Here is a 54,896-nt window from a genome sequence, read left to right as displayed (position 1 = left end):
CAGCCGGGACCGCTGTCCGGAGTGGCAACGGCACGCGCTATAAATCAGTTTCAATCACTCAAGAGTAGGCAATGAGCGAGAAAGACGACAGCAAAGTACGTTTGGATAAATGGCTATGGGCTGCGCGCTTCTTCAAAACCCGTGCGCTGGCCAAAGCGGCTATCGAGGGCGGCAAGGTGCATTGCCGGGGTGAGCGCTGCAAACCCAGCAAAGAGCCGAAAGTGGGCGATGAATTGGTCATCCGCAGCGGTGACGATGAGCGCACCGTGCAGGTTCTGCTGCTCTCGGGTGTTCGCCGTGGCGCACCAGAGGCACAAACTCTTTATCAGGAAACCGCCGAGAGCGTGGCCAAGCGCGAATTGGCCGTGGCCCAGCGCAAGGCCGGGGCACTTGGCATGCAAACCGATGGGCGTCCGACCAAGAAGCAACGCCGGCAAATTCATCAATTCCGCACCCATCAGGACGATTGATCGACCAGCGGAAAATCCTTTAAAAACCGGCAACTAGACACCGATAGGCGTTTATATAACGGGCCGATAGATAAGAGGCGCTTGGTCAGACAGGCATTTGCGCCTAAAATCGCTGGCCCGGTTACCCCAGTGAATTAGGCATGTCTGACTTTACCCAACGCTTTCTGTTTGATGACTCCGATGTTCGCGGAGAACTGGTCAGCTTGAATGACAGCTACCAGCATGTGCTCGCTAAGCACGCTTACCCCCAGCCCGTCGCTCAGCTTCTGGGCGAAATGATGGCGGCTGCCTCGCTGCTGATCGGCACGCTCAAGTTTGATGGCCTGCTGATTCTGCAAGCGCGCTCGAGTGGTGCGCTGCCGTTGCTGATGGTTGAGTGCTCAAGTGCCGGCGAACTTCGTGGCATCGCGCGCTATCACGAAGAGCAGATCGCGGCCGATGCGGGTTTGCCAGAGCTGATGCCTGATGGCGTGCTGGCCATGACGATTGATCCAACCAATGGCCAGCGTTATCAGGGCATTGTCGATTTGGACGGTCAGACCCTCGCCGACTGCCTGACCAACTACTTTGCCACCTCCGAACAATTACCGACGCGTTTCTGGCTGTGTGCCGATGGAACTCGCGCGCGCGGCCTGCTGTTGCAGCAGTTGCCGGCCGATCGTATTCCTGACGAAGAAGAGCGTCAGGCCAGCTGGGAGCATGTCATCACATTGGCCAGCACCCTGAAGACCGAAGAGCTGCTGGGGCTGGATAACGAGACGCTGCTGCACCGGCTCTATCATGAAGATGCCCTGCGCCTGTTTGATCCGCGCGCGCTGGTATTTCGTTGCAGCTGCTCGCGTGAGCGCTCGGCGAATGCCCTGATCAGCCTGGGCCAGGAAGATGCCGAGAAGCTTTTGCAGGAGCATGGCGGTGAGGTCGTGATCGACTGCCAGTTCTGTAACCAGCGCTATGGTTTCGATGCTGCCGACGTGCAGCAGCTGTTTGCCGGTGGCGGCAGTCAGGCGCCTTCAGCCACGCATCATTAAGGTGTTTGGCTAGGTGGAGCTGCTAGGTAAAGCCGCCGCCAATTGCAGTGTTGGTGGCCTTATTAGCAGCAAAAACCGATAAAACGGTCGTTAATCGCCAGAATCCATCGATCAGAGGCTGCACTTCTGACATATGTTTCTGGCATAATTCGGCACCTTTTTATGTGTAGTAGTGCTCGTTAAGCTACTACAAAACGTTCGTAAGACTCGGTCTACTGGCCGATGGGGACCCACATGACGCAAGCCAATAACGCTGTGTATACCGACATCAGCGCCGCCCAACTGGTCGAAGAAGCTCTCCGTCGCGGTGAAGGTGAGCTGGCCGCGAACGGCTCACTGGTTGTCCGCACTGGTCATCGCACAGGCCGTTCACCGGTTGACCGTTTCATCGTGCAAGAGCCAGGCAGCGAATCGAAAATCGCCTGGGGCGCGATCAACCGCCCATTCCCGGCTGACAAGTTCGACGCTCTGTGGGACCGCGTTCAAGCGTTCTCCGATGCTCAGGACAGCTTCGTTTCGCACGTTCATGTAGGCTCCTCCGACGCGCATTACCTGGCCGTTAAAATGACCACGCAGACTGCCTGGCAGAACCTGTTCGGTCGTTGCCTGTTCATCAATCCTGAGCAGTACAACCCGGCGGGTCGCGAAGAGTGGCAAGTGCTCAACGTGGCCAACTTCGAGTGCGTGCCTGAGCGTGATGGCACCAACTCCGATGGTTGCGTGATCATTAACTTCGCCGCCAAGAAAGTTCTGATCGCTGGCATGCGTTACGCCGGTGAAATGAAGAAAGCCATGTTCTCGGTGCAGAACTTCCTGCTGCCGGACGCAGACGTTCTGCCTATGCACTGCGCGGCGAACATCGGCGAAGAAGGCGACGTAACTCTGTTCTTCGGCCTTTCTGGCACGGGTAAAACCACGCTGTCGGCTGACGAAAGCCGTTACCTGATCGGTGACGACGAGCACGGCTGGGGTGAAGGCATCGTCTTCAACATCGAAGGCGGCTGCTACGCCAAGTGCATCGACCTGTCGGCCAAGAACGAGCCGGTTATCTGGAAAGCTATCCAGTTTGGCGCCGTTCTCGAAAACGTCGTGCTCGACGAAAACCGTCAGCCGGATTACGCCGATGACAGCCTGACTCAGAACAGCCGTGCAGCCTACCCGCTGACCCACGTTGAAAAGCGTTCCGAGAAGAACCTTGGCGGCGAGCCGAATGCAGTTATCTTCCTGACCTGCGACCTGACCGGCGTTCTGCCGCCCGTCTCGATCCTCAACGAAGAGCAAGCGGCTTACCACTTCCTGTCGGGCTACACCGCACTGGTTGGTTCGACTGAAATGGGTTCTGGCGGCGGCATCAAGTCGACCTTCTCGACTTGCTTCGGTGCGCCGTTTTTCCCGCGTCCTGCTGGCGAATACGCAGAACTGCTGATCAAGCGTATCCGCGGCTTCGGCTCCAAGGTCTATCTGGTTAACACCGGCTGGACTGGCGGTGGCTACGGCGTTGGCAAGCGCTTCAACATCCCGACTACCCGTGGTGTTATTGCGGCTATCCAGAGCGGTGCTCTGGTTGGCGTTGAAACCGAGTCCCTGCCGGTTATCAACCTGAGCGTGCCGAAAGAAGTACCGGGCGTTGAAACCAACCTGCTGAACCCGCGTAACACCTGGGCTGACCAGAATGCTTACGATGAGGCTGCAAAAGGTCTGGCCAAGCAGTTCGTCGAGAACTTCAAGAAGTTCGACGTCTCTGACGCCATCCGCAACGCTGGCCCGCAACTCTAAGCGCCAGTGGTTGTGAAAAAGCCGCCTTCGGGCGGCTTTTTCGTGGGCGCTGTTTCAGTCGTGCATTGATCGAACCAACACGGCGTCTGCCTGCACATTGCGCAGGCAAGGCAACGGGCGTGTTTCAACGTGGGTGGGCAGCCGCTAGCGATGCATTTATGCCGCCGCGGAAACGGAAAAACCGCCCGTAGGCGGTTTTTTTGTGCGTGTTAGACGGTGGTGTAACTCGTAGCTATTCCAGGAATTAACCGTTCAAACTACACCGGTAACGTAGGCACCTTTTTGACTTGCTGTGTAACACCGGCTGAACCGGATGAAGCTGGGGCCGCTCTTCACGGCTATAAGTTTCACATTGTACTGGTTGAACGAATCGCTTTACTCGCTTCAAGCCTGCCGCTAAATCCTTATTCAGTTTCCAGCCTCCACGTGTAGCGCTTCTGGCATCCGCCAGTAGGTTGTGTGTGGCTCGAACGCTGCAAGGAGCTGATCAGCCTTGAACCCGAATACCTCAATGGGTTCAACGCAGTTGATGGTCGACTTACATTTTGCAACTCGATCATGCATGCACAAGGGCGGTGAGGAAAAAATGTTCCGGTGGACCAGAACCTGAAGGACAGAATCCGCCTGCTGCGCCTAGTGGGTGATCTGAATCGATTCTTGTAACCGACCACTAAAACCAGATAACTGCATACCCTTCTCCTTGAACAATTCCATGACTCAAATGTACTCCATCAAAGCGGCATGCGTTAGATGGATTGGGCATGTGCAACAGAACGGGTAGTGCGCATTAGTCTATGGGCGCAATGCCTTGCTCTGGCCCTGTTTGAGGCTCCATGCCATGACTTCCCGCGTTAACTGGTCTGAGGCTTTACCGAACGCGCTGACAACCGCTGGAACCGAAGTGTCTGCTGCATCTTCACGCACCTCAAAGCGTTTTTGCTCGAGGATGGTCTGGCTGTCACGACGCACCAGGCGCACATCCAGAACTACATGTGCTTGCGGTTTGCCAGCGTGGTATTCGCTCTGAAATGCGCGCAAATCGCTGCTCAGTTGCAGGTCGGTTTGCAGGCGGTTGTCATCGCTGCTCACCGCACGTATGCGGCCATCATCAAGCATCCCGGCAATGATCCGGTCGCGCAGCAACTGCGGTGCCCGGTCGCTCCAGCGCGCGCCTTTATAGGCACTTATTTCATTGCCCTGCGGCAGTACCGCAATGCGCGTGCTGTCGAGCGTTTGCGAGCTTTGCGGACGATCCACTTGCAGTGTCCAGGCCGTTTGTCCGGTGCCGGTGTAGCGCTCGAACGGCGCCGCTGGCAGGCGATACACATTGAGTGGTTCGCTTTTGGGCAGGATCGAGCAACCGCTGAGCAATGTGGTCAGCAGCAGGGCGATAAAGGCGTGCGTGCGAGTCATGGTTGAAATTCCTTGATGGATTCACTGCGCAGCAAGTAGCCGCCCGGATCTTCTTCCAGTTTGCGGGAGAACGAGCGCAGCACACTGAGGGTTTCACGTAATTCGCTGATGGCCGGGCCTAGCTGGCTGACACCCTGCATGCCGTTGTTAAGCGCCTGCTGATTGGTTTGAAGCATGGCGGCGATGGTATCGCTGCTCTCTTCGAGCGATGCGGTGATGCGCTCGACATTACCGAACACTTCGCGGCCTTGTTCATCCATCAACTGATTGGTGGTGCGCATCAGGTTTACGGCTTCGGCGCTGGCATCGCCAATGTGCTTGAGCGTGATGTTGAGCTGGTCGCGTTGGTCCGAGATCGAAGTGGTGGCTTGGGCAATATTGTCGAGGGTCTTGCCGACGCGCTCGATGTTGTCGTCCGAGAATAAATGATTGGCCTGCGTGATCAGATGATTGATGTTGAAAACCACATCCTCGCCGTTGGCCAGCAAACTGGCCAGTGGCGAACGGTCTGCCTCAATCGTCGGGATGTCGCCGCCTTTGCCAATCAGCAACGGGCTGCTCGGCGTACCGCCATTGAGCTGTATCACCGCAGTGCCAGTAACGCCGGTCAGTGAGAGCTTGGCGCGGGTGTTCTCTTTAACCGGGGTGTCGCTGGCAACGCGAATCAGGGCGCGTACCTTGCGTGGGTCTTTCGGGTCGAGGCTCAGCTTGAGTACGTCGCCAACGTTGATGCCGCTGTACTGCACTGAGCTGCCTTTGCTCAGCCCCGTAACTGCCTCTTTGAAGATCACTTCATACTGGTGATATTCCTGATCCGCTGAACTCTTGCTCAGCCACAAGGCGAAGATCAGGGCAGCACCGACGGTGACAAGCGTAAAAAACCCGATGAGTACGTGGTGGGCTCGCGGTTCCATTTATAGGCTCCCAAATGCTTTGCTGGCGGCTTGTTCGGCTGCGCGTCCGCGTGGGCCGTGAAAGTATTCGCGTATCCAGGCATCGTCGGTAGCGGCGACAACCTCCAGGCTGTCAGCCACCAGAACGCGTTTTTGCGATAGCACGGCAACGCGATCGCAGATGGTATAGAGCGTGTCGAGGTCGTGAGTGACCAGAAACACACTCAAACCCAGTGCGTTGCGCAGCGTCAGAATCAGTTGATCGAACGCAGCGGCGCCAATCGGGTCGAGCCCGGCAGTGGGCTCATCAAGAAACAGTATGTCCGGTTCCAGCGCCAGCGCACGGGCCAGCGCCACACGTTTAACCATGCCACCAGACAATTCAGACGGGTACTTCTCACCGGTAATACACGGCAGGCCGACCAACGCGATTTTGACCCGCGCCAACTTTTCAGCCGAGGCGCGGCTGAGTTTGGTGTGTTCGATTAATGGCAGGGCAATGTTTTCGGTCACTGTGAGCGATGAAAACAACGCGCCGCGCTGATACAGCACCCCAAAGCGGCGCTCGATTGCAGAGCGCTCAGTGGCGTCAAGGCTCAGCAATTCTTTGCCAAATACGTGGATATTCCCGGCCGTTGGCTCGCGCAGGCCGACTATCGAGCGCAACAATACCGACTTACCGGTGCCCGAGCCGCCAACGACGCCGAGCACTTCACCTTTATACAGGTCGAGCTGCAAGCCTTCGTGCACGGTTTGCGTGCCGAAGCGATTACACAGGTCGCGGACTTCAATGATGGCTTCAGTCATTACCAGCCCATCTCTACGCAAAACAGGGCAAATATCGCATCCAACAGGATCACCACGAAAATCGACTGGACCACGCTTGAGGTGGTGCGCTCACCGACAGATTGCGCGCTGCCGGTAACCTTGAAACCTTCCAGACAGCCGATGACCGCAATCAGCATGGCAAACACCGGGGCTTTGACCATGCCGACGAAGAAGTGCCGGACCTCGATATTTTCATGCAGCATGGTGACGTAAGTGGTCACCGAGATATTCAGCGCCAGCGAGCAGACCACGGCGCCGCCGACGATGCCGCAGATCATGGCAATAAAGGTCAGAATCGGTAGCGTGATCAGCAGTGCATAAACCCGCGGTAATACCAGCAGTTTGATTGGGCTGAGCCCCAGCGTGCGCAGGGCGTCGATCTCTTCGTTGGCCTTCATCGAACCAATTTGTGCGGTGAAGGCGCTGGCCGTTCGCCCCGCAATCAGAATCGCCGTCAGCAGCACACCAAACTCGCGTAAAAACGAGAAGGCCACCAGATTCACCGTGTAAATGCTGGCGCCGAAGTCGGAGAGAATCGTGGCGCCCAGAAACGCCACGACCGCGCCCACCAGAAAGGTGAGCAGAGCCACAATCGGTACCGCGTTGAGGCCGATTTGCTCAATGTTGGCGGTCAGTGAAGTCATGCGCCAGCGCTTGGGCCGGAGCAAAACATGGATCATTGTCGAAAGCGTCAGGCCAAAAAAGCCAATGAGCTGCACGGCCTTGTTGCCGAAGTCTTCGACGGCAACACCGATATGCGACAAGAACTCTTTCAGCGAGTTGGGTGGCGGCGGCGGTGGTGTCCGGCGTGACTCGGTGATGGCCTTGCCGACGTTTTGCAGGAGGCTGCGCCGCTCCGGCGCCAGATTGGGCGATTCCTGTTCCAGTGCATCCAGACGTTTTTCGCCGAGCAACTCGACCAGCACCGCCGCGCCGGCGGTGTCGAGTTCGCTGAGTGCGCCCAAGTCTACCGGTGCATCGTCCTTGAGCTGATGCTTGAAGGTTTCCACCTGCGCTTCAAGATCGGCGTAATTGGCCAGCGTCCAGTCGCCGCCCACGCACAGTGTTTCGCTGACGTCTGGTGTGGCGTCAGTGCCATCGGTGTTGCGCAGCGTGATGTACGGGTTAGTCGCCATACAGACAGCTTACCTCCCTAATGCCGCATAGGAATAGCTAGCCGAAAATTATGGCTGGTTTGGTTTGAGCGTGCTCGAGTTAAACTGTGGCTATATTTAACTGGGCTTGTGCCCACTCCAGCCGCCATGGAAGCGCCCCTGCCGTTATGAAAAAAATTATCTACCTGATTGCGGCCGCCGCTCTGGCTTTTGTTGTTGCTCAAGAGCAAGGCCTACAAATCCCCGGCCTGAGCAGCGCGCCAACGAGTGGCGAGTCTGCTGTTGCACAGGCCTACGCTGATCGGCGCAGCGATGTTCAAGTGCAAGGCCAGGGGGTTGTGATCAAGGTGCTCAAGGATGATACGCGGGGCTCGCAGCATCAGCGCTTTCTGATGCGTGTTGGCAATAAGGGGCCGGTGGTGCTGGTCGCCCATAATATTGATCTGGCGCCGCGCGTCAGCGGTTTGCGCGAGGGCGATACGGTCGGTTTTGCCGGTGAATACGAATGGAACGATAAAGGCGGCGTCATCCACTGGACGCACCGCGACCCTCGGGGTCGCCATGAAGACGGCTGGCTGCAGCATATGGGCAAAACCTATCAATAGCTGTATCGCGCCTACTGAATCACCTCGGCCCCTCTGATTACCGGGTCTGGCAGGGAAAGCGGAGCAGGGGATATCTGCAGATATTTGATGCTTTCGCGTGGAATCATCAGCAAGTCACCATCGACCTCAATACTCAGCATCGGGGTTTCCAGTTGTTTGCGCAGGCTGCGGGCGATTACCACCGGGTCGTCACTTTGTTGCGGGAAACGAAGCGCCAGGCGCTGACCATCCTGGAAATACAGATAAAGATTTTTCAATGGTTTCATGCACAAATTCCTACCACCCGTTGAGTCTTACTTCAGCCTAGCTCGGCCTGCGGCGGGCAGTTGGTTTATTTTTATAAGCCTTGCGTGAGCTTATTCATCCGCTGAATGCGGCTCATCACACGACTAAATTTCTAAAAGTCCGGCGTCTTGCTTATGGTTGGAGGATCTCGAATCACTCTCGCTGAAGATGAGGCCTGTGTATGAGCAATGCGTATAACGTGCAGCAAGCCGCTGTGATTGGTGCCGGAACCATGGGGCGGGGCATCGTCATGAGCCTGGCCAACGCCGGAATCAAGGTCCTGTGGCTGGACAATAATCCGCAGATGCTTGAGCAGGCGCTCGCCGTGGTTGCTCAAACCAACGCGCACAACGTCAAGCTGGGGCGCATCAGTGCCGAGCAGTCTGCTGAGCGCCTGGCTTGCGTCACGCCGGTCAGCGAATATGCGGCACTGGCGGATGTGGATCTGGTGATCGAGACGGTCTACGAAAACCTCGAACTCAAACAGCAGATTTTCCGCACGCTGGACGCCACGCTAAAGCCGGGCGCGATTCTGGCCAGCAACACTTCGGCACTGGATATCGACGCCATCGCCGGCGTCACCAGTCGCCCGGAATCGGTATTGGGCCTGCATTTCTTCAGCCCTGCGCACATCATGAAACTACTCGAAATCGTGCGGGGAGCGAAAACCTCGCCTGCGGTGCTGGAATCCACCCTCGCGCTGGGTCAGCGCATTGGCAAAGTCAGTGTGGTGGCAGGCAATTGCCATGGTTTTATCGGCAACCGAATGCTCCACACTTATGTCCGCGAGGCGCGGATGATGTTGCTCGAGGGCGCATGGCCGCATCAGATCGATGCGGCGTTGCAGGGTTTCGGCTTCGCCATGGGCCCGTTTCGGATGTACGACGTGGTCGGTATTGATCTGGAATGGCGGGCACGCGAACTCGCCGGCAAGGGCCAGGATGATCCGGCGGTGCAGGTTGATAATCGTCTGTGTGAACTCGGTCGATTTGGCCAGAAGGCACGCATGGGTTATTACCGCTACGCCGAAGGCAGCCGTCAGGCCGAGCATGATCCCGAGGTCGATGCACTGGTGCAGGAGGTTTCCGAGTCGCTGGGTTTCGAGCGCCGCGAGATCGGTGCCGAAGAAATTCTCGAGCGCTGCCTGCTGGCGCTGGTAAATGAAGGCGCGAAAATCCTTGAGGAAGACATCGCCGCCAACAGCCACGACATCGACCTGGTCTATCTCAATGGTTATGGCTTCCCGGCCGAGCGCGGCGGCCCCATGAGCTGGGCAGATGAGCAGGGCGTAGCCGAAATTGAGCAGCGTTTGCAGAGCTTGCAAGCCTGTCTGGGCGATCACTGGAAGCCCGCCCGGCTGATTAGCCAGCTGGCGGCGGCGCAGAAAAAATTCGCCGACGTGCAGCACCGAAAGTTCTGATCTTGGCCCCCGCGTTGGCGCAATTGCCGCGCCGCGTGGGGTGCTCACCTGCTGAACACGCTAGTCTGTTGCCTATAGCCAATAAAAAAGAGGCCTGAGCCATGCAGCCATTCAACTTTGTCACCAGTGCCCGGATTATCTGTGAATCGGGGGCTGCGCGTAATCTGGCGGCGCTGTGCAAAGAGCGTAATGTCGGCCGGGTGTTTATCGTCACCGATCCGGGCATCACCAAACTCGGCTTGCTCGACAGTATCCTGCCCGGATTCGGCGCGGCTGGTGTCGCGGTTGAAGTGTTTGATCAGGTCGTCGCCGATCCGCCGCAAGCTATTGTCGAGCAAGCGATCACTCAGGCCAGAGCGCTTGATGCGCAATTGGTGATCGGCTTTGGTGGCGGCAGCTCGATGGATGTTGCCAAACTGGTGGCATTGCTTGCCCATCCGCAAAGCACCCAGCGGCTGGATGATATTTTTGGGGTGGATAACGCCAAAGGCCAGCGTTTGCCGCTGATTCAGGTGCCAACCACTGCCGGCACCGGCTCGGAAGTCACCACGGTGGCCATTATTACCACCGGTGAAACCACCAAGATGGGCGTGGTTTCGGCGCTGCTGCTCCCGGATATTGCGCTGCTCGACGCTGAGCTGACCCTCGGCCTGCCACCGGCGATCACTGCTGCGACGGGCATTGATGCCATGGTTCACGCGATTGAGGCGTACACCAGTAAGCTGAAAAAGAACCCGCTGTCAGACATGCTGGCGCGTGAAGCCTTGCGTCTGCTCGCGGCAAATCTCGATGAAGTGGTGCACAACGGCAGCAATCTCGCCGCCCGCCAGGCCATGTTGCTCGGCGCTAACCTGGCCGGTCAGGCCTTCGCCAATGCGCCTGTGGCGGCGGTGCATGCACTGGCGTACCCGCTGGGCGGCCACTTTCACATCCCGCATGGCCTGAGTAACGCATTGGTGCTGCCGCATGTTCTCGGCTTCAATGCCGCCTCTGCTGCGCCCTTGTATGCAGAGCTGGCCCCGCTGGTGCTGGGCGATCGACTGCGTTCGGCCAGCGCGATGGACCAGACCGAGCAGTTCATTCTCGAGTTGGCAGATTTGAACGAGCGTTGCGGCCTGCCAACGCGGCTGCGCGAAGCCGGAGTGCCGCAAGACATGCTTCCGCGCTTGGCAGCCGATGCGATGTTGCAGCAGCGTTTGCTGGTGAATAACCCGCGCGAGATGACAGAACAGCACGCGCTGGCCATTTACCAGTCGGCTTATTGAGCCGAGTTTGTCGCCCTTCATAACCACGGAAACAGTTCATGAGCCAGACGCAACATTTACGTGATGACTACAAACGTTTTCAGGCGATAACCACGCGTTGGCACGACAACGACATATACGGCCATGTGAATAACGTGACCTATTACAGCTACTTCGACAGCGCCGTGAACAGCTACCTGATCGAGGTGGGCGGCTTGGATATCCATGGCGGGGATGTAGTCGGGTTCGTGGTCAGTTCAAGCTGCGATTACTTCGCGTCCATCGCCTTTCCAGAGCGCATCGAGTTGGGCTTGCGCGTGGGCAAGCTGGGCAACAGCTCAGTGCAGTACGAGTTGGCGGTATTCAAGGAAGGCGAAGAACAAGCCTGCGCAGCGGGGCGCTTCATTCACGTGTTCGTGGACCGAGAAAGCAATCGCCCCGTGCCAATCCTGGCAGAGTTGAGGGCAGCCCTTGAGGCGATATTGGTTTAGACCATGACCAATCGCATTTACAGGTGATGAAACCTGCGGAGGATGGAATCCGCCATGCGGCTTCCGTCATTGCAATCGTCCGGTCGGATGCGATCGGGTTTTGGCCGCGCAATGGCCATGACGGTTTACCCGTTGGGTTAACCATCCTCTGGGATCGATTGCATTTACAGGTGATGATGAAACCTGCGACGCGGCTTCCGTCATCACAATCGTCCGGCCAGCATCAAGCACAAGGCATCAATGATGTTTGTGTTTCTTATGCTTGTTTTTCTTGTGGCCGCGGTTGTCGTCGTGGCGGTTGTCGTCGGCAATGTCGTTGGCCAACGCACCGCCAGCCGCGCCGCCAACGCCTGCGCCAATCAGCGACCCTGTGCTGCCGCCCAGCGAATTACCAATCGCTGAGCCGCCCGCAGCACCCAAGCCACCGCCGAGGGCTGCTTCGGTCTTGTTGCCGTCACGTGCGGTTGCTGCACCACCGACTGCGCCACCGACGCCGGAGCCAATGGTCGCGCCGGTGCTGCCACCGACTTGCGAGCCGATCACGTTGCCCAATGCACCACCCACACCGCTGCCGACTGCAACGCTGCCATTATCGCCGGCAAATGCCAGAGGGCTCACCGCCGCACTCATAAGCAAAGCTGTTAATAAAGTTCGCATCGTCATACCTCAGTTGTCAGGGGCTGCATCGTGCTCGTGCAGCAATGCAGATTAATTGTTCAGTCATAGGTTCGACGCCGGTTAAGGCAGATAATTCAATCATCGTCGGATGACCTTACAACTGCGCCGCGCCAATCAGCAGCGCGCAGTACATCAGTGGCGGTGGCCGTGATGCCAGCCCTTGTGCTTGCCTTTGTGTTTGTGGTGCTTGTGATAATGACGGTCGTCACGGTAGTAATGACGGTCATCGCGATAGCCTCGGCGGTCATCACGACGGCCGTCGTCGCCGTAGTTATTACCCAGTGCTGCGCCTGCGCCGCCACCCAGCGCTGCGCCAATCAGGCCGCCGTTGGTGCCGCCGACACTGCGGCCGATCGCGTTACCACCCGCGCCGCCCAGAGCGCCACCGATGGCCGCTTCTGTGCGACTGCGGCGATCTGCGCCAACCATGCCGCCTGCTGCGCCGCCGACACCGGCACCGATGGTAGCGCCAGTATTGCCCCCCACCTGCTGGCCTACAACGGCGCCGAGAACACCACCCAATGCACCGCCAACACCCGCTTCGGTGTTGCCTGCAAAGGCTTGTCCAGCACTAAGACCGAGGGTCAGTAACAGAATTGATGAGTACTTCATATCAGCTCGCTCAAGTGGATATCACGCGCCGATCCTCATGTTTGTGTGCTGTGTCAGGCAAGCAAAACCCGACGAATAGTCGGGTTTGCGCACATAATTTAACTATCTGTTTTTAAACAAGAACTTTTGTGAAAACGGGCAGTCTTAAACCTGTTTAGGGCATTTGAGTTCGCCTGTTTTCAGGCCGTTTTATGCGCTCTTTAACCTCAGATAATGCGCTGGTTTGCTGCCGCTCGCTCGAGCTTGATGGCGATGAATTTTGAGGTTGGGGTAAAGCTGCCAGCGCCATAACTTTGCAGCGGCACCAACGGGTTTGCTTCGGGGTAATACGCCGCGGCCTGACCCGCCGGAATATCAAATGCCAGCAAGGTGAAACCCTGCACCTTGCGCGCCACGTCGTCATCCCACAATGAACAGATATCCACAACTTGCCCTGGCTTGTAACCGAGGCGGACGATATCTGCTGCATTGGCAAACAATACTTTGCGCTGCCCCTTAACTCCGCGATAGCGGTCATCCAGGCCATAAATGGTGGTGTTGTATTGGTCGTGCGAGCGCAGCGTTTGCAAGATCAAATCCGCGCTCTGGCCGCTGTTGCGCACCTGCGCTGGCAACAGATCTGCCAGTAACGGGTTTGCCTTGAAATTGGCCTTGCCGGTCGGGGTCAGCCAGCGCCGTTCGGCCGCCGAGTTACCCAGATAAAAGCCGCCGGGATGTTTGACCCGGGTATTGAAGTCGCTAAAGCCCGGAATGGTGTCGGCGATCAGCTCGCGAATCCGGTCGTAGTCGGCAATCAATTCCAGCCAGTTCACCGGATGATCACCCAATGTGGCGTGCGCGATGCCCGCCAGAATCGCTGGCTCCGAGCGCATCTCTGCCGAGATTGGCTGCAACTGCCCGAATGATGCGTGGATCATGCTGAACGAGTCTTCAACCGTCACCGCTTGCGGGCCGTTGGCTTGCATGTCGATGTCGGTGCGCCCAAGGCACGGCAGAATCAGCGCGTCTTTGCCGGTAGTCAGGTGGCTGCGGTTAAGCTTGGTGCTGATCTGCACAGTCAAATCGCAATTGGCCAACGCCTTGTGGCTGAGCGGGCTGTCGGGTGTGGCTTGGGCGAAGTTGCCGCCCAGACCGATAAACACTTTGGCCTCGCCCGCGAGCATGGCGTTGATCGCCTCGACGGTGTTGTGGCCGCTGTCCCGTGGCACGGCAAACTGGAAACGCTGCTGCAGACGATCAAGAAACTCCTGCGATGGCCGGTCGTTAATGCCCATGGTGCGGTCACCCTGCACATTGCTGTGGCCGCGCACCGGGCATAAACCGGCGCCTTTACGCCCGAGATTGCCGCGCAGCAGCTGCAGGTTGACGATTTCCTGAATGGTCGCCACCGAGTGATGGTGTTGGGTAATGCCCATGGCCCAGCACATGATTACGCGTTCGGCCTGACGATAAAGGCTTGCCGCCTGTTCCAGGTGCTCAAGGCTCAAGCCAGACTGCTCGACCAGCGAGTCCCAGGATGTTTCATCCAGCAGGCGCAGGTAATCATCCACGCCATCGGTGTGCTCATCGATAAAGGCGTAGTCGAAAATGTCTGGCTGGCCGCTGGCTTTGGCCTCCCGTTGCCACTGCAGGAGAAACTTGGCCATGGCCCGAATCGCCGCCATATCGCCGCCCAGAGCCGGGCGGAAGAATGCCGTGTTCAGCGCCTCGCTGCCGTTGGTGAGCATTTCGATTGGATGCTGCGGATGCTGAAAACGCTCAAGCCCGCGTTCTTTAAGCGGGTTGAAACACACCACTTGTGCGCCGCGCTTTACCGCTTCACGCAGGGGTTCGAGCATGCGCGGGTGGTTGGTGCCCGGATTCTGCCCGAGGACAAAAATCGCATCGGCATGATCAAAGTCCGCGAAGGTAACCGTGCCTTTGCCGATGCCAATGCTCTGACCCAGGCTCACGCCGCTGGCTTCGTGACACATGTTCGAGCAGTCGGGGAAGTTGTTGCTGCCGAAGGCGCGCACGAATAATTGATACAGGTAGGCCGCCTCGTTGCTGGCCCGGCCCGAGGTGTAGAACTCGGCCTGATTAGGGTTTTCGAGTGCGCGTAAATGCTCTGCGATCAGGGCAAAGGCATCATCCCAGCTCACCGGCACGTAGCGATCCTGTGCAGTGTCGTAACGCATCGGTTCGGTCAGGCGGCCCTGATATTCCAGCCAGTAGTCACTCTGCTCACGCAGTTGGCTGACGCTGTAGCGGGCGAAAAATGTATTGTCGACCCGGCGGCTGGTGGCTTCCCAGTTAACCGCCTTGGCGCCGTTTTCGCAGAATTTGATGTGGCCATCTTCCGGCGAGTCGCCCCATGCGCAGCCAGGGCAATCGAAGCCGCCGTTCTGATTGGTCTTGAGCAGGGCGCGCAGGTTCTTGAACGGCTGTTTGCTGTCCAGCCAAAACCGCGTGACGCTGCGCAATGCGCCCCAACCGGCGGCGGCGCCTTTATAAGGTTTATACCGGGGGTTTACCGATTGCAGGCTCATTGGCAAGGCTCGCTTTGGCGCGGCGCGGGGCTGAACACCCGGGGCGCGTTGTGATGAGGTAAATGGATCAGGTTGAGGTTGTTCTGGCGCGCCCATTCCACGGTGAGGGCGGTGGGCGCAGACAAACTAACCAGCGTGGCGATGCCGCTGCGTACCGCCTTGTGAATCAGCTCAAGGCTGCAACGGCTGGTGACCACCACAAATCCCTGCGCCAGATTTTGGCCTTCGTCGAGTGCGGCGCCGATCAGTTTGTCGAGCGCGTTATGGCGGCCGATGTCTTCGCGGCAGAGGCTCAACTCACCTTGCGCGTTTACCCATAACGCGGCGTGAAGCGCGCCACTGTGGCGGGCCATTTTTTGCGCGGTGGCGATGCGCGGACGCAAATTGTGAAGGTGCGCGGCAGGCGGCAGTGCGCTTGGCGGCAGTGGCGTCAGCGTGGGCAGGGCTTGTTCCAGCGCAGCCACACCGCAAAGGCCGCAGCCACTGGTGCCGGCTAATTGGCGACGCTGTTGTTTGAGTGCCCAGAACGCGCGGTTGCTGATGCTGACATTGGCGCTGATCGATGCGGCGCTGTATTCGAGGTGAATATCGTAGATATCATCGACGCGGTTGATCACGCCGCTGCTGAGGCTCAAACCGCGTATGAAGTCCTCGGCTGAAGAGGGCGAAACCATCATAACGGCATGGTTTATGCCGTTATAACTGATGGCGATTGCCACTTCTTCTGCTAGCTGCACGCGCGCCGCAAGGCCTGTCGAGTCGAGTTCGACGTAGCTGTACTCAGCTGCCGGTTGCGGCTGCGGAATGGGCTGAGAAAAGGGTTTGAGCTGCGCGCTACGAGACATGAGCAGTAAGACCTGCGACTTAATGTCTCATTAGCTTAGGTGGCATCAAGGGGCAGCGTCTAATCGCTATGACTGATCCATTGATAGATGCCATCTATGATGGCGTTACTCCACGGCATTGGGCTGGAAACTGCGGGTCTCATCGAAGCAGGCCTCCGCCAGTGCCGAGCGCGGCGCATTGCGACGCATGATCAAACCCAGTGGCGCAAGTGTGTGGGCATCTTCGATCGGCGTGAGTGTCAGGTGCTCGGTAAAGTCAGCGAGACCATTGCGCAGCGGCATGATGGCGCAACACAGGCCGGCACTCACCGCTTGCAGGAGCTGATGCACCGCATCGGTTTCCAGTTTCGGCTTGGGCAGTAAACCGCGTGAGCGGAAGTTGTGGTCAATCGACTGGCGAAAATGCATGCCGCTCGACAGCAGTCCGAGTGGCAGGTCGATCAGGTTTTCCCAGCTCAATTGCGCGTTGCTGAACGCAAAGTGACGGCTGTCGTGCAGCAAGCCCATGCGCGTGTCGGCAAGCTCCAGGCTGTCGTAGTGCTCGCGGTCCAGCCGGTCGAGATAAGACAAGCCCAGATCAATCTGGTTACGCCCGAGGCGTTCGAGAATCTGCTCGCTGCTAAGCGAGAACAACTGAAAATGCAGGCCCGGATGTTTTTTGCCGAAAAAGGCCACCAGGCTCATCGGATCGAAACCGGCCAACGGCACCATGCCCAGCCGCAGGGTGCCGACCAGTTGGCCACGGCAGGCGGCGGCTTCGGCGTACAGGCCATCGTGTGCAGCCATCAAGCTGCGCGCCCAAGCCAGAATCCGCTCGCCTTCTTCGCTGAAGCCTTCAAAACGCTGGCCACGGCGCACCAACTGTAAGCCCAGCTCTTGCTCAAGGTTGCGCAGGCGCATCGACAGCGTTGGCTGGCTGATGTGGCAGCGTGCCGCCGCCTGGCCAAAGTGTCGGGTTTCATCCAGAGCAATAAGGAATTTGAGTTGTTTGATGTCCATGCGCGGCTCCTCCGGGGCGCCCCGATTCTAGCCTGCATCGCGACCGAGCGGGGCCGCTGCTACTGGCGGGCTACAATAGCAAGAAGATATGCAGCAAAGTTTGACGAGTGGAGCCGCAGGCCGCCGTATACCGTCTAGTCTTTGAGTTCCGAGTAATTGCTACTCGGAATTTTCCCAAGGACATAGAGGAATCGCGATGAGTATTTTCAGTTTCGTGAAAGAGGCAGGCGTAAAACTCTGGGAGTCAGTGGTTGGCTCGGAAGCTCAAGCGGCTGAATCACTGCAAGCGCACGTCGCCAAGGTCGGTTTGGGCAATCCTGCCATTCAGCTGTCCGTCGAGGGCGAGAAGGTGACCGCCAGCGGCGAGGTCGCGACTCAGGAGGAGAAAGAGAAGATCCTGCTGGCGCTGGGAAACGTCGAAGGCGTTTCAGAAGTAGAAGACAACATCACCGTGGCCACGCCAGCGCCAGAAGCGCGTTTCGTTACCGTCAAGAAGGGTGACACGCTGAGCGCGATCGCCAAGGCCGAACTGGGCAATGCCAATGGCTACATGAAGATTTTCGAGGCTAACAAGCCGATGCTCAGCCATCCGGACAAGATTTATCCGGGGCAGGTGCTGCGTATTCCATCCGAGTAATCCGCAAGGCTCCGCGCTGGCTGATCGCCGCGCGGGGCAGTCGGCTGATGGTTAGCTGAGTTGCTGCTCGCGCCTGCCTCACAGGCCTGTGAGCAATTCCCGGTAATCGTCTACGGCGGCAAATTCTTCGGTGTCTTTCGGCCCCGCCTTGCTGTCGGGTTCGCGCACGGCCAGCAAGTGGCCGATGCCGTAGGTGCGGGCGCTGCGCAGCACGGCCAGGCTGTCATCAATAAACAGGCTGCGCGCCGGATCGAAGTTGACCTCGGCTTGCAGGGCAAACCAGAACTGCTGGTTCTCCTTGGCAAATCCATAGTCGTGAGAGCTGATCATGCGCTCGAAGTAGGGCGCCAGCTCAATGCGTTCCATTTTCAGCGACAACGAGTCGCGGTGGGCATTGGTGATCAGAATCACCCGCTTACCCGCACTGCGGATCGCCCCCAGAAAGGTGTCTGCGTCCGGGCGCAACGCAATCAGCTCGGCAACTTCACGCTTGAGGTCGGGGATCGACAAGCGCAATTCGCGGCTCCAGAAGTCGGTGCAGTACCAGTTGAGCTGGCCGGCGTGCTCGCGAAACAGCGGCATCAGCTCGGCATCGGCCAGCGCGCGGCTGATACCGTGATGCTCGGCGTAGCGTTGCGGCAGGTGTTCGAGCCAGAAGTGGTTATCGAAATGCAGGTCGAGCAGGGTGCCGTCCATGTCCAGCAGAACAGTGTCTATCGTGTCCCAGTTCAGGTGTGTCATGTTCAGCCTACGTAGCCTGTGTGGATTAAACCCGGATAGCTTAAAGGCATAAGCACCCGGCGCAAGACGACTTGCTGGCCCCTGTGGATAACTATGCGCCTGAGCGCTGCGGCAACTGTGGCTCGTGGACGATTTGCCCCAGTGGTAGCTCACACCGCTAAACTGCAGCGGGGAATCGTGCAAAGGCACGGTATGATAACCCGTCAGGTCACCCGAAGGAGTCGCACTCATGCCGCAGAAGCCCACCGTACTCGCCCGCGAGATTGTCGCCAGCAGCCGCTTGTTCAGGGTTGAAGAGTTGCAGCTGCGTTTCAGTAACGGCGTTGAGCGCACCTATGAACGCCTGGTCGGTAAAGGTTCGGGTTACGGCGCGGTCATGGTGGTGGCGATGATCGACAGCGAGCACGCCTTGCTGGTTGAGGAATATTGCGGCGGCACCGACGATTATCAGATGTCCTTGCCTAAAGGGTTGGTCGAGCCGGGTGAAGATGTTTTGGTGGCGGCCAATCGCGAGCTTAAGGAAGAAGCCGGTTTCGGGGCTAACAAGTTGGAGTTGCTCGCTGAGCTGAGCCTTTCGCCTGGCTATATGAGCCAGAAGATTCACGTGGTGCTGGCGCAGGATCTTTATGAGGAGCGTTTGCCGGGCGATGAGCCGGAGCCAATGCGGGTCGAGAAAACCAGCCTCAAGCAACTCTCGACGCTGATTGAAAACCCGCTGTTCAGCGAAGGCCGGGCATTGGCGGCGCTGTATCTGGCGCGCGATATTCTGACCCAGCGCGGGGAGTTCGGCGCATGAGCCACGCATTGATACCGGCGGTTGAGAAATTAGTGCGCGAGGCGGGAAAAGCCATTTTGCCGTTCTGGCGCGAGGACGTTGCCGTGACTGAAAAGGCCGACGCCTCGCCAGTGACTGCCGCAGACTTGGCCGCGCACCACGTGCTGATGGACGGGCTGAAAGCGCTGGACCCGGGCATTGCCGTGTTGTCTGAAGAAGATGCCGACATCGCCCTCAGCGAGCGCGCCAGTTGGCAGCGCTGGTGGCTGGTTGATCCGTTGGATGGCACCAAGGAGTTCATCAGCGGCAGCGACGAATTCACCGTTAACGTCGCGCTGATCGAAGAGGGGCGCGTGGTGTTTGGCGTGGTGGGTTTGCCGGTCAGCGGTCGCTGTTATTCCGGCGGTGCAGGTCTGGGCGCAAAGCTCACCGAGGCCGATGGTCGTGAGCGTCCGATTAATGTGCGTAATCAGCCCGTTGCAGCGTTTACCGTGGTTGCCAGTCGCCGTCACTCAAGCCCGGAGCAGGAACAATTGCTCGAAAGGTTGGCACAGCGCTTTGGTGATTTGGATTGCGTGAGCGTGGGCAGTTCGCTGAAATTTTGTCAGCTGGCCCAAGGCACAGCGGATTTCTATCCGCGGCTGGCGCCAACTTCGCAGTGGGACACAGCCGCCGCCCAAGGCGTACTCGAGGGCGCGGGCGGTGAAGTACTGCGCCTGAATGGCGAGGTGCTGCGCTATGAAGCGCGTGAGTCGCTGCTTAACCCTTCGTTTCTGGCGCTGCCTGCCGCCGCCCAGTGGCGCGATGAGCTGATCGCGCTGGCGCGCTCGCTGTAAAACGGCCGTTTTTCAACGGCCTTTTGGGCTTACTCGGCAACCAGTTCGGGTAATTGCTCAACCAACTTTTGATTGTTCAACGGTGCGCGGATAAAGCCGTGCTGGGTGCCGTCTGGGCCAATAATCACCAGATTACCACTGTGATCGACGGTGTAGTTGGGCTTGCTGGTGTCGGCAGGAATGAACGGGATGCTTACCGCGTTGGCGAGTTTCTGGATGACCGGCTCAGGCGCAGTCAGACCCATGAACTGCGGATCGAAGTAGTTCAGGTACTTTTTCAGCTGCTCCGGGGTATCGCGGTTCGGGTCGACGCTGATCATGACGATGCGCAACTTGTCACGCGTATCGGCAGGCAGCTGGCCGCGAATCTGACGCAGCTCGGCAAGCGTGGCCGGGCAGATATCCGGGCAGAAGGTGTAGCCAAAGAACAGCAGGCTCCACTGATCCTTGAGCTGGCTGACTTTAAACGGCTGGCCATTCTGGTCAGTCAGTTCAAGGTCGGGCAGGTTGCGGCTTTGCGGCAGCAGCACAATTCCCGCATCGAGCAGTTTGGTCGGATCAGCCTGCCCCTTGCTGTTGAGAACCTTGTTAACGGTGAGGCCCAGTACCAGAGCAACAATGGCGAAGAGCACAAAAACAGTTTTCTGAGTACGGGTCATAGCACCAATTTTCTATAGGTTGATCAGCAGATAGTGGTCGAGCAGCAGCGCGATAAACAGCAGGAACAAGTACCAGATACTGTACTTGAAAGTGTTGATCGCGGCATGCGGCCGGGAGTCACGGTACAACACCACAGCCCAGAATATAAAGCGCCCGCCCAAAACGACAGCGCAGGCCAGATACAGCAGGCCGCTCATGTGGATAACAAAAGGCAACAGCGTCACCGCGAACATGATGCAGGTGTACAGGATGATATGGATCTTGGTGTAGTGCTCGCCATGCGTGACCGGCAGCATCGGAATATTGGCCTTGGCGTATTCGGCCTTGCGGTGAATCGCCAGCGCCCAGAAATGCGGCGGCGTCCAGGCAAAGATAATCAACACCAGCAGCAACGGCTCGGCACCTACATGGCCGGTGACTGCCACCCAGCCGAGCAGCGGTGGGGCGGCGCCAGCAAGGCCGCCGATCACGATATTCTGCGGCGTGGCCCGCTTGAGAAAGCCGGTATAAAGAACCGCATAACCGAGCAGCGATGCCAGTGTCAGCCACGCTGCCAGTTCATTGGTGAAGGCCAGCAACACGCTCAAACCCGCCACCGAAAGCAGCAATGCAAAACTAATCGCCGCTGTCGGCGAGACCCGGCCTTCCGCCAGTGGACGTTTATGGGTGCGCGCCATGACCGAGTCGATTCGCCGGTCGACCACGTGATTCACCGCCGCCGCGCCGCCTGCGCACAAGCCGATGCCGAGGTTGCCGAAAATCAGCACCTGCCACGGCACGCCGGCGCGCGTGGCGAGAAACATGCCGACCAGCGAGGTGATCAGCATCAGCACGACCACCCGTGGCTTGGTCAGCTCCAGGTAGTCGCGCCAAGTGGCTCGGGCTGTGTGTTCGCGCAGTAGAGTAGCCATTGGGTCTCTCCTCGTCGTTATTGTTATTCCGTACGCAGCGACTTGATCGGCAGCGATGCCATGTGTTTTGCGGGTGAACTCGCTGGCAGTGCAACCGGGCGCAGCCGATAGTTGATCAGTACCAGACACAGCAACAGGCCCGCGCCGCAGGCGTTGTGCGCCACCGCCACGGCAAGTGGCAGGTGCAGCAGGACATTGCTGATGCCCAGACTGACCTGAGTCAGCAGAGCCAGAACCAGCAGTAACGAAAGCTTTGGCAAACCCTGCGCGCGCAATTGCCATGCAAGAGTCAGCAGGGTGAGCGTCACCAGCACGGCGCCGATGCGATGGGTCATGTGGATGGCGGTGCGGGCGTCGCTGTCGAGTTGGCCGCCCAGATAATTGGGGCCGATGTGCTGGGTCAGGTGAAAGCCGTTGGCAAAGTCCATGTTCGGCCACCATTGGCCGTGGCAGGTGGGCAGGTCGACGCAGGCCACCGCGGCGTAATTGCTGCTGACCCAGCCGCCCAGTGCTATCTGGCCGATTACCAGTGCCAATCCCAGCATTGCCAGACGCCGCGTGCGTTGGCTGATGTCCGGCAACACGGCAAATTTTCCCGAGAGACGCAGCGTCAGCAAAAACAACAGGGAAAGCGTCGAGAAACCGCCGAGCAAGTGTGCGGTTACCACTTGCGGCCACAACTTTAGCGTGACCGTCCACATACCAAATGCGGCTTGCACAATAACCAGCCCAAGCAAAAACACCGGCAGTTTCAGTGGCTGATCAGGCAGGTGCCGATTGCGCAGCGCATGGATCGCCAAGCCCAGAATGACCAGACCCAGACTGCCGGCAAAGTAGCGGTGAATCATCTCGGCCCAACCCTTGGCGACCTCAACCGGTGCAGCAGGGAAACGTGTTTCGGCCAACGCTTGCTTGTGCTCGCTCATCGGCACGCCGATAAAGCCATAGCAGCCAGGCCAGTCTGGGCAACCTAGGCCAGCATGGCTGAGGCGTGTGTAGGCGCCGAGCATCACGACAAGCAATGCCAGAAGGGTGGCGAGCAGGGCAATTCGATAAGCCGGTTTGGTCATGGTTATCGCCTTACTGTTGAGCGCGAGGGTGCCTCTTGTCAGGTATTCAGCGTTGCCTTTAACCGATGCGTGAAATCTTCAGCAGCAGAATCAGGTCTTTCAAAATCGCCTTGCCGCTGGTGCCGTTGGCGTAACGCAGCACCAGATTGCCGTGTGGGTCGACGATCCACAGTTGCGGCGCATCGAGCTTGCCGGCCGTTTTGCTGACAGTGGCGGCATAGGCTTGCGGCTCGAGGGTGTAGCGCGACAGCTGCGGGAATTCGCGCTTGAGCAGCGCGTCGTAGTCGGTCTGCAACGGCTGGGACAGCGCAATGGCGTGAGTGGCGCGGGTGGCTTCGCGGTTCAGGCCGATATTGATCTGCCGGGCCAGATACACCAGTTGCTTGCAATCGGTATTGCAACTGTCGGGCGCGGTGACCAGCAACTGCCAGCGCTTGTCCTGATCGCCGACAACGCCCAGATCGGCAACGCCGGTTCCGGTGCCCAGCAGTTCACCGTGATAATTGCGCGCATCGGGCACCCAGAAGCGCCACTGATACATGGCCGTGGCCAGAATCATCGGGCCAATCACAATGGTCAGAATCAGGATTAGCTGCAAACGGCCGCGCCAGCGACGTTGCGGCGACACTTCAGGCAAGGTGATTGCTGGGTTCATGGCGAGTCTCCCGCGCATTGTGCAAACCAAGGTAAATAAACAAGCCGAGCAGCGCCGCCGACATGGCAAACCACTGCACGGCATAACCGGTATGGGTGTCAGGCGACATGGCGACTACTGGCCAGCCTGTGTGCAGAGCACCGGCGCCACTTTCGAAGCGCATTTCGTAGGCGTAGCCATCGCGCTGCAGGCGCTGCCAAACGTCTGTTGGGGTGACTTTGCTGATTAACTGCGGCCAGCCTGTGCCAGCCTCGCTGCTGGCCAGATTGAGCCCGCCACCGAGCGGCACATAGACTTCGGCGATAACACTTTGCGGGCCTTGCGGCGTGTCCAGCGTCGGCTGCACGCGACGATCCGGCCACGCCAGCCAACCGCGATTGAGCAGTACCCAAAGGCCGCTGGCCTGATCGAAAAAGGGTTGCAGCACTTCGAGGCCAACATGCCCGTCTCGAATGCTGTTATCCAGATACAGGCTGTGTTGCGCGTCGAAACGGCCGACCAGCTTCACCCGGGTGTAAGCCGGTTTTGCCAGCGTTTGCGCTTGCAGCAGGCTGATGGGCGCGGCCATTTCCTGCAGGGTATTGGCCGCTATGATTTCGCGTTTTTCCTGCGCGCGCTGGAGCTGCCAGAAGCCCAGCCCGATGAGTACCGGCAACAGCAGCAAGACCACGCACGTAGGCAGCCAGCCAGGGCGAAAGCGGCTCATGGCGCGCTCCCGGCTGGCTGTTGCTGGCGGACTATACTGAAGCTGCATTGCATCATTTCCCCTTATCACTTCACTGCTCACCAAGGAGTCCATGAATGCTCAAAGCCGCGATCGTTTTGCTGTTACTGGCCACACTGGTCAGTCTGTTCAGCGGCCTGTTCTTTCTGGTCAAGGACGAGGGCCGCACCTCACGGGTGGTTAACGCGCTTACTGTTCGGGTCTCTCTGGCGGTTCTGACTGTGGCACTGATTGCCTGGGGTTTTTACACGGGCCAACTGGCCTCGCATGTCACGTGGTAAAGCGGGCCGCAAGCAGCCCGCCGGCAGACTCACAGCACGTAGACGAATACGAACAGGCCGATCCACACCACATCCACAAAGTGCCAATACCAACTGGCGGCCTCGAAGCCGAAGTGCTGGTCGGCATTGAAGTGTCCTTTGAGGATGCGGATAAACATGATCGACAGCATCAGCACACCCAGCGTTACGTGCGCCCCGTGAAATCCGGTGAGCATGAAGAATGTCGCGCCGTAGATGCCTGAGCCGAGTGTCAGGCCCAATTCGTTATAGGCGTGGATGTATTCCTCGGCCTGAAAGCCGAGAAACGCCAGGCCCAGAATGATGGTGAGCGCCAGCCAGACCTTTAACGGCGTGCGATGGTTTTTGCGCATGGCATGGTGCGCCAGCGTCAGGGTAACGCTGGAAGACACCAGCAAAATGGTGTTCAGCAGCGGCAAACCCCAAGGGCTGATGATGCCTTCCGGCGCCGGGTATTTTTGCGGGTCTGGCGTATTCAGCAGTGGCCAGGAAAATTCAAAACCGGGCCAGAGCATGTTGGCAACGCCTTTGTCGCCTTCGCCGCCCAGCCACGGCCCGGCGAAATGCCGGACATAGAACAGGGCGCCAAAGAAGGCAGCAAAGAACATCACCTCGGAGAAGATGAACCAGCTCATGCCCCAGCGGAACGAGCGGTCCATTTGCGGGCTGTACAAGCCGCCCCGGCTCTCTTTGATAACTGCGCCGAACCAGCCGAACAGCATGTAGGCCAGCACCAACCCGCCGCAGAAGAAAATCAGCGGGCCGTGGGACGATTCATGCCCAGCCTTCATGTCGTTGAACCACGTGCCGACCCCGAAAACGGTGACGAACATGCCGACAGTGGCGATTATTGGCCATTTGCTTTGAGCGGGAACGTAATACGGGTCATGAGTTTTTGCCCCGGCCATCTTTGTTCTCCTTATTGGCTCACCTGTGCGACAGGTGGTTTACGCGCAGTCACATCAAACAGGGTGTAGGACAGCGTCAGGTGACGCACATCCTTGGGCATGTCGCGATCAACAATGAAACGCACTGGCATCTCGACTCTTTCGCCGGGTTGCAGCACTTGTTGGCTAAAGCAAAAACACTCGGTCTTGTGAAAGTAAGCGGCAGCCTCGGAGGGCGCGATACTGGGAATCGCCTGCGCCGTCATGGGCTTGTCGGTCGGGTTGTGGGCGACAAACAGCATCTGGTTGACGCCGCCGGGATTGACCGTGATTTCGTCACCTTCCGGATAGAAATCCCAGCTCATGTCGGCATTGTTGGTGGCCAGAAACTGCACCCGCACTTCGCGGCTGTCATCAATTACCTGTGTGCCTTCGTAGGCCGTGCCATCGGGTTTGCCATTGATGCCGAACGCTTTGCACATCACGTCGTAAATCGGCACCAGGGCAAAACCGAAGGCGAACATCAGCACCACCACAACGACCAGGCGTTTGATCAGGCGTGAGATGTCTGTCGAGGTCGACATGGCTACTTCACTTCAGGCGGAGTGGAGAAGGTGTGGTACGGCGCCGGTGAAGGCACAGTCCACTCTAGGCCATCGGCACCGTCCCACGGTTTTGCCGGTGCTGGCTTGCCGCCACGGATGCACTTGATGACGATGAACAGGAACAGCAGCTGCGTGGCCCCGAACGCGAATGCGCCAATGCTGGATATCATGTTGAAGTTGGCGAACATCATGTTGTAGTCGGGAATACGCCGCGGCATGCCTGCCAGCCCGACAAAGTGCATCGGGAAGAACGCCATGTTCATGCCGATGAAACTCATCCAGAAATGCAGCTTGGCGAGGGTTTCGTCGTACATGTGCCCGGTCCACTTTGGCAGCCAGTAATACGCCGAAGCGAAGATGCCGAAGATGGCGCCTGGCACCAGTACATAGTGGAAGTGCGCAACCACAAAGTAGGTGTCGTGATACTGGAAGTCTGCCGGCGCGATGGCCAGCATCAGCCCGGAAAACCCGCCGATAGTGAACAGAATCACGAAGGCCACCGAGAACAGCATCGGCGCCTCGAAGGTCATCGAACCCTGCCACATGGTGCTGGCCCAGTTGAACACCTTCACCCCGGTAGGCACGGCAATAAGCATGGTCGCGTACATAAAGAACAGCTCGCCGGTGAGCGGAATGCCCACGGTGAACATGTGGTGCGCCCAGACCAGAAACGACAGCAGGGCAATCGAGGCGGTCGCGTAAACCATCGAGGTGTAGCCGAACAGCGGTTTACGGGCGAAGGTCGGGATGATCGAGCTGACTGCGCCGAAGGCAGGCAGGATCATGATGTACACCTCGGGGTGGCCGAAGAACCAGAACACATGCTGGAACAGCACCGGATCACCACCGCCGGCCGCACTGAAGAAGCTGGTGCCGAAGTGGATGTCCATCAGCATCATGGTTACCACACCCGCCAAGACCGGCATCACGGCGATCAGCAGGAAGGCGGTAATCAGCCAGGTCCAGACGAACAGCGGCATTTTCATCAGCGTCATGCCGGGGGCGCGCAGGTTGAGGATGGTGGCGATCACGTTGATCGCGCCCATGATCGAGCTGAAGCCCATCAGGTGAATGGCGAAAATGAAAAAGGTCACGCTGGCGGGTGCGTAAGTGGTCGAGAGCGGGGCGTAGAACGTCCAGCCGAAGTTTGGTCCGCCGCCTTCCATGAACAAGGTGCTCACCAGCAACGTGAACGCTGCTGGCAGCAACCAAAAGCTGAAGTTGTTCATGCGCGGCAGGGCCATGTCCGGCGCGCCGACCATCAACGGAATCATCCAGTTGGCCAGGCCGACAAACGCGGGCATTACCGCACCGAACACCATCACCAGGCCGTGCATGGTGGTCATCTGGTTGAAGAATTCCGGCTGGACAATCTGCAAGCCCGGCTGGAACAGTTCGGCGCGGATAACCATGGCAAAGCTGCCGCCGAGAAGGAACATGGCGAAGCTGAACCACAGATACATGGTGCCGATGTCTTTGTGGTTGGTGGTCAATACCCAACGCATCAGCCCCTTGGCCGGGCCGTGGTGATGGTCATGTCCGGCATGACCGTGATCGATCACTGCACTCATGTCCCTTACTCCTTAGCCTTTTTGAAATCGAGGATGTCTTTAGGCGTAACCATGTCGCCCACTTTGTTACCCCAGGCATTGCGCTCGTAAGTGATGATTGCAGCGATATCGACTTCCGACAGTTGCTTGCCGAACGCGGCCATTGCAGTGCCAGGACGGCCCTCGACCACGGTGTGGATATGCTCCTCGGCCGGGCCGGTTGCGACTGATGAGCCTTTCAGCGCCGGGAACATTGGCGGTAAACCTTCGCCGTTGGCCTGGTGGCATGAGGCGCAGTTGGTGGCATAGGCTTTTTCGCCGCGGGCGCTGAGTTCTTCAAGCGTCCACTCCTTGCTGGTCAGTTCCTTCTCGGCCAGCGCTTCTTCCTTACGCTTGGCCAGCCAGGCTTCGAAGTCCGGCTTGGATTTGACCTCGACCACAATCGGCATGAAGCCGTGGTCCTTGCCGCACAGCTCGGCGCATTGGCCGCGATAGGTGCCGGGCGTGTCCATGCGTGTCCAAGATTCGTTGATGAAGCCGGGGATGGCGTCTTTCTTCACCGCCATCGCCGGCACCCACCACGCATGTATGACGTCTGCTGACGTGATCAAAAAGCGCACTTTGGCGTCCACCGGAATCACCAGCGGGTTATCGACCTCGCGCAGGTAATTCTCGCCTTTGGCTTCCTGATTATTGATTTGGGCTTGCGGCGTGGTCAGGTTGCTGAAGAACTCAACATCCTGGCCCAGATATTTGTAGTGCCATTTCCACTGATAACCCGTGACCTGGATGTCGAGATCCGACTCCGAGCTGTCATAGATATTGATCAGGGTCTTGGTTGCAGGCACCGCCATGACTACCAGAATCAGCAGGGGCACGACCGTCCAGAGAATCTCGACAGTGGTGCTTTCATGGAAGTGTGCAGGCTCCTGGCCGGTGGAGCGACGATGGATAATCATCGACCAGATCATGGCACCAAAGACCACGACGCCGATGACGACGCAGATCCAGAAAATGGTCATGTGCAGGTCGAATACCGAGCGGCTGACTTCGGTCGCGCCAGGGGTCATGTTGGTGGTCCAACTGGCCTGAGCGGTGCCGAAAACCAACCACAGCAGGATACCCATCCAAACGTGTGGATGTCGCGACATTGCGGGTTCCCCTTATGGTTCTTGTTATCCCGCCGGCGAAGCCTGCGGCTAAGGGATCGACTGCCAAGGAACTGGCGACAACTGTCGAAACCTATCCGTGCCTAAAGCCCGTCCGGTTCCATCAGATACTGCCTTTCGAATTCGAGTATAGACGCCACTTGTCGGCCCGCAATGCCAAACCGAAAAACTCCGTGGCGTTGTCGAGCGTGTCTTAGAGGCAGTGCGGGTCTGGGGCGAGAAAGTTTTTTTGTGCACCGGGATATAGCGCTGTCGCATAAGCGTTAATAAATTATGACAATCAAATCTTAGCGCTGGAGATTCTCCAGCTAATGTAGTCGTTCATGTCCTGGTTATGGAGTAGTCATGAATATTGCCGCTTTGCGCACGCTGATTCAGCGCGCCCAGCAACAGGAGGCGCAACAGCCGCGTCTCGCCGATCAATTGTCTGCCAGCATTGATGCCCTGCATCCGGCTATCCGGCTTACCGGAGCCGATACCGCAGGTGTGCTTGGCCGGTTTGTGCACGCTTACATCGAGCAGGTGCCCGACATGCTCGACGCAGCCAATCAGGTGGCGCGTGAAGCGGGTATCGAGTTGCAGATCAAACCTGTACTGAAAGTTGCCGAAGAGTTCTTTCTGCACCCGCCACCAGTCATGGCCGGGCATGAGGGGCTCGATTGCCTGCTGGATGAGGCTTATCTGGCGCACAGGTTGGTGGAGGAAGTTAACGACCGCTATATCGCCCACCTTGGCCAGCCGCTGATTCCGCTGGATACCACGGTGGCCAATCTGATTGCTCATCAACTGATTGGCGAGACGTTTGCCAACCAGCTGGATGAGGCAGTGCAGCAGGCGCTGGACGGTTTGCTCGACAGCGAAACCTTTGATCAGGCCTCGGTGCATGCTTACCGTGAGCGCCTCAACGACCCGACGGTCGAGGCTGCCTGGAAGCGCTGGCCATGCTTGTCGCGCCAGCTCGGGGTTGAGCTGGAGCTACAGCAGGCGGATATTCAATCAGCTGTCTGAAGACTGCGAATTGAGATAACGCGCGCGGGGTGTGGCCATCGGCAGAGGACCGTCACCGATCTTCTTAAAGTGGCCGCTCTCCGCGTCGTAGCCGCGAATGTCGCCGGTTTCAATGTCGTACATCCAGCCATGAATGAACAACTGCCCGCTGGCCAGTCGCGCGGCGACCGACGGATGCGTGCGCAGATGGTCGAGCTGAGCGATGACGTTCTCTTCGGTCAGCGTGCCCAATGTGCTGTGATCCGCGCAGCCGCAGTTTTCCGCTACTACGGTTTTGGCCACCTCGGCATGGCGCAGCCAGGCCTTGACGGTCGGCATGCGTTCGAGGGTTTGCGGGTCGAGAACTGCTTTCATCGCGCCGCAGTCGGAGTGGCCGCAGATGATGATGTGGTGAACGCCCAGCGCCATTACCGCGTATTCGATGGCGGTCGAAACGCCGCCCATCATCTGGCCGTAAGGCGGCACAACGTTACCGACGTTACGGGTGACGAACAGGTCGCCCGGATCGCTCTGAGTAATCAGTTCGGGAACAATGCGCGAGTCAGCGCATGTGATAAACATCGCGTGCGGGGTTTGCTGGTGCGCGAGTTTCTTGAACAGTGCTTGTTGCTCAGGGAATACATTCTCACGAAAGCGCTGAACGCCATCAGTGATGTGCTGCAGCGCAACTTCGGCGCTTGCGGCGTGCTGAGCATTAGACGGATTAAATTTACCCATGCTGCAAACCTCTATCAACCTGCTGAAATCGGCGGGCGCCAGTACAGCGTGCTACTGGCAAGCCCAGTTAAGACTGGACACATTACAAGGAGTTCGGGTCACAGTTGCGTGTAATAAACTCCAAGTTTATTACCGTTCTGGCCTGTTCGGCAAAGCGCAGGACTACAGCAGCGACAGCTGACCGCCGGGCGGACAGAACGCCGAGCAATCGAGATTGAAACGCTCGCGCTGGGCCAGACCATTGCGTTTGAGCGCCACCTTGAAGCGTTGCGAGAGCAGCTCGGCAAATGCGCCTTCGCCGCTGAAACGCTTGCCAAAGCGACTGTCGTAAAGCTCGCCGCCACAGCTTTGGCGCACCAGACTCAAGACATGCTCGGCGCGCTGCGGATAATGCGCGTGCAGCCACTCCTCGAACAGTGGCGCCACTTCACGCGGCAAGCGCAAAAACATGTAAGACGCACTTTGCGCGCCCGCTTTTGCCGCCGCCTCGACCAGATGCTCAAGCTCCATGTCGTTGATCATCGGGATCATGGGTGAACACAACACGCCCACCGGAATACGATTTTCGCGCAGCACCCGAATCGCCCGTAGCCTTGCGGATGGCGAAGCGGCGCGCGGCTCCAGGATACGCTTAAGCTCATCGTCCAGCGTGGTCAGGCTGATCATCACCGCCACCAAACGCTGCTTGGCCAGCTCGGTGAGCAGGTCGAGGTCGCGCAAGATCAGCGAGCCCTTGGTGATGATGGTCAGCGGATGACGATAATTGAGCAGCACTTCAAGGGTGCGCCGGGTCAATTGTTGCTGGCGCTCGATAGGCTGATACGGGTCGGTATTAGAGCCAAGGTTGATCGGCGCGCACACATAACCGGGCTTGCTCAACTGCTGTTCAAGCATGGCCGGGGCATTGTGTTTGGCGATGAGCCGGGTCTCGAAATCGATGCCGGGTGACAGATCCCAGTACGCATGGCTGGGCCTTGCGTAGCAGTAAATGCAGCCGTGCTCACAGCCACGGTAAGGATTGATCGAGCGATCAAACGGTAAGTCGGGCGACTGATTGCGGGTGATGATCGACTTGGCTGTTTCGAGGCGCACTTCGGTCGCCTGTGTGGGCGGCACTTCTTGAAACCAGCCGTCATCACTGGCGATTATCTGCGTCGGTGCGTAGCGGTTGGCAGGGTTGCTGGCAGTGCCGCGCCCGCGGGGTGGCAGGGGAGCGTTCATAAAATAGCCTCGAATTTTACTGGCTAAATATACAGTATAAAATCGAGGCCTTTACAACTGTTTGTCGGTTTAACCTTTCGCCAGCAGATGCGCCCATCGCTTAGCCCGGATCAGATAGACGCGGGTGTACGAGCACACCGGCACCACCTTGTAGCCAAGCTTCTCGATAGCTTCCAGGCAGTGTTCCATCAGGATCGCGCCCAAACCCTCGCCACGACGATTGGCGGGGACTTCGGTGTGCGTCAGGTACAGGGTTTGGCCCTCTTTGCGATAAATCAGCTGGCCGCTGGCGCCGTCGCCAAAGTCGACCTCGAAGCGCTGATGCGCCGGATTGTGGCTGACCGTGATCCGGCTTGGCGATGGTTCGGCCGGTGTGCTGTCGAGTGCGGCGCTGATGGTTGCGGCGAGATTTTCCGGACGATAGTTGTTGGCGACAACCACGCCATTGCGGTCAATCACGATAAACCACGGCGTGCCGCCAGTGCGGTAGTCACTCATGATGGTGGGGCGCGGTAATCCGTCGTCCTGACCGAAGGGCAGGTCGAGCTGATATAGCTCGGCGTTTTCCGCGCGTTTCTCGGGGCCGTTTTCGCGGTGCCCTTCAAACACGCTCTGCACCACGGCAAACACCACAGGTTGGTCTTTGAACTCAGTAATCAGGCTCTGCAGCGTCGGGAAACCGTGGCTGTGGCAGCCCGGGCACCATGCTTGGAAACAGTAGATAACACGCACTTTGCCGGCATGCTCGCTGAGCCGGAAAGGCGCTATGGGCTGGCCGTGTCGATCCACCCAATCGGTTATTCGCAGTTCGGGAGCCGGTTGTCCCTTGATTCCAAATTGCATGGCAAACCTCCTTGTGGTTCTGCGCTGCACCCAGCCAGACAACCGCAGAACCAGGCGACTGGCAAGGCGATTTTCAGCCTGCCAGCCGAGTGGTTATCGGTTGCATAACGGATGCATGAAGATTGCGTTCAGCTTGAGCAAACGCGCCTGCTCTGGCTCCACTCTAACGATGGGCGTCGACCTGTGGTGTCAGCCTTTGGAGCCGGTTGGCTGGTCGGTTGCAGTGATGTTGATGCCTTCGGGGCGCTGCGCATAACGCTGGGCGATGACCGCGCAGACCATCAATTGAATTTGGTGGAACAGCATCAGCGGCAGAATCAGCAGGCCGATGGTGCTGCTGGCAAATAGCACCTGAGCCATGGGCACGCCGGTGGCGAGGCTCTTTTTCGAGCCGCAGAAAAGAATGGTAATGCGGTCTTCAATATTGAAACCCAGCCACTTGCCCAGCAGGTGTGTCGCCAGCAGCGCCAACGCCAGCAGAATGCAGCAAGCCACCACCAGACCGATAAGTGTTTGCAGCGGCACTTGATGCCATAGCCCTTCGATAACTGCGGCGCTGAAAGCGGTGTAGACCACCAGCAGAATCGAGCTTTGATCGACGAATTTCAGCCAATTCTTGTTGCGGCCGACCCACTCGCCAATCCAGCGACGGGCAATCTGACCGGCGACAAAGGGCACGAGTAATTGCAGGGTGATCTTGCCAATCGCATCGAGCGTAGAACCGGCTTCACCGTGCACATTCAACAGCAGTGCGACCAGAATCGGCGTCAGGAAAATGCCAAACAAGCTGGAGGCCGCCGCGCTGCAAATAGCCGCCGGAATGTTGCCGCGCGCCAGTGAGGTGAAGGCGATAGCCGACTGCACGGTGGCGGGCAGGGCGCAGAGATAGAGCATGCCCAGATACAACTCATCGCCGACCATCGGCGACAGCAAGGGTTTCAGCGCCAGCCCCAGCAATGGGAACAGGATGAAGGTGCAGGCGAACACCAGCAAATGCAGACGCCAGTGGCCGGCACCGGCAATGATCGCCTGGCGTGAGAGCTTGGCGCCGTGCAGGAAAAACAGCAGGCCGATGGCAAGGTTGGTGATCCAACCGAAGGCCACCGCCGTTTGGCCGCTGGCGGGAAACAGGCTGGCGATGGCGACCACTGCAACCAGTGCGCAGGTGAAGTTATCGGGCAGGAAACGCTTGAGTGACATGTTCAAATCTCGTACTTGCAGGCAGGTTGAGACAGACACTACTCTGTTGACAAATTTCCGGCTAACGCCAAAGAGCCAGCGAATGTCGCCAAACAGACAAAACAGCACCGTGCATCGCTCGCTCCCCGAGTTGCAAGCCTTGCCGCGCCCGCTTTATGGCCGCGTCGAGTCGTTGCCGAACCGGGCACTGACATTTCGCCACAGTCATCCGTGGGTGCAATTGTCTTATGCGATTGCGGGGGTGCTGGAAGTGCAAACCGACAACGCCCGCTATGTCGCCCCGCCGCAGCGTGCCGTTTGGGTGCCGGCCGGGCTGGTGCATCAGGTGTCTAGTTCTTCGCGCACCGAAATGCGCAGCCTTTATATCGACTGCTCGGTGACTGGCTGGGCGGCGGATAGCTGTCGGGTGCTGGCGGTGAGCCCGTTATTGCGCGAACTGATCAGCGCATTCAGCGAACTGCCGGCGGAATACGACGAGGCCGGCGAGGGCGGACGGCTTGCGCAAGTTTTGCTGGATCAATTGCGGGTGGCACGGGAAGTCGATCTGGTGCTGCCAATGCCGCACGATTCACGGCTGCAACAGTTGTGTCTGAGCCTGCAGGATAATCCTGAGCAGCACGCCACACTGGCCGACTGGAGTCAGCTTCTCGGCGTCTCGGAGCGCACCCTGAGCCGTTTGTTTGTGCAGGACACCGGCCTTACGTTTCGTGCATGGCGCCAGCGTTTACGCCTGCTGGGCGCATTGACGCCACTGGAGCAGGGCGCGCGCGTAACTGATGTGGCATTGGCCTGTGGTTACGATTCGATTTCGGCTTTTATCGCCGCATTTCGCCAGCATTTCGGTGCAACGCCAGGCGAGTTCTTTCGCTAGCGTCCGCCACGATTGCGACTGTTATGAGCGCTTTACCTGTTGCTCAGCAAGATTTTGCTCTGGCGGCAAGGCAAGCAACAGTTGCCCTTTCGCGGCGAGTTCGCGCACCCGCCACCAGAGGAAAAAGTCGGTGGCAAAGAAGCCGTCGCACTCGGCCATTACGCATGCCATGACACGCGTTAAAGGCAGCCACTGTGCTTGGGCAAAGTGCAGCAAACGCTGGTCTGTCGCGGTGTAATCTTCGCCGCTGAACTGGCCGTGCTGCCAGCGTCTGACCCCGGATGAGTCCGCGAGTACAGCGCGCCACTGCGCAGCAAGTTGCTGTTGGCGATCGGCCGCAATGCGCTTCGGCTGATACAGCGCGACCAGCTCCTGTGGCGGGCGCATCGAAACGGCTTTGCGCGTGGCCACCCGGCTATCACTGCTGCCACAGGCCACCTCGAAAAGCGTAGCTTGAGAGTGTTCCAACGCCGCAGCAACGCGGGCCAGAAGCAGTTGCTCTGAACAGCTGTCGCCATGCCAGACGGTCACAGCTTGCGTTTGCTGGTTCAGCGCAGCCAGCCACTGGGCATCTTCGCTTAAAGTGCTGCAAAAATCGGGTTGCGGTTGCACGCTTTGCGGCCACACCTGCTGCCAGAAAGCTGCCCGCGCAGCACAAGGTGCTGTGTCTACATCGTGCAGCGGGCCAACGGCCAAATCGTCGCGCATAACCCGCAGCGTTTTGGCCGATTGCTCATCAAGCAGGGGCTTGATGCTTTCTGCCGCCAAATCGCCACAGGTTAAATGCCACATTACTCGGCAGGCTTTTTCAGTTTCGGGTTGGGGAAGAACTGAACTGTCTGGCCTTTCGGCTGCGCCGGTTTGGCCGCGGCCTTATTGACCCGGGTGCCGAGTTCTTTCGGCACCGACTGGCCTTGTGCGTTGAGCGTGTCGATGTAACCGCAGCTCACGCACTCGCGATGCGGCACGCCGTCCTCGTCCCACATTTTTACCGTGTCCTGCGCGCTACACGCCGGGCATACAGCACCGGCGATAAAGCGCTTGGGCGTCACCTGACGGGGTGCGTCGCTCATGCTGCCTCCTGAGTAAGGCCCAGATGGCGCAGCAGTGCGTCGATGCTTGGCTCGCGGCCACGGAAGTCAACGAACAGCACCATCGGCTCCTGCGAGCCACCGCGTGCCAGAATCGCTTCACGGAACGCCCGACCGGTTTCACTGTTGAACACGCCTTCTTCCTCGAAGCGCGAGAAGGCATCGGCAGACAACACTTCAGCCCACTTGTAGCTGTAGTAACCCGCTGCGTAGCCGCCGGCGAAGATGTGCGCAAAGCTGTTGGGGAAGCGGTTGTAGTGGGGCGGACGCAGCACTGAAACTTCATCGCGGATGCTTTCCAGCACCTGCATCACACTGCGGCCATCGCCATGGGTGGCATGCAGTTCGAAGTCGAACAGCGAGAACTCCAGCTGACGCACCATCATCAGGCCGGACTGGAAGTTCTTCGCCGCCAGCATCTTGTCGAGCAAGTCTTCAGGCAAGGCTTCGCCCGAGTCGTAACGGGCCGAAATCAGCGCCAGACCTTCCGGCTCCCAGCACCAGTTCTCCATGAACTGGCTTGGCAATTCGACCGCATCCCACGCCACGCCGTTGATGCCTGAGGCACCGGCGTGCTCAACGCGGGTGAGCAGGTGATGCAGGCCGTGACCGAATTCGTGGAACAGCGTGGTGACTTCATCGTGGGTCAGCAGCGCAGGCTTGCCGCCCACCGCCGGGGTGAAGTTGCACACCAGATTCGCCACCGGGCTGATCAGCGTGCCATCGGCGGCGCGACGCTTGTCACGCGCACCATCCATCCAGGCACCGCCGCGCTTGTTGGCGCGGGCGTAAAGGTCGAAGAAGAAGCGTCCGACCGGCTGGCCGTTCTCGCTGATCTCGAACAGGCGTACATCTGCATGCCAGCTGTCGAAGCCGCTCAGCTCCTTGATCTGGATGCCGTAAAGCTTCTCGACAATGGCAAACAGGCCGCTGAGCACTTTGTCGACCGGGAAGTAGGCGCGCAGGGTTTCTTGCGAGATGCTGTAACGCTGTTCGCGCAGCTTTTCGCCGTAGTAGCCAACATCCCAGCTCTGCAGATCGTTACAGCCCTGCTCGGCAGCAAAGGCTTGCAGTTCAGCCAGGTCCTGAGCGGCAAACGGCTTGCTGCGCACGGCCAGATCACGCAGGAAGTTGAGCACCTGCTCGTTGCTCTCGGCCATCTTGCTGGCAAGGCTCAGCTCGGAGAAGTTGGCGTAGCCGAGCAGCTTGGCCAGTTCCTGACGCAGCTCGAGAATCTCGGCCATGACCGGCGTATTGTCGTTCTGGCCAGCGTTCGGGCCCTGGTCCGAGGCGCGGGTACAGTAGGCGGCGTAAATCTCTTCACGCAGGGCGCGGTCATCGGCGTAGGTGATCACCGCGAAGTAGCTTGGGAATTCCAGCGTTACCAGCCAGCCTTCAAGGCCTTTGGCCTGTGCGGCCTGAGCCATCTGCATTTTTGCCGACTCGGTGAGGCCGGCAAGATCAGCCTCGTCGGTGATGTGTTTGCTCCAGGCCTGTGTGGCGTCCAGCAGCTGGTTGGAGAAACGGCTGGCCAACTCCGAGAGTTTCATCTGGATGGCGCCGTAACGCTGCTGCTGGGCTTCTGGCAGGTCGATACCCGACAAGCGGAAATCACGCAGGGCGTGTTGCAAAATAGTGTTCTGGGCAACGTCGTAGCCGGCTGCTTCCGGGCTGTTGGCGAGCGCTTGATAAGCCTTGAACAGCGTCTGGTTCTGGCCGGTTTCGGTCCAGTATTCCGACAGCTTCGGCAAGCACGCCTCATAAGCGCCACGCAGTTCGGCGTTATTGCACACCGCATTCAAATGGCTCACCGGGCTCCATGCACGACCCAGGCGCTCATTCATCTCATCAAGTGGCAACACCAGCCCTGCCCACGTCGGCGCGCTCGCCTGTTCGTCAAGCAACTTGGCCATCGCGGCGCGGTTGTCAGCAAGAATGGCATCAATCGCCGGCTCTACGTGCTCAGGGCGAATGGCTGAATAAGGCGGCAGATCGAAGTTCTGGAGTAGCGGATTGCTAGCGGTCACAGGCAGGCACCTTGCGTTCAGAGAATGGCTTGGCTGAGCCGGGGATTGTCGAGCGCGAAAAGCGCGAACTTATCCACAGCAGTTCAGCCGTAATAACAGGTTAATTGGGTCGCGATGGCGAATTAACAACCCACATGGCAGCCATAATAATTAGAATTCAGACGAATCGCAGCCAAGAGGAAACTATCGTGTCCATTCGTTCTTTTCAGCAATTCACTCCGCAACTTGGCGAGCGGGTGTTCGTTGACCCGACTTCTGTGGTGTTGGGCGACGTCGAGATCGGTGACGACAGCTCGGTCTGGCCGCTGGTGGTCATTCGCGGCGACATGCACAGCATTCGTATTGGTCAGCGCAGCAGTATTCAGGATGGCAGCGTGCTGCACATCACCCACGCCGGGCCGTTCAATCCGGCCGGTTACCCGCTGAATATTGGCGACGATGTCACGGTGGGCCACAAGGTCACGCTGCACGGTTGCAGCATTGGCAACCGGATTCTGATCGGCATGGGCAGCATCGTCATGGACGGTGCGGTGATCGAGGATGAAGTCGTGCTCGGCGCCGGCAGTCTGGTGCCGCCCGGCAAGCGCCTGCAAAGTGGTTATCTGTACGTGGGTAGCCCGGCCAAACAAGCCCGCGCGCTTACCGAAAAGGAACTCAGCTACTTCCGCTACACCGCCGACAATTACGTGCGCCTGAAAGACCAACACCTGATGGAAGGCTACTCGCACTGATACGTATCCGGCCCGCATTGCGGGCCGGGCACATGGTTTTACTGCGCCGGTTTAGCGGCGGGTTTGCGCAGAGGATTATCCGGCAGTTGTTCGGCCAGCAGCGCCGGTCGCCGGGTTTCGGCCTTGGCACCATACTCGCTACTCAAGTAGTCGAGAATCACCGTCTCGGTTTTCGGGTCAAAGGGCCAAAGCCCTTGTTTGTCCTGCATCCAGCGAATCAGTGAGAGCCAATGTTGGCGGCTGCCACTGTTCTGCGTAACCAGTTTGGCCGAGTGACACGCCGTGCAGTTATTGCGCACGGTTTCCCAGCCCTCAGCGATGATCAGGCCGCTTGCCGGATCGGTTTCGGCTGCATGAACGGGTGCCGATAACAACCCGAGCATGACCAGGCCTAAGGTAATTGAGTGGGCCATGGGTTCTCCTAAACAATTTGCACCGCGATGCGATGGCAGGCGTTATTCAAATAGCCCTTGGGGTTCCAGCCGGGGACCAGCATCGGTTGCGATTTGCCCTCACTGTCGACTGCCCGCGCCCAAACCTCGTAATAGCCCTTTTCGGCAAAGCTCAGGTCGGCGCTCCAGTGCTGCCACGCCAGACGATTCGCCGGCGCTTCGAGTTTGGCCTTTTGCCAGGTTACGCCGAAGTCTGTGGATACATGCATTTCACTCACTTCAAGGTCGCCCGCCCATGCGTGACCACGTACCTGCAACGTTTTATCGAGTGGTTGGCTGATTCCGGATTTGGGGAAGGTGATCAGCGACTTCACCGGCATCGAGTGAATAATCTGCATGTCTTCAGGCGGCACTTCGCTGCCGGGCGCCACCGGGTATTTCGGCACGCTGTAAGACGGCGCTGCCATTTTGTTGCCATCGTGAACCTTGTTGCGCACCACAATCTTTTTCAGCCACTTGCCCGATGTCGAGGCAGGCCAGCCGCCGCAGACCAGTCGCAATGGCTGGCCGTTGAGATAAGGGATTGCCTGATCGTTCATTGCCCAGGCAATCAGGGTTTCATCCTCCAACGCCTTGGACATGGGCACGCCGCGCGATATGGCATGTTTGCTCGGGTCGCCACTTGGGTGTAAATCGGCGCCGTAATAGCCGATATACACCGCATCCTTCTTGATCCCGCAGGCTTCAAGAACGTCACGCAAGCGCACGCCGGTGAAGGTTGGGCAGCCGACGGCGCCCACTGTCCATTGGTTGCCGCTGGCAGCAGGCACAAACTCGCTGCGGCCGTTGCCACCGCACTCAATCACCAGTTGATAGGTGTAGTGCTTGAAGCGCGACTGTAAATCGGCAATCGAGAAGGTGGTCGGCGTAACGCAGGACTCGCCAGCAATTTCCAGCGTCCAGTTGGCGGCATCCAGCTCTTTGGGTGCCGGCACAATACCGTTGTTGCGGACAAACATATGCCGCGCCGGGGTGATTGCATCATCCAATAAGTGGGCCGGTGTTTCGGCGTTCAGCGGTCGGTCGTTAAGCACCTTGAGGCCATCTTTGCCCTCAATGCTGAACGGCTCCTCAGCATGTGCCAGACCGGCGGGGATCATGCCCAGCGGCAAGTAACGGGCGAAAGGAATACTTGCTCCCAAGGCGGAGGCCATCGCCAGCAAGCTGCTGCGTTTGAGAAATCCGCGGCGATCAGACTCAGGTTCGCGGTCCCACAATAGCTTCTCTGCTTTCAACGGATCTTCGGCATATAACGCGTGAATGCCACGTTCGGTCGGCTTAACCTCTTTCGACATGCTCGGCCTCTCTTGGTTTTTATTGTCATTGGCAGCGGCGAAATCTATCGGGCGCTGTACTTTGCAGTCTGACAATGACCACCAGATGCGCCATGCACAACGGCCAGATAGTTGAATGGTTGTGGTCCAGATGCTCGCTAGTGGTTTGATCGGCGCGCGCTTTTTTGTAAGGTGGCGCCACTTCATACTCTCGGCTTTGCGCGGGCGGCTTATGCATTACCAGAATATTCTGTTTGACCTCGATGGCACACTCACCGACCCGCGTGAGGGCATCACCCGTTCGGTGCAGTTCGCCCTGGCGCGACTGGGAATTGATGAGCCGGATTTACAGGCGCTTGAACACTTTATCGGCCCGCCGCTGCTGCAGTGCTTTATGCAGACCTACGCGATGGACGAGGCCCGTGGCTGGCAGGCGGTGAACTTCTATCGGGAGCGGTTTGCCGATGTCGGGCTGTATGAGAATCAGGTGTTTGCCGGTATCAGCGAGCTTTTGCACATGCTTGAGGCGCAGCAGCGAACCCTGTACATCGCGACCAGCAAACCCACAGTGTTTGCCAGCAAGATCGCCGAACACTTCGATTTCTCGCGTCACTTCAAGGTGATCTACGGCAGTGAGTTGGACGGCACCCGCACAAATAAGGTCGAGTTGATTGCCCATCTATTGGCGTGCGAAGGCATCGCGCCCGAACGTTCGCTGATGATTGGCGACCGCAAGCACGACCTTATCGGCGGGCAGCAAAATGGCCTTGATGTGGCGGCGGTTGGCTACGGATTCGGCAGCCGTGAAGAGCTTGAAGCACAAGCCCCGAACTATAATTTCGAGTCGGTCATGCAGCTGCATCAGGCGTTTGCTGACTAGCCAGATGACGGCTGGTCAGTCGTTGCGCTGATAGATGATTTTCTGGGTGCCGCCATCGCAGCTCCCCACCACCATCGTCTCATCGCTGACCTCATCGTTAGGCACGATTTCCAGCGTGTAGCTGGCCACGCCGGCAGCCTGAATTTTTTCCTCAATCTCCTGCTTAAGCTCTTCGCAGGGTTTGACTGCGGCCAGCGCTGCGCTGCTGAGCAGGGTCAGGAGAATTACAGCGCTGCATTTTTGCATCGCGCGTTTCATGGTAATTGCCTCGCAAACATCGATTGATATTGTTTGGACACGGCGATTAGCCACTAGTTTTATCCACAGGGGTTTGTTTTGCAGGCATCTGTGAAATGCCAATGGCCGCCGATGCCGTACCCGCGCTCTGTTTGCAGATATCGTCAGCCCAACAACTACAGCTGCGGTCCGTCAGTGTCCTGTGCGCTCTGCGGCGCTGCGGTTTGTTGCAATTGCTCAAGCCGCGCCTTGCGTTCATCCGGAGTCAGGGCGCCTATTTTTGCAGCTTGTGAGTAGAACTTGGTCCAGTCGCCATTGGCTTGCTCGAACAACACGGCAAATGCTGTAACCCACTGGTCGTAGAGGCCGAATGGCAGCAGTTTGGCGTTGTTCATCGGCGCTTCAATCCAACTGTCGTAAGCGCCTGTGCCGCCCCATTGGCTGTCGCGTAGCGCGCGGTAGTTGCGGCGTAATTGTTCGAATTCGGCCTGTTTCCCAGCGCGCATCTGTTCGGGTGTCTGGCCGCTGGCGTAGAGCGTTTTCAGGCGTTCACGGCTGGCCAGCACCAACTCGGTAAATTCAGCGCGCTGCTTTAACACTTGCTGGTTTGGCGCCTGCGCAGCTGAATCCGGATGAGCTTGATGCCACTGCCGCCAGCCTTGTTGCTCGACGAATGTGGCGAAGGATTCGTTGAACGCCGTGTCGCCTGGCACATAGAGTTTTTGATGGGCTAATTCATGGAAGATAACCGCCACCAGCCGCTGATCACTCCAGCGCAGCATGGTGTTGAGAATCGGGTCATCGAACCAGCCCAGCGTCGAGTAGGCCTCGACCCCGCCCATGTACGTGTCGAGCCCCTGCAGTTGCAGCAGGGCTTTGGCGCCGCGTGCGCGATTCTGGTCATAGAAGCCGCGATACGCCACGCAGCCGGCAATGGGGAAACAATACAGCTCTGGCTCCAGCGAGAACTCGTGCGTTGCGAATACATTCCACACCACAAACGGCCGCTTTATATCGGCATACAGGCGATAACTGTTGTTGTCCGGCAATGCCAGTGCGCTGCTGGCGAAGTCGCGGGCCTGCTGTGAGAGGGCCAGGCGCTTACGTAACTGCGGATTTTGTGCCGGGTTGGCGACGATTTCGGCAACCGGCTCGCGGCTGCTGAGCAAGGCGTACTGGCCGCTGAGAAGCTGGCTGTAATAGTCGACGCTGCTGCAACCGCTCAGCGCCAAAGCCCCGAGCAGGGGAACCCAGCGCAGTGAGAGGCGGTCGAGTAGGGGTGATATGAATTTGGGCATGGCGGGACACTACTGCAATCGCAGGTGATTTCGCCAGCCTGACGCACTTTGCTCTGGAGTCTCTGTATGCGTGGTCCGTTACTGGTTGCGGGTGTGTTGTTGCTGAGTGGCTGTGCCCATATGTGGGCCTATGATTCCGAGCAGGCCTGGGTCGATTTGAGCACCAATCGCGATAATCGCCTGTTTGCTTATAAAGTCGACGATAAGCCGGTCGATGACTGGGAATATTTTCAGGTAACGCCTGGCCGCCATGAACTGGTTGCGCGCGTATTGTTCAAGGTCGATGGCAGCAATGTGGGCTCCAGCAGTTCCGCCTTGAGCCGGCGCTGCGAGGTGAAATTGGTCTACGCCGACTTTGCCAAGGGAGAGCGCTACCGTCTGGAAGCCGGAAATACCGGATTCCGCGCCTGGGCCAAACTTTATGATGAACATAACCAGGAGCTTGCCCGCGCCAAGGAAGGTCGTTGCGGATAACCCGGGCGCAGCCAGCTATGCTTGAGTGAGACTCTCTATTCAGGAGGCGTGACCATGCGCCGCATATCCATTGCCACCGGCCTGCTGGTTCTGGCCGGTTGTTCTTCACCGTTACCCGCACCTGATCCCGGCAAGGCCTGGGTTGAGCCTTTTGCCGTGGCCGGGGAGCTTTTGATGGCGGATAAGCTGGACGGTAAACGCTGGGACGATGGCCGCTATTTCGAGGTCAGCCCCGGCGCCCATGAGTTGATCTCGCGCTTTCAGTTCGAGGTCAATGGCGGCGGTGGTTACATGTCGGAACCGACTCAGGTGACCTGCGAAATTCGTGTGCGCTACGACAGCTTTGCCGCCGGCCAGCATTACCGGCTGGAGGCGCGTTCACTCATGCGCAGCGCGCAGGCATTTCTTTATGACGAACAGCGCAATGAGCTAGCCCGCGGTGAAGTTCTGCGTTGCGGTACGTTCTAGCCGCACTCAACGCCCGGGCATATTTTCCATGGCCGGGTTTCACCTGCGTTCGCAGTAGTCCTTGAGCGCCTTGAGTGACATCGCCCACTGGAAGTTGCAGAAGCCGAGGTAGCGATTCGATTCGTCCCAGCCGGCGTGGCGAAACTCCAGCATGGTTTTGTCGGCGTTGGCCGCCAGCTCAAAGACGATTCCGGTGCCAAACCAGGCCGATGCCGGGCTCGATTCTTCATGCTCGCTAACGCAGCGCCACAGTATGCGGCTGTTCGGTACAGACTCATCGACGGCCATTATCAGCACGTCGTGGCCTGCGCCCGGCTCGAATAACCATGCGGCCAGCTGTTCGTGTTCGCCGGCTTTGGGCGTGTCCCACCAACTGCCAATGCCCTCTATGGTTGAGAGTGCTTGGAAAACCCTGGCGGCGGGCGCGTTGATCATCAACTGATGGTAAAGGGTTGCCATGCTCAGACTCCTGACTGGGTTGGGTCACGTCGAATGGCTGGCCTCGCCCGGGGCGAGGCCTTTAAAGACCCTAGCGTAGCTGCGCGAGAATTTCGAATGAGCGCAGGCGATCGTCGAAGTTGTACAGGTCGCCGGTAAATATCAGCTCGTCAGCACCGGTTTGCTCCAGCAGCACATCAAGGCGGGCGCGCACTTTCTCCGGACCGCCAACCACTGCCATGCCCAGAAAATCTCCTACAGCGGCGCGTTCGTGCGGCAGCCACAGGCCTTCCATGCTGTCGACGGGCGGGCGCTGGACCAGGCTCTGGCCGCGAATCAGCGCCAGAATGCGCTGATAAACCGAGGTCACCAAATAATCTGCCTGCTCATCGGTATCGGCGGCAACCAGCGGCACCCCGAGCATTACGTAAGGCTTGTCGAGGGTGGCGGAGGGTTTGAAGTGATTGCGATAAACCCGGATCGCCTCGTGCATCATGCGCGGAGCAAAGTGCGAGGCGAACGCGTAAGGCAAACCTTTCATGCCGGCCAGTTGCGCACTGAACAGGCTCGAACCGAGCAGCCAGATCGGTACGTTGGTGTCTGCGCCCGGCATGGCGACGACGCGTTGATTGCGCGTGCGTGGGCCGAGATAACCTTGCAACTCTTCGACATCAGCCGGGAAATCATCGGCGCTGCCGGAACGCTCACGACGCAGTGCATGCGCGGTGTATTGGTCAGCGCCTGGCGCACGGCCCAGGCCCAGTTCAATGCGCCCTGGATATAAGGTGGCGAGTGTGCCGAACTGTTCGGCGATCACCAATGGCGCGTGGTTGGGCAGCATTACGCCGCCAGAGCCGAGGCGAATGGTCGAAGTGCCTGCCGCCAGATACCCGAGCAGTACAGCCGTGGCCGAACTGGCGATGCCATCCATGTAGTGGTGTTCAGCCACCCAGAATCGCTCGTAACCCAGCCGCTCGGCATGCTGAGCCAGCGCCAGTGAGTTATGCAGGGCCTGCTGCGGACCGCCGTCGTCACGAATCGGTGCGAGGTCGAGGATTGAAATCTTGGTCTTTGCTAATTCACTCATGAGCCCTGCCTATTCGGTTGCGCTAAGCGTTCGACACTTCGGTGCCGCGCTGCGGGAAAACATGCCTGAGTTAAATAGTGGGGTTTTATTTGCAGATTCCAAGGTGCGCGGGCAATGAGTCGTGATCAACGGCCCTTGGCGTCCAGCCAGCCTGTGGATAAAAGCGTGCACAGCCCAGTGATCAACCAATCGGTTGGAATTGCCGTGCGCGGCGAGGGGACGGTGTTTCGGGGAGCGGGGCGGCAGGTTGGCTGGCCGCCCCGTTTCACTCAGTCGAGCATGTCTTTGTAGCGATCATCTTTCTTGAACACCAGCGGCTGGCTGAAACCGGGGATGCTGATTTGTTCGGTGCCCAGTTCGATGTGGCTGTCATCGATCATGTCATTGCCGAAGTTGTAGATGATGTCGAGTTGGCCGAGCAGGGCATTGCGCTCATAGGTTTCGGCATTGCGGCGGGTCTGCTCGCGGCGTTCAACGTAATTGCCCCATGCCGCTTCGCCGTAGCGCTTGCGCAGCATGCGTTCGGCAACGTGTGGCGCGAGGATCACGCCGCTGGCGTTGTTGCCGCCAAAGCCCTTGGAATTGACGAAGCACACATCCATCGCCTGCTCGCCCAGCTGACGATCTTTGATGGCAATGCTCAGGTGTTGCTGGTGCACATCATCGGCCACTTTATCGATGGTTTTAATGCCGGGCAGCAGGCCGTACTTGAAGGTGCCGAGGGCCGAGATAACCTGATCGCCACTGGCGGTTGCCAGTGAGTGGCCGACGAATGCCTTGGCGGCGGTGATTGGCCAGCTTTCGATACCGAAGGTGGCGGCAATCCGGTTGAGTAGGTCGGATTCAGTGGTGCGGTTGGCTGGTGTGCTGGAGCCGTGGGCGTGGACGAAGCTGCGCGTGCGCACGGCCTCTGCGCCGAGAATCTGCGTGGCGCTGGCTACGGCCTTGGCCATGGTCAGATAATTACCCGGGCCAGGTGCTGAAATCGATTTCTTGAAGCCGTCTGCGTTGATAAATACATCCGGCACAGCGCCGTGAATGTCTGCGCCCAGCTCCATGGCCAGCTCGTCGTCCATCAGCATCACGTATTGGCATGATTCGGCCAGAGTGAAACCGCAGTTATGGCCGAACGGGCGGCTGGCGCGCTGGAAGTTGACGTCGTCGGTGCCTTCAATCTGGCGCAAGCCTTCCTCGGTCGCCAGTGCGCCCATGGCGCCATAACCCTCGATGCATTCCTGAGTGATCGGCGCCTCGCTGTTACCCACAAGCACCACGCGCGCCTTGCCGGACTGAATGTGCTCGATGCCTTTTTGCAGGTTATACAGGAAGGTTGCGCACGCGCCGGTAATACTGCCGGTGGTGCCGACACTGCCCAGCACGTAGGCGTTGATGAAGTCGGTGGGCATGCTGTTAAAGCCCAGCGGCAACTGCTTGGCCGTTACGCGCCCGCCCTTGAGGCGCGACTGCATGAGGCCGCCGTAACCGTTTTCGTCCAGCTGGCTCATGATGCTGCCAGAGAACACCGCCACTTCATCGGGCGCGACGTGCTTGAGGATGGTTTGCCAGTCGATGCCAGTCGAGCGCAGCGCATCGGTGGCGCCGACGACTGTCATGGCCAGGCCGCGCGGGTGGAAGCGGGCGTTGTAGAGTTCACTCGGCTCGAAACCTGTAGGCAATTGCCCGGCCGATTTCACCGGCAAGGCGCGGTAGCTGTCGATCTTGAAGTCGCAGCTGTCATACAGAGTAACCCGCACTTCGCTGGCGCTCAGGTCTTCCACTGTCCAGTCCGAGGGCAGCGGATCTGGCAACTGTTTGCGCAGGGTGATGAAGCTCAGCGGGTTGCCGGCAGTGGCGTCGATGGTGATGTTTTTTTGCCAGTGGGCCGCATCAACATCGAGGTATTTCTTGTCGATGCGGCGAACCAGTGTCGAGGCCAGAATCACTTGAGCGAATTGCTCGTCGATCTCGGCTAATGTCAGTTCGGTGCCTTCATGGGTCTGATACTGGCCGTCTACCACGCGCACCAGTTTCATCAGCACCGCGAGGCCTGCAAGGGTGGCCTGGCGGCTGGCCAGGTCGAGCGACTCGATTACCGTACGCCGGAAACCGTGGTGAAAAGAACTGCGGCCGGCTGCGTTATAACCACCAAAACCAACAATAACGGGTAAGCGAGACATCACGCGGTAACTCCTCAAATAAGTACACCAGGCGAGCGCAGATGAAGCGATTCAGCTCGTCTGGGGTGCAGCTGCAAGACTGTAACTAACACAGACTCACGCCGGTTTAACCGTTCGGATGCCTATGCTGACGCGAAGTATGACTTGGAAGTCACTGTTTCGACCAAGGTAGAGGATCAAATAAAGCCATGCAACTGATAGGGTTATGACCATAAGTTCAGCGTAATGGTGCGCAGGAGAATAAAAATGAACGCCATCAACCCTTACGAATACGGCATGCCGCGAGAAGCTGCGAACTTTCAGGCACTCAGCCCGCTGAGTTTTCTGGAGCGTGCGGCAAGTATTTATCCACAGCGAGTCGCACTGATTAATGGCCGCCAGCGGCAAACCTGGGGCGAAACATACACCCGCAGCGTTCGTCTGGCTTCAGCACTGGCCAAGCGCGGCATTGGCCTCGGCGATACCGTGGCGGTGATTGCACCGAATGGTATTGCGATGTTTGAAGCGCATTTTGGTGTGCCGATGTGCGGCGCGGTGATCAACGCGATCAACACCCGCCTGGATGCCGAAGCCATCGGCTTTATTCTCCAGCACGGCGAAGCCAAGGTGTTGATGGTGGATAAGGAGTTTGCCGAGGTCGCTCAACGGGCAACCAGTCACATGCCCAACCGCCCGCTGATTATTGGCATCGATGACGTTGAGTACGATGAGGGCCAGTTGATCGGCGAACTCGACTATGAAGCTTTTCTGGCCGAAGGCGATGCGGACTATGCATGGCAGCTGCCGGCGGATGAATGGCAAGCCATCGCGCTGAATTACACCTCGGGCACCACCGGCAATCCCAAAGGTGTGGTGTATCACCACCGTGGCGCGCACCTCAATGCGTTGTCCAATGCCATGTGCTGGGACATGACGCGCTTCCCGGTGTATTTGTGGACGCTGCCGATGTTCCACTGCAACGGCTGGTGTTTCCCTTGGGCGCTGGCAGCCTACGTTGGAACCAATGTGTGCCTGCGTCACGTGCGCGCCGAGGCGATTTTCCCAGCGCTGGCGGAGCATGAAGTCGATCATTTTTGTGGCGCGCCGATTGTCATGAACATGCTGGCCAACGCAACGCCTGAGCTTAAAGCGTTGAAAACCCGCCCGGTGAAAGTCATGACCGCGGGAGCGCCGCCACCCGCTGCGGTGATCGAGGCGATGGAGTCGCAGGGTTTTCAGGTCACCCACGTTTACGGCCTGACCGAAACATACGGGCCGAGTGTGGTGTGCGAGTGGCAGGATGAATGGGACAGCGAAGCGCCCGAGCAGCGTGCGCGTTACAAGTCGCGACAAGGCGTGCGTGCGCCATTGCTTGATGAGCTGATGGTCGCCGACCCGCAAACGCTGCAGCCGGTGCCGCGTGATGGCGAAACCATTGGCGAGATATTCATGCGCGGCAACGTGGTAATGAAGGGCTATCTGAAAAACCCGACCGCAACGGCTGAAGCCTTTGCCGGCGGCTGGTTTCATTCAGGTGATCTGGCCGTGTGGCATGCCGATGGCTATGTCGAGATCAAGGACCGCTCAAAAGACATCATCATTTCCGGCGGGGAAAATATCTCGTCCATCGAGATCGAGGATGTGCTCTATCGCCATCCGTACATTCTTGAAGCCGCCGTGGTGGCCATGCACAGCGAGCGCTGGGGTGAAACGCCGTGTGCGTTCGTGACCCTCAAGCCCGGCACTGAGTCGACCGAGGAGTCGGTCATCAAGTTTTGCCAGCATCACATGGCGCGCTTCAAAGTGCCTGGCAAAGTGGTGTTTTGCGAACTGCCGAAAACCTCGACTGGCAAGGTGCAGAAATTCGTCTTGCGTGAGCAGGCCAAAGCGCTGGCCTGAAACGCAACCAGCGCTGGGCGGTGATGGCCGCGCAGCGCTGGTTGGTTGACACTAGAACCCGGCTTCATGCCGAGCGCTTAGTGATAACGCACTTCCTTGCTATCGGTGCTGACCCGGGTGCCGCCAACGCCCTGAACGATGGCGTCAATCTGCGCCAGCGAACCAATAACGGCGGTCTTGCCAGTGTTGCGGGCAAACTCGCTGGCAGCCAACACTTTCGGCCCCATTGAGCCGGCAGCAAAGCCGAGCTTGTCGAGTTCATCCGGGCTGGCTTCGGCAATGGCTTTTTGCGTGGGCTTGCCCCAGTCAATAAAGGCTGCTTCCACGTCTGTGGCGATGACCAGCAAATCGGCTTCAAGTTGTTCGGCGAGCAGTGCCGAGCACAGGTCTTTGTCGATTACCGCTTCAACGCCTTGTAGCTTGCCGTCTTCACCGTACATGGTGGGAATGCCACCGCCGCCTGCACAGATCACCACCGCGCCTTTTTCGAGCAGCCATTTGGCCGGGCGGATTTCGAAAATCTGCTTAGGCCGTGGGCTGGGTACAACCCGGCGGAACTTGTCGCCATCGGGGGCAATGCTCCAGCCTTTTTCGGCCGCCAGCGCTTCGGCTTCTTCCTTCGAATAAACCGGGCCAATTGGCTTGGTCGGGTTCTTGAACGCCGGGTCTTTCGGGTCTACTTCAACTTGGGTAAGCAGGGTGGCGAATGGCACTTCGAACGGCAGCAGGTTGCCCAGCTCCTGTTCGATCATATAGCCGATCATGCCTTCTGTTTCTGCGCCCAGCACGTCCAGCGGGTAAGGGCTGGTGGCTTTGTAAGCAGCACCTTGGAGTGCCAGCAGGCCGACTTGCGGGCCGTTACCGTGGGCAATCACCAGCTCATTGCCGGGGGCAACTTTGGCGATTTGTTCGGTAGCGATACGGATGTTTTCACGTTGGTTGTCAGCCGTCATGGGTTCACCACGACGGAGCAGGGCGTTCCCGCCCAGAGCGACGACGATACGCATGCTAATACCTCCAAAAGGGATTCAGTGAAGCAACAACGCCGTGCAGGACGCACGGCGTTGCGGGCGGGCGCTTAGACGTCGCCGAGAGTTGAAACCAGAATGGCTTTGATGGTGTGCATGCGGTTTTCTGCTTGCTCAAACGCGATGCACGCAGGGGACTCGAAAACTTCTTCAGTCACTTCGATGCCGCCTGCCAGGTGCGGATACTTTTCGGCAACCTGCTTGCCGACTTTGGTATCGGTGTTGTGGAACGCAGGCAAGCAGTGCATGAACTTGGTCCGTGGAGTTCCGGTGGCCTTCATCATGTCGCTGTTGACCTGATAAGGCAGCAGCAGCTTGATGCGCTCGCCCCATGCCTCAACTGGCTCGCCCATCGACACCCAGACGTCGGTGTGGATGAAGTCGACGCCCTTGACGGCTTCTTTCGGGTCTTCGGTCAGAGTGATGCGTGCGCCACTGGCTTTGGCGAACTCTTCGCACTGCGCCACAAACTCAGGGTCTGGCATCAGCTCTTTAGGCGCGGCGATGCGCACATCCATCCCCAGCTTGGCGCCAACCAGCAGCAGCGAGTTACCCATGTTGTTGCGGGCGTCGCCCAGGTAGGCATAGCTGATGTCGTGCAGAGGCTTGTCGCAGTTCTCGCGCATGGTCAGCACGTCTGCCAGCATCTGGGTTGGGTGATACTCATCGGTGAGGCCGTTGAATACCGGTACGCCTGCATATTGGGCCAGGTCTTCAACGATTTCCTGACTGTAGCCGCGATACTCGATGGCGTCATACATACGGCCCAAAACGCGCGCCGTGTCTTTCATGGTTTCTTTGTGACCGATCTGCGAGGAGTTCGGGTCGATATAGGTGACATTTGCGCCTTGATCGTAGGCGGCCACTTCAAACGCACAGCGTGTGCGAGTGGAGGTCTTTTCAAAAATCAGCGCGATGTTTTTACGCTGCAGGTGCTGCTGCTCGGTGCCGGTGTATTTGGCACGCTTAAGGTCGCGAGACAGGTCGAGCAGATAGCGAAGTTCACGCTCAGTGTGATGAACAAGGCTGAGCAGGTTACGGTTGTGCATGTTAAAAGCCATGATTAAATCTCCATGAATTCAAGAATTTCAGGCCTACCAGTACAGCTTGTGGCTGGTTTGGCGAGTTGCGCCTCGTAAGCGCCTAACATTGCTTTTTAATAGTCGACCGGATCGCGCAGGATCGGGCAGGTCATGCAGTGGCCACCGCCACGGCCGCGACCGAGTTCACTGGCGCTGATGGTGACAACTTCAACACCGGCTTTGCGCAAAAGAGTGTTGGTGTAGGTGTTGCGGTCGTAGCCAACCACCACGCCAGGTTCGAGGCAGACCACGTTGTTGCCGTCGTCCCACTGCTCGCGTTCAGCTTCATAGCTGTCGCCGCCGGTTTGTACGACGCGCAGTTTTTTCAGGTTCAGTGAGTCGGCAACTACGTCGAGGAAAGATTTCTCTTCGCGGCGGATGTTCATGCCGGTCGGGCTGCTTTCATCCGGGCGCAGGGTGAAGGGCACAATCTGTGAAACCACTTCCGGGAAGATAGTGACAAGGTCACGGTCGCAGAAGCTGAACACGGTATCGAGGTGCATGGCTGCGCGTGATTTAGGCAAGCCGGCCACGATTACTTTCTCGGCAGCGCCTTTGGCGAACAGGTTCTGTGCGAGTTGGCCGATGGCCTGACGCGAGCTGCGCTCACCCATGCCGACCAATACTACGCCGTTACCGATTGGCATAACGTCGCCGCCTTCAAGGGTGGCCATACCGTGATCCAGATCTGGATCGCCGTACCACACTTCAAATTCCGCGTTGGTGAAGTCTGGGTGGAACTTGTAGATGGCGCTGGTCAGCAGAGTTTCCTGACGGCGCGCTGGCCAATACATTGGGTTGAGCGTAACGCCGCCGTAAATCCAGCAAGTGGTGTCACGGGTGAACTGGGTGTTGGGCAGTGGCGGCAGGATGAAGCTCGACTCGCCGATGAAATCGCCCAGCATGGTCAGTTCTTTGCTGGCGCCGAGTGCGTTGATCAGGTCGGTCACTGATACGCCGCCGATCAGATGCTCAGCCAGTGCGCGTGGATCAAGGCTGCGCATCCAGCTGGAAACTTCATCGGTCAGGCCGGTGCCAATCTGGTTGGCGGTCAGCTTGCGTTCGAGAATCCAGTCCATCGCGGCTGGGATCTTCAGTGTCTCGGTCAGCAGGTTGTGCATTTCCAGCACTTCGATGTTGCGCTCACGCATTTTGGTGACGAAGTCGAAGTGGTCACGCTTGGCCTGGCTTACCCAGATCACATCATCAAAAAGCAGCTCATCGCAGTTGTTTGGGGTGAGGCGCAAGTGCGCCAAACCGGGTGAGCAGACCATCACTTTGTGTAATTTACCAACTTCGGAGTGAACGCCTAATTTGACTTTGGACATGTCTTTTCTCCTTGCTATAAAGGCTATTAAAGGGTCAGGAAGCCGTCGTAGAGGCCGTAAGCGGCAAAGGCAGCGCCCAATACGGTGGCAACGACAATGACCTTTTCAATTGCAGTGAAGACTTGCAGGTTCTGTTCGCGCTTGGCTTTGGCGAACAGCAGCGCACCGGGTGCGTACAGCAGTGCAGATAACAGGATGTATTTGAAGCCGCCGGCATACAGCAACCAGATGGCGTAGATCAACGCGATGCCGCCGATGATCAGATCCTTCTTGCGGGCGCCGGGATCTTGCTCGTAGGTTTCACCTTTAACCCCGATCAACACGGCGTAGGCGGCCGACCAGAAGTAAGGGATAAGAATCATCGAAGTTGCCAGGTACAGCAGGCTGGTATAAGTGCTGGCGGCAAACAGGGTGATTATCAGGAACGCCTGGACCAGAATGTTGGTCAGCCACAGCGCATTGGTTGGCACACCTTTGGAGCTGATCTTCTTGAGGAAGTTGGGCATGGTGTGATCGCTCGCCGCAGCGTGCATGATCTCAGCGCACAACAGCACCCAGGAAAGCAGAGCACCGAGCAGAGAAATCACCAGACCAACACTGATCAGGATGGCGCCCCAGTGGCCTACTACGTGCTCAAGCACATAAGCCATTGAAGGGTTTTTCAGCTCAGCCAGTTCTGGCTGGCTCATGATGCCCATCGATAGTACGTTGACCATCACCAGCAGCAACAATGTACCGATGAAGCCAATAACGGTGGCCTTACCGACATCTGAGCGCTTTTCGGCACGGGCCGAATAAATGCTGGCGCCCTCAATACCGATGAACACCCACACGGTGACCAGCATCATGTTGCGCACCTGATCCATCACAGTGCCCAGATCGGTGTTGCCACGGCCCCAGAAGTCGGATGTGAAAATATCCATCTTGAAGGCTACGGCGGTGATCACCACAAACATGATCAGCGGGACGACCTTGGCCACGGTAGTGATCAAGTTGATGAAAGCCGCTTCCTTGATGCCGCGAAGTACCAAAAAGTGTACGGCCCAGAGCACCACTGATGCGCCGACGATCGCCGCAACCGTGTTGCCTTCACCGAACACCGGGAAGAAGTAGCCGAGGGTGCTGAACAGTAAAACGAAGTAGCTGACGTTTCCCAGCCAGGCACTGATCCAGTAACCCCAGGCGGATGAGAAACCCATGTAGTCGCCAAAGCCGGCTTTGGCGTAGGCATAAACCCCGGCATCGAGTTCTGGCTTTCGGTTAGCCAGCGTCTGGAATACAAAGGCCAGGGCTAGCATCCCGACAGCGGTAATGCCCCAGCCGATTAAAACGGCACCGGCGCCGGCACTGGCCGCCATATTTTGCGGGAGAGAGAAGATTCCTCCCCCGATCATTGAGCCTACAACCAGCGCAATCAGTGCGCCGAGGCGAAGTTTTTGGGTGGGTTCTGACATAATCGTTCTCCCTGCGACAAAATGTTTCTTGCAACTATTAGGCGCTCTGATTAATGACAGCGTGTTGACTTAAGTCAGTTCAAATCAACTAAACAACTAGTTCTTTGGTCAGTGGTTTGTTTTTTTGTTTTCTGAGTTGAAAACGATAGAAGCTGTAGGACTTATCGCAAGTTGCGGGCATGAAAAAGCCCGGCGCAGAGGCCGGGCTTGGGATTTTCCTAGATGAATCAGTGGCTTAAATTTTGAATCTAATTCTTACAGCGGCATCCTTTTTTGCACTTGCTCAGGTAATGCCCTGCCGTTGGTTTCCGGCAGGGCATTAGCATGCGCTGTCAAGCGGTCAGTTCATGCCCAGCCAGTTCGGCAGCGCCATTGAAACAGCCGGGATGTAGGTGATCACCATCAAGAATCCGAGCAGCAGCATCAGCCAAGGCCAGGCGGCGCGGATAACCTGAGTCAGCGGCATACCGGTCACCGCTGAGGTTACGAACAGGTTCAGGCCCACCGGCGGGGTTATCAATCCGATCTCCATGTTGACCACCATGATGATGCCCAGATGGATCGGGTCGATGCCCAGCTCCACCGCAATCGGAAACAGGATCGGCGCCAGGATCAGGATGATCGCCGAAGGCTCCATGAACGCACCGGCTATCAACAGCACGATGTTCACCACCAGCAGGAACTGCCACGGCTGCAGGCCGGCTTCGATCACCCACGCGGTGATGGTCTGCGGGATTTGCTCGGTGGTCAGTACGTGAGCAAACAGCATGGCGTTGGCAATGATGAACATCAGCATGATGGTCAGCTTGCCGGAGTCGAGCAGCACTTTCGGGCATTCGCGGAAGGTCAGGTCTTTATAGACAAACAGCGCGACAAAGCCTGC

General features: G+C 58.3%; 57 protein-coding genes. 18 read left to right on the top strand and 39 right to left on the bottom strand.

Features of this window, described 5'->3' with window-relative positions:
• Positions 1-71 precede the first annotated feature (71 nt).
• The 3 genes from BM395_RS21835 (at position 72) to BM395_RS21825 (ending at position 3,274) form a co-directional block, all read left to right on the top strand.
• Entirely contained in the window at positions 72-470 is a 399-nt protein-coding gene (locus BM395_RS21835; RefSeq protein WP_090515668.1) for an RNA-binding S4 domain-containing protein, read from the top strand.
• 140 nt (positions 471-610) lie between these two features.
• A complete protein-coding gene (gene hslO, locus BM395_RS21830) occupies positions 611-1,498 on the top strand; it encodes an Hsp33 family molecular chaperone HslO (protein WP_069902332.1) in 888 nt (295 codons plus the stop codon).
• Positions 1,499-1,732: 234 nt separating this feature from the next.
• Positions 1,733-3,274 carry a phosphoenolpyruvate carboxykinase gene (locus tag BM395_RS21825; RefSeq protein WP_090515666.1) on the top strand — a complete coding sequence of 514 codons (1,542 nt, stop codon included), beginning with the start codon at positions 1,733-1,735 and terminating at the stop codon, positions 3,272-3,274.
• A gap of 792 nt (positions 3,275-4,066) precedes the next feature.
• Here BM395_RS21825 and BM395_RS21820 read toward each other — a convergent pair.
• From BM395_RS21820 to BM395_RS21805, 4 genes are read right to left on the bottom strand one after another with little or no spacing between them, the layout of a single operon-like run.
• Positions 4,067-4,687, bottom strand: a complete 621-nt coding sequence (locus tag BM395_RS21820) for an ABC-type transport auxiliary lipoprotein family protein (protein WP_090515663.1) — start codon at positions 4,685-4,687, stop codon at positions 4,067-4,069.
• Positions 4,684-5,601 carry an MlaD family protein gene (locus BM395_RS21815; RefSeq protein WP_090515661.1) on the bottom strand — a complete coding sequence of 306 codons (918 nt, stop codon included), beginning with the start codon at positions 5,599-5,601 and terminating at the stop codon, positions 4,684-4,686. The genes BM395_RS21820 and BM395_RS21815 overlap by 4 nt, the downstream gene beginning before the upstream one ends.
• Positions 5,602-6,387 (bottom strand): ABC transporter ATP-binding protein, encoded by a 786-nt coding sequence (locus tag BM395_RS21810; protein ID WP_069902336.1) that lies wholly within the window; start codon positions 6,385-6,387, stop codon positions 5,602-5,604. It abuts the gene before it with no gap.
• Positions 6,387-7,544 carry an ABC transporter permease gene (locus BM395_RS21805; RefSeq protein WP_090515659.1) on the bottom strand — a complete coding sequence of 386 codons (1,158 nt, stop codon included), beginning with the start codon at positions 7,542-7,544 and terminating at the stop codon, positions 6,387-6,389. The genes BM395_RS21810 and BM395_RS21805 overlap by 1 nt, the downstream gene beginning before the upstream one ends.
• A 146-nt stretch (positions 7,545-7,690) precedes the next feature.
• On the opposite strand from BM395_RS21805, the gene BM395_RS21800 reads away from it, so the two are divergent.
• Positions 7,691-8,128, top strand: a complete 438-nt coding sequence (locus tag BM395_RS21800) for a DUF3465 domain-containing protein (protein WP_090515658.1) — start codon at positions 7,691-7,693, stop codon at positions 8,126-8,128.
• 11 nt (positions 8,129-8,139) lie between these two features.
• On the opposite strand, the gene BM395_RS21795 is transcribed toward BM395_RS21800, so the two are convergent.
• Positions 8,140-8,394, bottom strand: coding sequence for a hypothetical protein (locus BM395_RS21795; RefSeq protein ID WP_069902339.1), 255 nt, complete (start codon positions 8,392-8,394; stop codon positions 8,140-8,142).
• A gap of 200 nt (positions 8,395-8,594) precedes the next feature.
• On the opposite strand from BM395_RS21795, the gene BM395_RS21790 reads away from it, so the two are divergent.
• The 3 genes from BM395_RS21790 to BM395_RS21780 all read left to right on the top strand — a co-directional run bounded on the left by BM395_RS21790 (position 8,595) and on the right by BM395_RS21780 (position 11,568).
• A complete protein-coding gene (locus BM395_RS21790) occupies positions 8,595-9,833 on the top strand; it encodes a 3-hydroxyacyl-CoA dehydrogenase (protein WP_090515656.1) in 1,239 nt (412 codons plus the stop codon).
• A 101-nt stretch (positions 9,834-9,934) separates the two neighbouring features.
• On the top strand, positions 9,935-11,098 hold the full coding sequence (locus BM395_RS21785) for an iron-containing alcohol dehydrogenase (RefSeq protein WP_090515654.1): 1,164 nt from the start codon (positions 9,935-9,937) through the stop codon (positions 11,096-11,098).
• A gap of 38 nt (positions 11,099-11,136) precedes the next feature.
• A complete protein-coding gene (locus tag BM395_RS21780) occupies positions 11,137-11,568 on the top strand; it encodes an acyl-CoA thioesterase (RefSeq protein WP_090515652.1) in 432 nt (143 codons plus the stop codon).
• A gap of 237 nt (positions 11,569-11,805) precedes the next feature.
• Here BM395_RS21780 and BM395_RS21775 read toward each other — a convergent pair whose 3' ends face one another.
• The 5 genes from BM395_RS21775 to BM395_RS21755 all read right to left on the bottom strand — a co-directional run bounded on the left by BM395_RS21775 (position 11,806) and on the right by BM395_RS21755 (position 17,230).
• Positions 11,806-12,225: a glycine zipper domain-containing protein gene (locus BM395_RS21775; RefSeq protein ID WP_069902344.1), complete on the bottom strand. Its 420-nt coding sequence runs from the start codon at positions 12,223-12,225 to the stop codon at positions 11,806-11,808.
• A 153-nt stretch (positions 12,226-12,378) separates the two neighbouring features.
• Positions 12,379-12,858: a glycine zipper domain-containing protein gene (locus BM395_RS21770; protein WP_069902345.1), complete on the bottom strand. Its 480-nt coding sequence runs from the start codon at positions 12,856-12,858 to the stop codon at positions 12,379-12,381.
• 206 nt (positions 12,859-13,064) lie between these two features.
• The gene (locus BM395_RS21765; RefSeq protein ID WP_090515649.1) at positions 13,065-15,386 is read right to left on the bottom strand and encodes an FdhF/YdeP family oxidoreductase; all 2,322 of its coding nucleotides are present in this window, start codon (positions 15,384-15,386) and stop codon (positions 13,065-13,067) included.
• Positions 15,383-16,231 carry a formate dehydrogenase accessory sulfurtransferase FdhD gene (gene fdhD, locus BM395_RS21760; protein ID WP_090515647.1) on the bottom strand — a complete coding sequence of 283 codons (849 nt, stop codon included), beginning with the start codon at positions 16,229-16,231 and terminating at the stop codon, positions 15,383-15,385. The genes BM395_RS21765 and fdhD overlap by 4 nt, the downstream gene beginning before the upstream one ends.
• 105 nt (positions 16,232-16,336) lie before the next feature.
• Positions 16,337-17,230, bottom strand: a complete 894-nt coding sequence (locus tag BM395_RS21755; protein ID WP_090515645.1) for a LysR family transcriptional regulator — start codon at positions 17,228-17,230, stop codon at positions 16,337-16,339.
• Positions 17,231-17,426: 196 nt separating this feature from the next.
• On the opposite strand from BM395_RS21755, the gene lysM reads away from it, so the two are divergent.
• On the top strand, positions 17,427-17,867 hold the full coding sequence (lysM, locus tag BM395_RS21750) for a peptidoglycan-binding protein LysM (RefSeq protein ID WP_090515643.1): 441 nt from the start codon (positions 17,427-17,429) through the stop codon (positions 17,865-17,867).
• Between the two features lie 78 nt (positions 17,868-17,945).
• Here lysM and yrfG read toward each other — a convergent pair whose 3' ends face one another.
• Positions 17,946-18,608 (bottom strand): GMP/IMP nucleotidase, encoded by a 663-nt coding sequence (yrfG, locus tag BM395_RS21745; RefSeq protein WP_090515640.1) that lies wholly within the window; start codon positions 18,606-18,608, stop codon positions 17,946-17,948.
• Positions 18,609-18,837: 229 nt separating this feature from the next.
• Here yrfG and nudE point away from each other — a divergent pair, with 229 nt between their 5' ends.
• Together nudE and cysQ are read left to right on the top strand one after the other, a co-directional pair.
• Complete coding sequence (gene nudE / locus BM395_RS21740) at positions 18,838-19,404, top strand: ADP compounds hydrolase NudE (protein WP_090515639.1); 567 nt, start codon at positions 18,838-18,840, stop codon at positions 19,402-19,404.
• Positions 19,401-20,219 (top strand): 3'(2'),5'-bisphosphate nucleotidase CysQ, encoded by an 819-nt coding sequence (cysQ, locus tag BM395_RS21735; RefSeq protein WP_090515636.1) that lies wholly within the window; start codon positions 19,401-19,403, stop codon positions 20,217-20,219. Before nudE ends, cysQ begins: the two co-directional genes overlap by 4 nt.
• Positions 20,220-20,248: 29 nt before the next feature.
• On the opposite strand, the gene BM395_RS21730 is transcribed toward cysQ, so the two are convergent.
• The 5 genes from BM395_RS21730 to BM395_RS21710 are packed head-to-tail and all read right to left on the bottom strand — an operon-like array spanning position 20,249 to position 24,221.
• Positions 20,249-20,878: an SCO family protein gene (locus BM395_RS21730; RefSeq protein WP_090515634.1), complete on the bottom strand. Its 630-nt coding sequence runs from the start codon at positions 20,876-20,878 to the stop codon at positions 20,249-20,251.
• A gap of 12 nt (positions 20,879-20,890) precedes the next feature.
• The gene (gene cyoE, locus BM395_RS21725; RefSeq protein WP_090515632.1) at positions 20,891-21,790 is read right to left on the bottom strand and encodes a heme o synthase; all 900 of its coding nucleotides are present in this window, start codon (positions 21,788-21,790) and stop codon (positions 20,891-20,893) included.
• Between the two features lie 23 nt (positions 21,791-21,813).
• Entirely contained in the window at positions 21,814-22,860 is a 1,047-nt protein-coding gene (locus BM395_RS21720; RefSeq protein WP_069902355.1) for a COX15/CtaA family protein, read from the bottom strand.
• 58 nt (positions 22,861-22,918) lie between these two features.
• Entirely contained in the window at positions 22,919-23,515 is a 597-nt protein-coding gene (locus BM395_RS21715; protein ID WP_090515630.1) for a hypothetical protein, read from the bottom strand.
• Entirely contained in the window at positions 23,490-24,221 is a 732-nt protein-coding gene (locus BM395_RS21710; RefSeq protein WP_090515628.1) for an SURF1 family protein, read from the bottom strand. Before BM395_RS21710 ends, BM395_RS21715 begins: the two co-directional genes overlap by 26 nt.
• Before the next feature lie 95 nt (positions 24,222-24,316).
• Between BM395_RS21710 and BM395_RS21705 the strand changes: the two genes are divergently transcribed.
• On the top strand, positions 24,317-24,520 hold the full coding sequence (locus tag BM395_RS21705) for a twin transmembrane helix small protein (protein WP_069902358.1): 204 nt from the start codon (positions 24,317-24,319) through the stop codon (positions 24,518-24,520).
• Between the two features lie 29 nt (positions 24,521-24,549).
• Here the strand turns inward: BM395_RS21705 and BM395_RS21700 are convergent, their stop codons facing one another.
• From BM395_RS21700 to coxB, 4 genes are read right to left on the bottom strand one after another with little or no spacing between them, the layout of a single operon-like run.
• Entirely contained in the window at positions 24,550-25,446 is an 897-nt protein-coding gene (locus tag BM395_RS21700) for a cytochrome c oxidase subunit 3 (protein ID WP_069902359.1), read from the bottom strand.
• An 11-nt stretch (positions 25,447-25,457) separates the two neighbouring features.
• On the bottom strand, positions 25,458-26,009 hold the full coding sequence (locus tag BM395_RS21695; RefSeq protein ID WP_069902360.1) for a cytochrome c oxidase assembly protein: 552 nt from the start codon (positions 26,007-26,009) through the stop codon (positions 25,458-25,460).
• A gap of 2 nt (positions 26,010-26,011) precedes the next feature.
• Complete coding sequence (gene ctaD / locus BM395_RS21690; protein WP_090515625.1) at positions 26,012-27,601, bottom strand: cytochrome c oxidase subunit I; 1,590 nt, start codon at positions 27,599-27,601, stop codon at positions 26,012-26,014.
• A gap of 5 nt (positions 27,602-27,606) precedes the next feature.
• Positions 27,607-28,731 carry a cytochrome c oxidase subunit II gene (coxB, locus tag BM395_RS21685; RefSeq protein ID WP_075723414.1) on the bottom strand — a complete coding sequence of 375 codons (1,125 nt, stop codon included), beginning with the start codon at positions 28,729-28,731 and terminating at the stop codon, positions 27,607-27,609.
• A 363-nt stretch (positions 28,732-29,094) separates the two neighbouring features.
• Between coxB and BM395_RS21680 the strand changes: the two genes are divergently transcribed.
• Complete coding sequence (locus BM395_RS21680) at positions 29,095-29,757, top strand: hypothetical protein (protein WP_069902363.1); 663 nt, start codon at positions 29,095-29,097, stop codon at positions 29,755-29,757.
• Here BM395_RS21680 and BM395_RS21675 read toward each other — a convergent pair.
• The 4 genes from BM395_RS21675 to BM395_RS21655 all read right to left on the bottom strand — a co-directional run bounded on the left by BM395_RS21675 (position 29,746) and on the right by BM395_RS21655 (position 33,738).
• The gene (locus tag BM395_RS21675; RefSeq protein WP_090515623.1) at positions 29,746-30,474 is read right to left on the bottom strand and encodes a carbonic anhydrase; all 729 of its coding nucleotides are present in this window, start codon (positions 30,472-30,474) and stop codon (positions 29,746-29,748) included. The genes BM395_RS21680 and BM395_RS21675 overlap by 12 nt on opposite strands.
• A 162-nt stretch (positions 30,475-30,636) precedes the next feature.
• Positions 30,637-31,695 (bottom strand): PA0069 family radical SAM protein, encoded by a 1,059-nt coding sequence (locus BM395_RS21665; protein WP_090515616.1) that lies wholly within the window; start codon positions 31,693-31,695, stop codon positions 30,637-30,639.
• Positions 31,696-31,764: 69 nt separating this feature from the next.
• Positions 31,765-32,538 carry an N-acetyltransferase gene (locus tag BM395_RS21660; RefSeq protein WP_090515614.1) on the bottom strand — a complete coding sequence of 258 codons (774 nt, stop codon included), beginning with the start codon at positions 32,536-32,538 and terminating at the stop codon, positions 31,765-31,767.
• Positions 32,539-32,727: 189 nt separating this feature from the next.
• Entirely contained in the window at positions 32,728-33,738 is a 1,011-nt protein-coding gene (locus tag BM395_RS21655) for a bile acid:sodium symporter family protein (RefSeq protein WP_069902368.1), read from the bottom strand.
• 82 nt (positions 33,739-33,820) lie between these two features.
• Between BM395_RS21655 and BM395_RS21650 the strand changes: the two genes are divergently transcribed.
• Positions 33,821-34,609, top strand: a complete 789-nt coding sequence (locus tag BM395_RS21650) for an AraC family transcriptional regulator (RefSeq protein ID WP_090515612.1) — start codon at positions 33,821-33,823, stop codon at positions 34,607-34,609.
• A 21-nt stretch (positions 34,610-34,630) separates the two neighbouring features.
• Here BM395_RS21650 and BM395_RS21645 read toward each other — a convergent pair whose 3' ends face one another.
• From BM395_RS21645 to prlC, 3 genes are read right to left on the bottom strand one after another with little or no spacing between them, the layout of a single operon-like run.
• Positions 34,631-35,401, bottom strand: coding sequence for a DUF1835 domain-containing protein (locus tag BM395_RS21645; protein ID WP_090515610.1), 771 nt, complete (start codon positions 35,399-35,401; stop codon positions 34,631-34,633).
• Positions 35,401-35,682 carry a YheV family putative zinc ribbon protein gene (locus BM395_RS21640; protein WP_090515608.1) on the bottom strand — a complete coding sequence of 94 codons (282 nt, stop codon included), beginning with the start codon at positions 35,680-35,682 and terminating at the stop codon, positions 35,401-35,403. The genes BM395_RS21645 and BM395_RS21640 overlap by 1 nt, the downstream gene beginning before the upstream one ends.
• A complete protein-coding gene (gene prlC, locus BM395_RS21635) occupies positions 35,679-37,727 on the bottom strand; it encodes an oligopeptidase A (protein ID WP_090515606.1) in 2,049 nt (682 codons plus the stop codon). The genes BM395_RS21640 and prlC overlap by 4 nt, the downstream gene beginning before the upstream one ends.
• Before the next feature lie 188 nt (positions 37,728-37,915).
• Between prlC and BM395_RS21630 the strand changes: the two genes are divergently transcribed.
• Positions 37,916-38,458: a gamma carbonic anhydrase family protein gene (locus BM395_RS21630; RefSeq protein ID WP_090515604.1), complete on the top strand. Its 543-nt coding sequence runs from the start codon at positions 37,916-37,918 to the stop codon at positions 38,456-38,458.
• A 38-nt stretch (positions 38,459-38,496) separates the two neighbouring features.
• Here the strand turns inward: BM395_RS21630 and BM395_RS21625 are convergent, their stop codons facing one another.
• Together BM395_RS21625 and BM395_RS21620 are read right to left on the bottom strand one after the other, a co-directional pair.
• The gene (locus tag BM395_RS21625) at positions 38,497-38,871 is read right to left on the bottom strand and encodes a hypothetical protein (RefSeq protein ID WP_069902374.1); all 375 of its coding nucleotides are present in this window, start codon (positions 38,869-38,871) and stop codon (positions 38,497-38,499) included.
• A gap of 8 nt (positions 38,872-38,879) precedes the next feature.
• The gene (locus BM395_RS21620) at positions 38,880-40,205 is read right to left on the bottom strand and encodes a sulfite oxidase (protein ID WP_090515602.1); all 1,326 of its coding nucleotides are present in this window, start codon (positions 40,203-40,205) and stop codon (positions 38,880-38,882) included.
• Positions 40,206-40,416: 211 nt separating this feature from the next.
• Between BM395_RS21620 and BM395_RS21615 the strand changes: the two genes are divergently transcribed.
• Positions 40,417-41,064: an HAD family hydrolase gene (locus tag BM395_RS21615; protein WP_090515600.1), complete on the top strand. Its 648-nt coding sequence runs from the start codon at positions 40,417-40,419 to the stop codon at positions 41,062-41,064.
• Between the two features lie 15 nt (positions 41,065-41,079).
• Here the strand turns inward: BM395_RS21615 and BM395_RS21610 are convergent, their stop codons facing one another.
• Both BM395_RS21610 and BM395_RS21605 read right to left on the bottom strand, forming a co-directional pair.
• Positions 41,080-41,310, bottom strand: coding sequence for a DUF1161 domain-containing protein (locus BM395_RS21610; RefSeq protein WP_069902376.1), 231 nt, complete (start codon positions 41,308-41,310; stop codon positions 41,080-41,082).
• A 167-nt stretch (positions 41,311-41,477) separates the two neighbouring features.
• The gene (locus BM395_RS21605; protein ID WP_090515598.1) at positions 41,478-42,599 is read right to left on the bottom strand and encodes an aminopeptidase; all 1,122 of its coding nucleotides are present in this window, start codon (positions 42,597-42,599) and stop codon (positions 41,478-41,480) included.
• A 66-nt stretch (positions 42,600-42,665) separates the two neighbouring features.
• Between BM395_RS21605 and BM395_RS21600 the strand changes: the two genes are divergently transcribed.
• Together BM395_RS21600 and BM395_RS21595 are read left to right on the top strand one after the other, a co-directional pair.
• Positions 42,666-43,073, top strand: coding sequence for a PA0061/PA0062 family lipoprotein (locus tag BM395_RS21600; protein WP_090515595.1), 408 nt, complete (start codon positions 42,666-42,668; stop codon positions 43,071-43,073).
• A gap of 54 nt (positions 43,074-43,127) precedes the next feature.
• A complete protein-coding gene (locus tag BM395_RS21595; RefSeq protein ID WP_090515593.1) occupies positions 43,128-43,541 on the top strand; it encodes a PA0061/PA0062 family lipoprotein in 414 nt (137 codons plus the stop codon).
• A gap of 39 nt (positions 43,542-43,580) precedes the next feature.
• Here the strand turns inward: BM395_RS21595 and BM395_RS21590 are convergent, their stop codons facing one another.
• From BM395_RS21590 to BM395_RS21580, 3 genes are all read right to left on the bottom strand, one after another.
• A complete protein-coding gene (locus BM395_RS21590; RefSeq protein WP_090515591.1) occupies positions 43,581-44,000 on the bottom strand; it encodes an SRPBCC family protein in 420 nt (139 codons plus the stop codon).
• 70 nt (positions 44,001-44,070) lie between these two features.
• Positions 44,071-45,066 (bottom strand): LLM class flavin-dependent oxidoreductase, encoded by a 996-nt coding sequence (locus tag BM395_RS21585; RefSeq protein ID WP_090515589.1) that lies wholly within the window; start codon positions 45,064-45,066, stop codon positions 44,071-44,073.
• Positions 45,067-45,335: 269 nt separating this feature from the next.
• A complete protein-coding gene (locus tag BM395_RS21580; RefSeq protein WP_069902382.1) occupies positions 45,336-47,243 on the bottom strand; it encodes a beta-ketoacyl synthase in 1,908 nt (635 codons plus the stop codon).
• Between the two features lie 255 nt (positions 47,244-47,498).
• Between BM395_RS21580 and BM395_RS21575 the strand changes: the two genes are divergently transcribed.
• Entirely contained in the window at positions 47,499-49,121 is a 1,623-nt protein-coding gene (locus tag BM395_RS21575; protein WP_425287663.1) for an acyl-CoA synthetase, read from the top strand.
• A gap of 77 nt (positions 49,122-49,198) precedes the next feature.
• Here the strand turns inward: BM395_RS21575 and arcC are convergent, their stop codons facing one another.
• The 5 genes from arcC to BM395_RS21550 all read right to left on the bottom strand — a co-directional run.
• Complete coding sequence (gene arcC / locus BM395_RS21570; protein WP_069902384.1) at positions 49,199-50,128, bottom strand: carbamate kinase; 930 nt, start codon at positions 50,126-50,128, stop codon at positions 49,199-49,201.
• A 71-nt stretch (positions 50,129-50,199) separates the two neighbouring features.
• Complete coding sequence (locus BM395_RS21565) at positions 50,200-51,210, bottom strand: ornithine carbamoyltransferase (RefSeq protein ID WP_090515585.1); 1,011 nt, start codon at positions 51,208-51,210, stop codon at positions 50,200-50,202.
• Positions 51,211-51,305: 95 nt separating this feature from the next.
• On the bottom strand, positions 51,306-52,559 hold the full coding sequence (gene arcA, locus BM395_RS21560; RefSeq protein WP_069902386.1) for an arginine deiminase: 1,254 nt from the start codon (positions 52,557-52,559) through the stop codon (positions 51,306-51,308).
• A 26-nt stretch (positions 52,560-52,585) separates the two neighbouring features.
• Positions 52,586-54,013, bottom strand: coding sequence for an arginine-ornithine antiporter (gene arcD / locus BM395_RS21555; protein ID WP_069902387.1), 1,428 nt, complete (start codon positions 54,011-54,013; stop codon positions 52,586-52,588).
• Between the two features lie 340 nt (positions 54,014-54,353).
• On the bottom strand, positions 54,354-54,896 hold a 543-nt coding region (locus BM395_RS21550; protein WP_141124122.1), incomplete at its 5' end, for a TRAP transporter large permease subunit.

The organism is Pseudomonas marincola (assembly GCF_900116605.1).
GTDB classification, from domain to species: Bacteria; Pseudomonadota; Gammaproteobacteria; order Pseudomonadales; family Pseudomonadaceae; genus Aquipseudomonas; species Aquipseudomonas marincola.
Note: the sequence above shows the minus strand (reverse complement) of the source record. Positions and strands in the feature narration are given on the sequence as shown.

Bases quoted from the DNA above. Each gene is read 5' to 3' on its own strand.
- BM395_RS21835 (WP_090515668.1), top strand. From the start codon at position 72: ATGAGCGAGAAAGACGACAGCAAAGTACGTTTGGATAAATGGCTATGG.
- hslO (WP_069902332.1), top strand. From the start codon at position 611: ATGTCTGACTTTACCCAACGCTTTCTGTTTGATGACTCCGATGTTCGC.
- BM395_RS21825 (WP_090515666.1), top strand. From the start codon at position 1,733: ATGACGCAAGCCAATAACGCTGTGTATACCGACATCAGCGCCGCCCAA.
- BM395_RS21820 (WP_090515663.1), bottom strand. From the start codon at position 4,687: ATGACTCGCACGCACGCCTTTATCGCCCTGCTGCTGACCACATTGCTC.
- BM395_RS21815 (WP_090515661.1), bottom strand. From the start codon at position 5,601: ATGGAACCGCGAGCCCACCACGTACTCATCGGGTTTTTTACGCTTGTC.
- BM395_RS21810 (WP_069902336.1), bottom strand. From the start codon at position 6,387: ATGACTGAAGCCATCATTGAAGTCCGCGACCTGTGTAATCGCTTCGGC.
- BM395_RS21805 (WP_090515659.1), bottom strand. From the start codon at position 7,544: ATGGCGACTAACCCGTACATCACGCTGCGCAACACCGATGGCACTGAC.
- BM395_RS21800 (WP_090515658.1), top strand. From the start codon at position 7,691: ATGAAAAAAATTATCTACCTGATTGCGGCCGCCGCTCTGGCTTTTGTT.
- BM395_RS21795 (WP_069902339.1), bottom strand. From the start codon at position 8,394: ATGAAACCATTGAAAAATCTTTATCTGTATTTCCAGGATGGTCAGCGC.
- BM395_RS21790 (WP_090515656.1), top strand. From the start codon at position 8,595: ATGAGCAATGCGTATAACGTGCAGCAAGCCGCTGTGATTGGTGCCGGA.
- BM395_RS21785 (WP_090515654.1), top strand. From the start codon at position 9,935: ATGCAGCCATTCAACTTTGTCACCAGTGCCCGGATTATCTGTGAATCG.
- BM395_RS21780 (WP_090515652.1), top strand. From the start codon at position 11,137: ATGAGCCAGACGCAACATTTACGTGATGACTACAAACGTTTTCAGGCG.
- BM395_RS21775 (WP_069902344.1), bottom strand. From the start codon at position 12,225: ATGCGAACTTTATTAACAGCTTTGCTTATGAGTGCGGCGGTGAGCCCT.
- BM395_RS21770 (WP_069902345.1), bottom strand. From the start codon at position 12,858: ATGAAGTACTCATCAATTCTGTTACTGACCCTCGGTCTTAGTGCTGGA.
- BM395_RS21765 (WP_090515649.1), bottom strand. From the start codon at position 15,386: ATGAGCCTGCAATCGGTAAACCCCCGGTATAAACCTTATAAAGGCGCC.
- fdhD (WP_090515647.1), bottom strand. From the start codon at position 16,231: ATGTCTCGTAGCGCGCAGCTCAAACCCTTTTCTCAGCCCATTCCGCAG.
- BM395_RS21755 (WP_090515645.1), bottom strand. From the start codon at position 17,230: ATGGACATCAAACAACTCAAATTCCTTATTGCTCTGGATGAAACCCGA.
- lysM (WP_090515643.1), top strand. From the start codon at position 17,427: ATGAGTATTTTCAGTTTCGTGAAAGAGGCAGGCGTAAAACTCTGGGAG.
- yrfG (WP_090515640.1), bottom strand. From the start codon at position 18,608: ATGACACACCTGAACTGGGACACGATAGACACTGTTCTGCTGGACATG.
- nudE (WP_090515639.1), top strand. From the start codon at position 18,838: ATGCCGCAGAAGCCCACCGTACTCGCCCGCGAGATTGTCGCCAGCAGC.
- cysQ (WP_090515636.1), top strand. From the start codon at position 19,401: ATGAGCCACGCATTGATACCGGCGGTTGAGAAATTAGTGCGCGAGGCG.
- BM395_RS21730 (WP_090515634.1), bottom strand. From the start codon at position 20,878: ATGACCCGTACTCAGAAAACTGTTTTTGTGCTCTTCGCCATTGTTGCT.
- cyoE (WP_090515632.1), bottom strand. From the start codon at position 21,790: ATGGCTACTCTACTGCGCGAACACACAGCCCGAGCCACTTGGCGCGAC.
- BM395_RS21720 (WP_069902355.1), bottom strand. From the start codon at position 22,860: ATGACCAAACCGGCTTATCGAATTGCCCTGCTCGCCACCCTTCTGGCA.
- BM395_RS21715 (WP_090515630.1), bottom strand. From the start codon at position 23,515: ATGAACCCAGCAATCACCTTGCCTGAAGTGTCGCCGCAACGTCGCTGG.
- BM395_RS21710 (WP_090515628.1), bottom strand. From the start codon at position 24,221: ATGAGCCGCTTTCGCCCTGGCTGGCTGCCTACGTGCGTGGTCTTGCTG.
- BM395_RS21705 (WP_069902358.1), top strand. From the start codon at position 24,317: ATGCTCAAAGCCGCGATCGTTTTGCTGTTACTGGCCACACTGGTCAGT.
- BM395_RS21700 (WP_069902359.1), bottom strand. From the start codon at position 25,446: ATGGCCGGGGCAAAAACTCATGACCCGTATTACGTTCCCGCTCAAAGC.
- BM395_RS21695 (WP_069902360.1), bottom strand. From the start codon at position 26,009: ATGTCGACCTCGACAGACATCTCACGCCTGATCAAACGCCTGGTCGTT.
- ctaD (WP_090515625.1), bottom strand. From the start codon at position 27,601: ATGAGTGCAGTGATCGATCACGGTCATGCCGGACATGACCATCACCAC.
- coxB (WP_075723414.1), bottom strand. From the start codon at position 28,731: ATGTCGCGACATCCACACGTTTGGATGGGTATCCTGCTGTGGTTGGTT.
- BM395_RS21680 (WP_069902363.1), top strand. From the start codon at position 29,095: ATGAATATTGCCGCTTTGCGCACGCTGATTCAGCGCGCCCAGCAACAG.
- BM395_RS21675 (WP_090515623.1), bottom strand. From the start codon at position 30,474: ATGGGTAAATTTAATCCGTCTAATGCTCAGCACGCCGCAAGCGCCGAA.
- BM395_RS21665 (WP_090515616.1), bottom strand. From the start codon at position 31,695: ATGAACGCTCCCCTGCCACCCCGCGGGCGCGGCACTGCCAGCAACCCT.
- BM395_RS21660 (WP_090515614.1), bottom strand. From the start codon at position 32,538: ATGCAATTTGGAATCAAGGGACAACCGGCTCCCGAACTGCGAATAACC.
- BM395_RS21655 (WP_069902368.1), bottom strand. From the start codon at position 33,738: ATGTCACTCAAGCGTTTCCTGCCCGATAACTTCACCTGCGCACTGGTT.
- BM395_RS21650 (WP_090515612.1), top strand. From the start codon at position 33,821: ATGTCGCCAAACAGACAAAACAGCACCGTGCATCGCTCGCTCCCCGAG.
- BM395_RS21645 (WP_090515610.1), bottom strand. From the start codon at position 35,401: ATGTGGCATTTAACCTGTGGCGATTTGGCGGCAGAAAGCATCAAGCCC.
- BM395_RS21640 (WP_090515608.1), bottom strand. From the start codon at position 35,682: ATGAGCGACGCACCCCGTCAGGTGACGCCCAAGCGCTTTATCGCCGGT.
- BM395_RS21625 (WP_069902374.1), bottom strand. From the start codon at position 38,871: ATGGCCCACTCAATTACCTTAGGCCTGGTCATGCTCGGGTTGTTATCG.
- BM395_RS21620 (WP_090515602.1), bottom strand. From the start codon at position 40,205: ATGTCGAAAGAGGTTAAGCCGACCGAACGTGGCATTCACGCGTTATAT.
- BM395_RS21615 (WP_090515600.1), top strand. From the start codon at position 40,417: ATGCATTACCAGAATATTCTGTTTGACCTCGATGGCACACTCACCGAC.
- BM395_RS21610 (WP_069902376.1), bottom strand. From the start codon at position 41,310: ATGCAAAAATGCAGCGCTGTAATTCTCCTGACCCTGCTCAGCAGCGCA.
- BM395_RS21605 (WP_090515598.1), bottom strand. From the start codon at position 42,599: ATGCCCAAATTCATATCACCCCTACTCGACCGCCTCTCACTGCGCTGG.
- BM395_RS21600 (WP_090515595.1), top strand. From the start codon at position 42,666: ATGCGTGGTCCGTTACTGGTTGCGGGTGTGTTGTTGCTGAGTGGCTGT.
- BM395_RS21595 (WP_090515593.1), top strand. From the start codon at position 43,128: ATGCGCCGCATATCCATTGCCACCGGCCTGCTGGTTCTGGCCGGTTGT.
- BM395_RS21590 (WP_090515591.1), bottom strand. From the start codon at position 44,000: ATGGCAACCCTTTACCATCAGTTGATGATCAACGCGCCCGCCGCCAGG.
- BM395_RS21585 (WP_090515589.1), bottom strand. From the start codon at position 45,066: ATGAGTGAATTAGCAAAGACCAAGATTTCAATCCTCGACCTCGCACCG.
- BM395_RS21580 (WP_069902382.1), bottom strand. From the start codon at position 47,243: ATGTCTCGCTTACCCGTTATTGTTGGTTTTGGTGGTTATAACGCAGCC.
- arcC (WP_069902384.1), bottom strand. From the start codon at position 50,128: ATGCGTATCGTCGTCGCTCTGGGCGGGAACGCCCTGCTCCGTCGTGGT.
- BM395_RS21565 (WP_090515585.1), bottom strand. From the start codon at position 51,210: ATGGCTTTTAACATGCACAACCGTAACCTGCTCAGCCTTGTTCATCAC.
- arcA (WP_069902386.1), bottom strand. From the start codon at position 52,559: ATGTCCAAAGTCAAATTAGGCGTTCACTCCGAAGTTGGTAAATTACAC.
- arcD (WP_069902387.1), bottom strand. From the start codon at position 54,013: ATGTCAGAACCCACCCAAAAACTTCGCCTCGGCGCACTGATTGCGCTG.